Below are 57,671 nucleotides of genomic sequence, written 5' to 3'. Positions count from 1 at the left end.
CACGATCAGCCGGTCAGTAAAAGACCTTCCGCAAGGTTATTGCGGAGGGTGGAAACGTCGTCCGATATGGCTGTGCGGGGCGAGGAATCCGGATTTCAGAACTGGAAATCCGAGGCCTCGCCCGGCAGGCGCTTCGTATCAGCCGCCGATCTCGCCGCTGATGATGGGGCCGAACAGCTGCCAGCGCTCTCCGGTGAACCTCATCATCTGCAACTGTTCGATCGGGGCGAAGTCGGTCGCGCTGGTGTTGATCTTGATACCCGGCAAGCCCATTTCCTGTTGCAGGTTCTTGATGCTAGCCGCCTGCTTCATGACGTTCTCGCGGGTGAGATTGTCGCCACAGGCCTTGAGGACATGCACCATGGTCTGAGCTGAACTGTAGCCGAACGCGACCGAACTGTCGGCGCGGTTGGCTTCAGGGAAGTACTTGACCAGAAACGCGTCGAAGTTCTTGACGCCGGCGTCGTCCTTCCACTGCGGGTCGGTCGGGTCCTTGCCGTAGGTCGCCGAGATGACGCCCTGCGCATTCTCGAAGCCGGCCGGCTTGATCACCGAACCCGTGGACGAGGCCACGTTGTTGAGAATGAACAGCGGCTTCCATCCGAGCTCCGCCACCTTCTTGATCGACTGCGCACCGAACTTCGGGGTGGTGATGCTGACGAAGACGTCGGCGCCCTTGGACTTCAGCGCGACGATCTGCGAGTCAACGGTCGGAACCGACGTTTCATAGGGCTCTTCCGCGATGATCATCGACGCACCCTTGGCGCCGAGGCCGTCCTTCAAGCCCTTGAGCACGTCCTTTCCGAAATCGTCGTTCTGATAGAGAATGCCGATCTTGCCGTTCGGCTTTTCCTTCATCAGGTACTTCGCGTAGATGATGCCTTCGCTCTGATAGTTGGGCTGCCAGCCCATGGTCCACGGAAAGTTCTTCGGATCATTCCACTTGGTTGCGCCGGTGGCGACGAACAGCTGCGGCACCTTCTTGGTGTTCATGTATTTCTGGATCGCCGAGTTCGACGGCGTTCCCAGCGAATTGAAGATCAGCAGGACTTCGTCGCTCTCGACCAGCTTGCGGGCCTGCTCCACGGCTTTCGGCGGGCTGTAGCCGTCATCGTAGGAAATGAAATTGATCTTGCGGCCGTTGATGCCGCCTTCAGCATTGATCTTGTTGAAATAGGCCGCCTGGGTCTTGCCGATAATGCCGTAGGCGGAAGCCGGACCGCTGTACGGCATGATGCTGCCGATCTTGATTTCGGTGTCGGTCGCGCCGGTGTCGTATTTTTTCTGCGCGAACGCGCTCGTTGTGGCGGCGAGAGCCGCGACGGTAGCGAGACAAAGAACTCGCTGAATGTTTTTGACGGACATTCTTTTGTTTCCCTGACCTGTTCTTGATGTTTTTTTCATGCTTTTGCATGGGAAGCTTTTTGCTTCGCGGCATATTCAATACCGTTTGCATGGACCGTTCAAACGAAAAGCCCCCCTGCGACAATGTCGCAGAGAGGCCTGTCCGGAAGCAGATTGAATAGTTTCGTTTCGCAGGGCGAAAGATCAGCCGCCCACCTCGCCGCTGATGATCGGGCCGAACAGTTCCCAGCGCTCGCCCTTGAACTTCTGAAGCTGGAGCTGCTTGATCGGCGCGAAATCGGTCGCGCTGGTGTTGATCTTGATGCCCGGCAGCAAGCCCGGCAATTCAAGGTTCTTGATGCTCGCCGCCTGCTTCATGATGTTCTCACGCGTGAGATTGTTGCCCGCGCCTTTCAGCACATGCACCATCGTCATCGCGGTGTTGTAGCCGAACATCACCGAGCCGTCGGTGCGGTTGGCTTCGGGGAAGTTCTTGACGAGGAATGCGTCGAATCCCTTCATGCCGGCATCGTCCTTCCACTGCGGATCGGTGGCGTCCTTGGCGTAAGCCGCCGAGATGATGTCCTGAGCGTTTTCGAATCCGGCGGGCTTGATGACCGAGCCGACGGATGCGGCGACGTTGTTCAGGATGAACAGCGGCTTCCAGCCGAGTTCAGCGACTTTCTTGATCGACTGCGCACCGAACTTCGGCGTGGTGATGCTGACGAAGACGTCGGCGCCCTTGGACTTCAGTGCCACGATCTGCGAATCGACGGTCGGAACGGTTGTCTCATAGGGTTCTTCCGCGATGATCATCGACGCACCCTTGGCGCCGAGGCCGTCCTTCAGGCCCTTCAGCAAATCCTTGCCGTAGTCGTCGTTCTGATAAAGGATTCCGATCTTGCCGTTCGGCTTCTCCTTCATCAGGTACTTCGCATAGATGCGGCCTTCGCTCTGATAGTTGGGCTGCCAGCCCATGGTCCATGGAAATTCCTTGGGGTCGTTCCACTTGGTCGCGCCGGTGGCGACGAACAATTGCGGCACCTTCTTGGCGTTCATGTATTTCTGAATCGCCGAATTCGACGGCGTGCCGAGCGAGTTGAAGATGAAAAGCACTTCGTCGCTTTCGACCAGCTTGCGGGCCTGCTCGACGGCCTTCGGCGGCGAATAGCCGTCATCGTAGGAAATGAAGTTGATCTTGCGGCCGTTGATGCCGCCCTGGGCATTGATCATGTTGAAGTAGGCGGCCTGGGTTTTTCCGATGATGCCGTAGGCGGAAGCGGGTCCGCTGTAGGGCATGATGCTGCCGATCTTGATTTCGGTATCGGTTGCGCCGGTGTCGTATTTTTTCTGGGCCAGTGCGCCGGTGCTTGTCGCCGCGAGAAGGGCGAAAGCCGCCGTGGCAATAGCAACTCGAGATCTCGTTATAGTCATTCGTTTACTCCCTGATCCTGGTGTGTGTCCTCTTCGCTTTTTGGATTGGAGCTCTTTGCGGCCCGGAGATATTCAATACCCTTTGCCGGGCGCGTTCAACGAAAAGCCCCCCGCGACCGGGTCGCAGGGGGCTGATTTAATCTTCAGTCAGTTTCGCAGCGCGAACCTTAGCTGCCGCCCATTCCGCCGTTGATGATCGGGCCGATCAGTTCGTACTTCTCGCCCTTGAACTGCATGATCTGCAGCTGGTCGATCGGGTAGAAGTCGGTCGCGCTGGTGTTGATCTTGACGCCCGGCAGCAAGGTGTCCGGGGTGAAGTCCTTCAGGCTTGCGGCCTGCTTCATGACGTTCTCGCGGGTGAGGTTGTCGCCCGCCTGCTTGAGAACCTGCACCAGGGTTTGCGCCTGACCGTAGCCGTACACGACCGAACCGTCGGTCTTGTTCATGTCCGGCGCATACTTGGCGAGGAAGGCGTAGAATTTCTTCATGCCCTCATCGTTGTCCCACTGCGGGTCCGCGCCGTCCTTGGCGTAGGCCGCCGACAGGATGCCTTGCGCGGTCTCGAAGCCGGCAGGCTTGAGCACGCTGCCGACGGACGCGCCGACGTTGCTCTGGAAGTACATCGGCTTCCAGCCGAGTTCCGCGACCTTCTTGAGGCTCTGCGCCGCGAACTTCGGGGTGGTGAAGCTGAAGTAGACGTCCGCGCCCGAGGCCTTCAGCTTGATGATGTGCGAGTCGATGGTCGGCTCGGACACTTCATAGCTTTCCTCCGCGATGATCTGCGACGCCTTCGCGCCGAGGCCGTCCTTCAGGCCCTTGAGCATGTCCTTACCGAAGTCGTCGTTCTGGTACATGACCGCGATCTTCGCATCGGGCTTGGTCGCAAGCAGATGCTTGGCGTAGACGCGGCTTTCGCTCTGATAGGCCGGTTGCCAGCCCATGGTCCACGGGAACTCCTTCGGCTCGCCGAACTTGGTGGCGCCGGTGGCGACGAACAGCTGCGGCACTTTCTTCGCGTTCAGATACTTCTGGATTGCGGAATTCGACGGCGTGCCGAGCGGTCCGAACACCAGCAGCACTTCGTCACTCTCGACCAGCTTGCGCGCCTGCTCGACAGCCTTCGGAGGCGAGTAGCCGTCATCATAGGTGATGAAGGTGATCTTGCGGCCGTTGATGCCGCCCTGATCGTTGATCATCTTGAAGTAGGCTTCTTCCATCTTCCCGATGACGCCGTAGGCGGATGCCGGTCCGCTGTAGGGCATGATGTTGCCGATCTTGATTTCGGTGTCGGTCGCGCCGGTGTCGTATTTCTTTTGCGCGAGAGCGCTGCCGCTCGTTATGGCGAGCGCGGCGATTGCCGACACAGCTGCCGCGCTAAACTTGAGTTTAGATAACATTTTAATTTCTCCCTAGAGTGCGGTATTCCGCATAGCGAAAAACCGGTTTCGATGGAAACCGGTTTTCCGAAAAGATCATGCTCAAACAGGCGGATAACAACAAGCCTGAATTCAGATGAATGTAATCAGACTTTAGGAGTTAAGTCTTTTTCCTGCGGAACAAGGCCTCGATCATGTAGGCCACCTGCCGCGCACCATGCGGCACGAGGAAGATGACCACGAACAGCAGCACGCCGAAGACGGCGCCCGAGAGGCCCTTTGAGATGTGCTCGGCCACATTTGGTACGAACACGATGAACGCCGAGCCGACCAGCGATCCCGGCAGCCAGCCGACGCCGCCGACGACCATGCCGAGGAAGATGGCGATCGCGAGCTGGATGGTGAAGCTGTCGGGCGCCACGAACTGCACCACGATGGCGCCGAGCGCACCGGCGATCCCGGTGAAAGCGGCGCTGACGCCGAATGTCAGCGTCTTGTACAGCGGCAGATCGATGCCCATGGCCGAGGCTGCAATCGGGTTGTCGCGGATCGCCATCATGGCGCGGCCGGACCGGCTTCGCAGCAGGTTGACGGCCAGGATGTAGATCAGTGCCGAGACGAACAGTGTGAAGTAGTACAGCCACATGTCCTGCGACATCTTCAGGCCGAACGGAGCGTCCGGCTTGGTGATGACGAGACCCTGCACGCCGCCGGTCCAGTGTTCGAACGCGCCGAGCTTGAGCAATTGCGGCATCGCGACCGCCAGAGCAAATGTCGCGAGCGCCAGATACACGCCCGAAAGCCGCAACGCGGGGAAGCCGAACAGGAAGCCGAAGATGAAGCAGATGATGCCGGCCGCTGGCAGCGTCAGCACGTAGTTGACGCCCATGTGCTCCATCATGATGCCGGCGGTATAGGCACCCACAGCATAGAAGGCGCTTTGGCCCAGCGAGAACTGTCCGCTGCCGCCGGTCAGGATGTTGAGGGACAGGATGGCGATGGCGTAGATCAGCACCATCGTCATCTGGAAGATGATGAAGTTCTTCACGAACAGTGGCGTGAGAACCAGTAGTGCGAGCATCACCAGTGTTGCGGTGGTGCCGACCGTCATCGATTTCTTGGATGGCGCGGCGACCGCTGCGGGCTGGGAGACTGAGTCCTGAACTGTGCTCATGATTAAACTCGCTGTACGATGGCGCGGCCAAGCAAGCCGGACGGTTTGATGACAAGCACGAGGATGATCAGTGCCAGCGCGATGGGCAGTTTCAGTTCATTGCCGACACCTGGAATATAAGTGCCCACGAGGTTTTCGAAGACGCCGACCAGGAAGCCGCCGATCACCGCGCCGAGCGGGCTGGTGAGGCCGCCGAGTACCGCGGCCGCGAAGCCGTAGAGCAGGATGCCGCCCATCATGTTGGGCTCGAGGAACACCACCGGTGCGATCAGCATGCCGGCGATGGCGCCGATGGCGCTGGCCATGCCCCAGCCGAGCGCGATCATCCAGCTTGTGTTGATGCCGACGAGGCGCGCGGATTCAGGCAGCGACGCCGCGGCGCGCATTGCGAGGCCGATGCGCGTGAAGCGGAAGAAGATGAACAGCAGGATCAGCAGCAGCAGCGTGACGCCGATCATGCCGGCCTGATGGGTCGAGATCAGCTGGCTGCCGAGGAAGCCGGATGACCCGAACGGCGAGGGGAACTGCTTGATCGTGAAATCCCAGGTCAGGCCCGCGACGCTGTTGAGAATGGCGAACAGCGCGATGAAGCCCGCCACCTGCGCCAGGATGGGCGCGTTGGTGAGCGGCTTGAACAGCGCGCGTTCGATGACGATGCCGCCGGCGAACGAGATGATGAGCGTCAGCAGGAAGGCCGGCCAGAAGCCGAGACCCCACTGCATCAATTGCCAGGCGATGAAGGTCGAGAACATCGCCATTTCGCCCTGGGCGAAGTTGAGGTGGTCGATCGCCTGGTAGATCATGACGATGGCCAGCGCCATGCAGGCGTAGATCGCGCCTGTGGCAATGCCAGCCAGGACTTGGTTGGTAAACAGTTCCATGGCTGCGTCCTCAGTATCCGAGATAGGATTTGCGGATGTCTTCGTTGTTCGCGATTTCCTTCGCGCTTCCCGACATCACGATGCGTCCGGTTTCGATCACATAGGCCTTTTCCGCGAGTTCAAGCGCGAGCTGGGCGTTCTGTTCGACCACCAGGATCGTCACCTTGTCCTCGCGGTTGATCTTGCCGAGAATGCCGAACAGGTCGCGCACGACCAGCGGCGCGAGACCGAACGACGGCTCGTCGAGCAGCATCAGCCGGGGACGCAGCATCAGCGCGCGGGCGACCGCGAGCATCTGCTGTTCGCCGCCGGACAGCGTGCCGGCCTGCTGGGTGTGACGCTGCTTGAGCACCGGGAAGTGCGCGTACATGCGCTCGATATCGCCCTCGATGTTCTTGGTGTCGCTTCGCGAGATCGCGCCGAGCTGCAGGTTTTCCTCAACCGTCATGTTGGTGAAGGTGCCGCGGCCCTGCGGAACGTGGGCGATGCCGAGACGGACGACGTTTTCGGTCGACATGCCGGTCAGCGGCTTGCCTTCGAACTCGATATTGCCCGTCGAGCGGATCATGTTGCAGATCGCGCGCAGCGTCGTGGTCTTGCCGGCGCCGTTGGCGCCGAGCAGCGTGGTTACGCTGCCTTCGTTGAGCGTGAACTCAAGGCCGTGAAGGGCCTGGATCTGGCCGTAATAGGCCCGCAGATCCTTGATCGTCAGCATCGTCTTCATGAGTCCTTGCTCCCCAAATAGGCCTTGATGACGTCGGGGTCGGACTGCACCTGGGACGGAGTGCCTTCAGCAAGCTTCTTGCCGAAATTCAGCGCGACGACATGGTCGGCGATCTTCATCACCAGTCCCATGTGATGTTCGACCAGAAGAACCGTGATGTGCCGTTCGTCGCGGATGCGGCAGATCAGGTCGCCCAGCACATAGACCTCCTCATGGTTGAGGCCGCCGGCGGGCTCGTCGAGCAGCAGGATCTTCGGTTCGGCGGCGAGCGCGCGGCCGAGTTCGACGCGCTTCTGCGTTCCGAACGGCAGACCCGAGACCTCGCGGTCGGCGACGTCGTGCAGTTCGAGGTAGTCGAGGATTTCATGCACCTTGTCGTTGAGAAGGCGTTCCTGCTCGCGGATCCACGGCAGCTTCAAGGCGTCGCTGATGATGTCGCTCTTGGTGCGGCAGTGGCCGCCGATGCGGATGTTGTCGCGCACCGTCAGCCGCGGAAACAGCGCGACGTTCTGGAACGTGCGGCCGATACCGGTCTCGGCGATCTTCGACGGCTGGCGATCGAGAATGCTCTCGCCTTCCATCAGGATATCGCCCTTGCTGGGCTGATAGAGCCTGCTGAGACAATTGAAGAGCGTCGTCTTGCCGGCGCCGTTCGGGCCGATCAAGCCGAGGATCTGGCCCTTCTTCATGTCGAACGACACGCCATTCAACGCGATGATGCCGCCGAACACGACGCTGACGTCGCGTACCGCGAGCAAAGGCTGATGCCCCTGCGCGACCTGAGCCTGCATCATGCCTTGGTTCCTTTGTGGAACTGTCTTGCCCAGATCTGCCTGAATCCGCGACGACGGCGGCTATCTGATCCCCTCAACAATACGGGCAACTTTCCCTCCTGGAGTTTTCATTTTCTTGATGTGTGTAGTTTCTTTGTTTTGCGATCCGCGCGCGACACTGCCCGTCAGCGCGGTTTCGATGTTCCTTACCATCGCCACGAGGCGAGGTCCAATAGAGTTCTGTAATAGAACTTCACTGAATTTGAAAGCCGGTGCGCCACAATTAAAGGCGTAGGGTCCGGTTCCGTCGTTCAGCTTGAGGGCGACGCCGACGGCGTGAATGTCGCTGTGCCATTCGCCGGCCGACATCGCGAAGCCGTGCTTGGCGATGCATTCGCCGGCGCGTTCGATGCCGTCCCGCACCTTCGGCCAGTTGCTGCCGACATGTTCCTTGATCTCGCGCATCAGGTTCGCGCGCTCGTCGTCGGGCAGCGCCCACAGGTAAGCGCGGCCCATCGCGGTTGTTGCGATCGGCACTTTAGATCCGACGTCGAGCAGCACGCCGACGGTGAGTTCGCTGCGGCTCTGTCCGAAATAAATCATGCTCAGGCGGTCGCGCGCGCCGATCGCGACGGCGCCGCCGGTCTCGCGCATCAACTGGTCGCGATACGGATCGGACAGATGGCGAATGCCCATGTTGGCGAGCGCCGAATATCCGAGCGCCATCGCGGCGGGCGCCAGCTGGTATTTCTCGAAGCGCGGAACCGGCGTGAGATAACCGAGCTTTGTCAGCGTGTAGGTCAGCCGCGAGATGGTCGGCTTCGGCAAATTTGTCCGCGCGGCGATTTCCTGATTTCCCAAAAGGCCGTCGCTCGGACGAAACGCGCGCAAGACATCGAGCCCTCGCGAGAGTGCGATGACAAAACTTCGATCTGTCGCGGGTTTTTTGGGAGGGCGTTTCATCGGTCCTGCCGCATGGGTGGTCTTCGTTGACAAGCGACGTGCTTCAAAATATCCCTCCGTGTCAAGATGTGGAATTAAATTCCGCACTGCGAAACATGAAAACAAGCAGTCCAAGGAGAGTTGCGTGAGCGAAGTGGTCAAGGTGGAACGTCGTGACGCGGTTGCTATCGTCACTGTGGATAGCCCTCCGGTAAACGCGCTGAGCGCTGCGGTGCGCAAAGGTATTCTGGAAGGCGTTCAGAGCGCGGCGGCGGATCCCCAAGTTCAGGCCATCGTGATCGCGTGCGCAGGGCGAACATTCATTGCCGGTGCGGACATCACCGAATTCGGCAAGCCGCCGCAGTCGCCGAGCCTGCATGATGTGATCGCCGGGATTGAAAATTCCCCGAAGCCGGTCATTGCCGCAATTCACGGAACAGCACTGGGCGGCGGGCTGGAACTCGCGCTCGGCGCGCATTTCCGCGTCGCCACCAAGGATGCGAAGCTCGGCCTTCCGGAAGTGAAACTCGGCTTGCTGCCGGGCGCGGGCGGCACGCAGCGCCTGCCGCGCGCGGTCGGTCCCGAACTCGCCGTCAAGATGATTGTGACCGGCGAGCCGATCGGCGCCGCGGACGCGCTCAAGAACGGATTGATCCAGGAAATCGTCGACGGAGCGCCCGCGGTGGGCGGCGAAGCGTTCGCGCGCAAGGTGCTCGCGGAAAAGCGTCCGGCGCTCAGGCTGCGCGACGACGATTCCAAGCTCGCCGCGGCCAAGGCCGACAAGTCGATCTTCACCAACGCGGCTGCCGCGGCAAATAAGCGCAATCGCGGACTGGAAGCGCCGCTCGCCGCAGCCGAAGCCGTCAGCCACTCGCTCGACCAGCCGTTCGATCAGGCCTTGAAGTCCGAGCGCGAACTTTTCCTCAAGCTGATGAACGGCGATCAGTCGAAGGCGCAGCGCTATGCGTTTTTCGCCGAGCGCGAAGCCGCGAAGGTCGCGGGCGTTCCCGAAGGTACCAAGCCGCGCAAGGTCGAGCAGGTCGCCATCATCGGCGCCGGCACCATGGGCGGCGGCATTGCGATGTCGTTCGTCAATGCCGGAATCCCGGTAACGCTGATCGAGACCGGCGAGGAGCAGCTCAAGCGCGGCCTCGGCATCATGCAGAAGAACTACGACGCCACCGCCGCGCGCGGCGGCATTCCGGCTGACGCGCCCGCCAAGCGCATGGGTCTCATCAAGGGCGTGGTTGGCATCGAGAACGTCAAGGATGCTGACCTCATCATCGAGGCCGTGTTCGAGACCATGGCGATCAAGAAGGAGGTGTTCGGCAAGCTCGACCAGTTCGCCAAGCCCGGCGCGGTTCTTGCCACCAACACTTCGTATCTCGACATCAATGCCATCGCCGCCATGACCAAGCGTCCGCAGGACGTGCTGGGCATGCACTTCTTCTCACCCGCCAACGTCATGAAGCTGTGCGAAATCGTGCGCGGCGAGAAGACCGCGCCGGACGCGCTGATGACGGCGGTATCCATCGCCAAGCGCATCGCCAAGGTGCCGGTGGTCGTCGGCGTGTGCGACGGCTTTGTCGGCAACCGTATGCTGGCCGCTCGCGGCAAGCAGGCCGAAAAGTTCCTGTTCGAAGGCGCATTGCCGCAGCAGGTCGATGCGGTGCTCACCAAGTTCGGCATGCCGATGGGTCCGTTCGCCATGGGCGATCTTGCGGGTCTCGATATCGGCTGGCGCTCGCGCCAGGACCGCGGCATCAAGTCGGAAATCGCCGACGCGATCTGCGAGGCCGGGCGCTTCGGCCAGAAGACCGGCAAGGGTTACTACAAGTACGAAGCCGGCTCGCGCGCGCCGCTGCCGGATCCGGAAATCGAAAAGCTGATCGAGGAAACCACCGCCAAGCTCGGCCTCAAGCGCCGCCAGATCAGCGACGATGAAATCCTTGAACGCCTGATGTACCCGATGATCAACGAGGGTGCGCGCATCCTTGAAGAGAAGATCGCGGCGCGCCCGAGCGACATCGATGTGGTCTGGCTCTACGGCTACGGCTGGCCGATCTATCGCGGCGGCCCGATGTTCTACGCCGATCAGGTCGGCCTGAAGAAGATCGCGGAACGGCTGTCGTTCTACGCCAAGCAGACCAACGATCCGTCGCTGGAGCCGACGCCGCTGCTCAAGCGTCTGGCTGACGAAGGCAAGACATTCGCGTCCCTCGCCAAGGGCTGATGTCATGACCCGTCCCGGGGAACAATATTATCCGGAGGGCGTCCGCTGGGATTCACCGATCTCACGCGGCACGCTGCCGGATCTGTTGTCCAAGGCGGCTGCGGATTTCGGATCGCGCCCGGCGATCGAATATCGCGACCGCACCATCAGCTTCGTCCAGTTGCAGGATATGGTCGATGTCGCGGCATCGGCGTTTCTTCGCGCGGGTGCGTCCACGGGCGCATCTGTTGCGTTGTTTCTGGGAAATTCGCCGGATCATCCGGTGAATTTCTTCGGCGCGCTGAAGGCCGGCGCGCGCGTGGTGCATCTCAGTCCGCTGGACGGCGAGATCGCGCTCACCCACAAGCTGAAGGATTCCGGCGCGCGCATCCTTGTCACCAGCAGCCTGTCGACGCTGTTGCCCACGGCGCTGAAATTTTTCGACAAGGGCCTGCTCGATCGCCTGATCGTCTGCGAGGACGAGACATGGGGGGCGGTGGGCAATCCGCAGGCCGCGATCCCGTCAAATCCTGCGATCATGACGTTCAAGGATTTCGTCAAAGGCGCGCAGCCACCCGTCAAATGGCCCGACGTCAGCGCCGATGACATCGCGTTGCTGCAATATACCGGCGGCACCACAGGCCTGCCGAAAGGCGCGATGCTGACCCACGGCAATCTCACCTCGGCGGTATCGATCTACGACGTGTGGAGCGCGAAGCAGAAGGCCGAGCGCAATACCATCGAGCGCGTCATCCTGGTGCTGCCGCTGTTTCATATCTACGCGCTCACGGTCGTCCTGCTGCGCACGCTGAAGAACGGCGACCTGATTTCGCTGCACCAGCGCTTTGATCTGGATGCCGTGATGCGCGACATCGAGGTCAAGCGCGCCACCGCGTTCCCCGGTGTCCCGACCATGTGGATCGCCATCGCGAGCCTGCCTGATCTCGACAGCCGCGATCTGTCGTCGCTGGCGTTTTGCGGCTCGGGCGGCGCGCCGCTGCCGGTGGAGGTCGCGAAGGTTTTCCAGCGCAAGACCAACATCACGCTGAAAAGCGGGTGGGGCATGACCGAAACCTGCTCGCCCGGCACCGGCCATCCGCCGGAAGGCCCGGAGAAGCCGGGCTCCATCGGGCTGATGCTGCCCGGTATCGAGATGGATGTGGTCTCGCTGGACGATCCGAAAAAGGTCATGCCTGTCGGCGAGACCGGCGAAATCCGCATTCGCGGTCCGAACGTCACAAAGGGTTACTGGAATCGCGAGGCGGAAACCGCCGAGTCGTTTGTCGGCGACCGTTTTCTCACCGGCGACATTGGCTATATGGACAGCGACGGCTATTTCTATCTGGTCGACCGCAAGAAAGACCTGATTATCTCCGGCGGTTTCAACGTCTATCCGCAGATGATCGAGCAGGCGATCTATCAGCATCCGTCGGTGCAGGAAGTCATCGTGATCGGAATCCCCGACGACTATCGCGGCGAAGCGTCCAAAGCCTTCGTGACCCTGCGCGCCAACGCGCAGCCGTTCACCATCGACGAGCTTCGCGCATTCCTGACCGGCAAGCTCGGCAAGCACGAACTGCCGGTGGCGGTGGAGTTCATGAAAGAATTGCCGCGCACCAGCGTCGGAAAACTCTCGCGCCACGAATTGCGCAACCAGCAACGCCATCACATTCAACAACAACCCAAACTTGCAACAGGAGGTCGTTCATGACCGAAGCCGTTATCGTTTCCACCGCCCGCACGCCGATCGGCAAGGCCTATCGCGGCGCGTTCAACAACACCGAAGGCGCGACGTTGCTCGGCCACGCGATCGAGCACGCCGTGAAGCGCGCCGGCATCGACGGCGCCGAGATCGAGGACGTGGTGATGGGCGCTGCCATGCAGCAGGGCACCACCGGCGGTAACATCGCGCGCAAGGCCGCGCTTCGCGCCGGTCTTCCTGTGTCTGTCGGCGGCACCACCATCGATCGCCAGTGCGCCTCGGGCTTGCAGGCCATCGCGCTCGCAGCACGTTCGGTGATCTACGACGGCGTCGAGATCGCCGTTGCCGGCGGCGGTGAATCGATCAGCCTCGTGCAGAACGATCACATCAACAAGTTTCACGCGGTCGATCCTGAACTGGTGAAGATCAAGGGCGACGTCTACATGGCGATGCTCGACACCGCCGAAGTCGTCTCGAAGCGGTATGGTATTTCGCGCGAGAAGCAGGACGAATACTCGCTCGAGAGCCAACGCCGTACCGCTGCTGCGCAACAGGGCGGCCGCTTCAAGGAAGAAATCGCGCCGATGACCACCAAGATGGCGGTCGCCGACAAGGTCACCAAGGAAATTTCGTTCAAGGAGATCACGCTGTCGCAGGACGAAGGTCCGCGTCCCGAGACCACCGCGGAAGGCCTCGCCGGCCTGAAGCCGGTGCGCGAAGGCGGCTTCATCACTGCGGGCAACGCCAGCCAGTTGTCGGACGGCGCCAGCGCCGCTGTGATCATGAGCGGCGAGATGGCCGCGAAGAAGGGCCTCAAGCCGCTTGGCATCTTCCGCGGCTTCGTGTCCGCCGGCTGCGAGCCGGATGAAATGGGCATCGGTCCGGTTTTCGCGATTCCGCGCCTGCTCAAGCGTCACAACCTCAAGATCGACGATATCGACATCTGGGAGTTGAACGAAGCCTTCGCGGTGCAGGTGATCTATTGCCGCGACAAGCTGGGAATCGATCCGGAGAAGCTGAATGTCAACGGCGGCTCCGTCGCGGTCGGCCATCCTTACGGCATGACCGGTTCGCGCCTCGCGGGCCACGTTCTGATCGAAGGCCGTCGCCGCAAGGCGAAGTATGGCGTCGTGACCATGTGCATCGGCGGGGGCCAGGGTGCGGCCGGCCTGTTCGAGATCCTTCAGTAAACTTTTGAGAGCTTTCACCTCCCCTGAAAAGGGGAGGTGAGCACAACGATAAATTGCCCAAGGAGGGTCCGATGGATCTTAGTTTCAGCAAGGAAGAACTGGCATTTCGCGACGAGGTGCGGACCTTCTTCAAGGAAAGTCTCCCGGCCGACATCCGCAAGAAGCTGGTGGAAGGCCGTCACACCAGCAAGGAAGATCTGGTGAACTGGCAGCGCATCCTGAACAAGAAGGGATGGGCCGTTCCGCACTGGCCGAAGGAATACGGCGGCACGGGCTGGACGCCGGTGCAGCAGTATATCTTTCTCGAAGAGTTGCAGGCCGCGCCGGCGCCATCGCCGCTGCCGTTCGGCGTGAACATGGTCGGTCCGGTGATCTACACCTTCGGCAACGAGGCGCAGAAGAAGCATTACCTGCCGCGCATCGCGAACCTCGACGACTGGTGGTGCCAGGGCTTCTCCGAGCCGGGCGCAGGCTCTGACCTTGCCTCGCTGAAGACCACCGCCAAGCGCAAGGGCGACGTCTACATCATCAACGGCCAAAAGACATGGACCACGCTGGCGCAGCACGCCGACTGGATTTTCTGTCTCTGCCGCACCGACCCCGATGCGAAGAAGCAGTCGGGTATTTCGTTCATCCTGTTTGATATGAAATCGCGCGGCGTCACCGTGCGCCCGATCCAGACCATCGACGGCGGCGCGGAAGTCAACGAAGTGTTCTTCGACGACGTCGAGGTGCCGGTGGAAAACCTCGTCGGCGAGGAGAACAAGGGCTGGGATTACGCAAAATTCCTGCTTGGCAACGAGCGCACCAACATCGCGCGCGTCGGCATGTCGAAGGAGCGCATCCGCCGCATTCGCGACCTTGCATCCAAGGTCGAACAGGACGGCAAGCCGCTGATCGAGGATTCGCGGTTCCGTGAAAAGCTGGCCGCGACCGAGATCGAACTCAAGGCGCTTGAACTGACGCAGATGCGCGTCGTCGCCAACGAGCACAAGAACGGCAAGGGCAAGCCGGACCCGGCCTCCTCGATCCTCAAGATCAAGGGCTCCGAGATCCAGCAGACCATCACCGAACTGCTGCTCGAGATCACCGGGCCGTTCGCGCTGCCTTACGCGCCGGAAGACGACAAGAGCAACGAGGAAGCGAGCTGGGCGACCCATGTCGCGCCGGGCTACTTCAACTATCGCAAGGTCTCCATCTATGGAGGCTCGAACGAGATTCAGCGCAACATCATCACCAAGGCCGTGCTGGGTCTGTAAGGCTTCTCCCTCGCCCCGCTCTTGCGGGGAGAGGAACTCATATGCCGTCATGGCCGGGCTCGACCCGGCCATCCACGTCTTGCTTCGGGACAGAAAGACGTGGATGCCCGCGACAAGCGCGGGCATGACGATTTGTTTTGTTGATGCGCCGGTGGATCACCGGGTGCAATTGGAGGCAGGAAATGGATTTTGATTTGTCCGAGGAGCAGCGGCTCCTGAAAGACAGCGTCGACGGCCTTCTGGCCAACTCGTACGATTTCGACCAGCGCAAGAAGTACGCCAAGGAAAAGGGCGGCTGGAGCAAGACGGTCTGGAGCAAGCTCGCGGAGCAGGGTCTGCTCGGCCTGCCGTTCTCGGAAGATGACGGCGGCTTCGGCGCGGGCGCGGTGGAAACCGCTATCGTGATGGAAGCGCTCGGCAAGGCGCTGGTGCTGGAGCCTTATCTCGCGACCGTCGTGCTCGGCGGTAGCTTCCTGCGCCTCGGCGGTTCGGCCGAACAGAAGGCGGCGCATATTCCGTCGATCATCGACGGCAGCAAGACGCTCGCTTTCGCGCAGCTCGAGAAAAGCTCGCGCTATAACCTCGCGGACGTGACGACCACGGCCAAGAAAAAGGGCAGCGGCTGGGTGATCGACGGCGAGAAATTCGTCGTGCTGCACGGCGAGACGGCGGACACGCTGATCGTGACCGCGCGCACCAAGGGTGGCCAGCGCGATCGCACTGGCATCGGCGCGTTTCTGGTGCCCGCGAATGCCAAGGGAGTCACCATCAAGGGCTACGCGACCCAGGACGGGATGCGCGCAGCGGACATCCGGTTCGAAGGCGTCGAGGTCGGCGCGGATGCCGTGATCGGTGACGCCGAGAACGGCCTGCCGCTGATCGAGCGCGTGGTGGACGAGGCTCGCATCGCGATGTGCGCCGAAGCCGTCGGCGCGATGGACGAGTCGCTGAAGTCGACCGTCGAGTACCTCAAGACCCGCAAGCAGTTCGGCGTGGCCATCGGCCAGTTCCAGACCTTGCAGCACCGCGCGGCGGATATGTTCGTCGCCCTTGAGCAGGCGCGCAGCATGTCGATGTTCGCCACCATGGCTTCCGATTTCGAGGATGCCAAGGAGCGATCGCAGGCGGTCGCTGCGGCGAAGGTGCAGATCGGCAAGTCGCTTAAGTTCGTCGGCCAGCAGTCGATCCAGCTTCACGGCGGCGTCGGCATGACCATGGAACTGAAGATCGGCCATTACTTCAAGCGGCTGACCATGATCGAAAGCACGTTCGGAGACACGGACTATCACCTGCGCCGCGTCAGCGAGGCGGGCAATCTGGTCTGATAACCAAAGCTGGAGACGCGGCCATGACCACATCGCCATTTGATCTGGCGGGAAAAGTGGCCGTCGTCACCGGCTCGAGCCGCGGCATCGGCCGCGCCTCGGCTGAGTTGCTGGCGCGGATGGGGGCGAAGGTCGTCGTCTCCAGCCGCAAGGCGGACGCCTGCAACGAGGTCGCGGACGGCATCCGCAAGAATGGCGGCGATGCCCATGTCATCGCCTGCAACATCAGCCGCCGCGACGAGGTCGATGCGCTGATCGGCGGCACCGTGAAACACTACGGCCGGATCGACATTCTCGTCTGCAACGCGGCGGTGAATCCCTATTACGGCCCGTTGCTCGACATTACCGATGAAGCCTTCGACAAGATCATGGGCGCCAACATCAAGAGCAACATCTGGCTCTGCAAGCTGGCGATGCCGAAAATGGCTGAACAGGGCGGCGGCTCCGTCGTCATTATCTCCAGCATCGGCGGACTGCGTGGCTCGACCGTGATCGGCGCCTACGGCATCTCCAAGGCGGCGGACTTCTCGCTGGCGCGGAGTCTGGCGGGCGAGTGGGGCCCGAAAAATGTGCGGGTGAACTGCATCGCGCCGGGCCTTGTGAAGACGGATTTCGCCCGCGCGCTGTGGGAAGACGAGGCGCTGCTGGCGCGCCGCACCGCGACCACGCCCCTGCGCCGGATCGGCGAGCCGCATGAAATCGCCGGCGCGGTGGTCTATCTCGCCTCCGACGCCTCCACCTTCATGACCGGCCAGACCATCGTCATCGACGGCGGCGTCACCACGGCGGCGGTGTAGCTTTGCTTTATCCCTCCCCCTTATGACGGTGGGGATAGCTCCATCCATATTGACGCGCGCGTCCGTAATCGCTTTGTTTGCGACTCGAACCAAAAACGAAAAGCATTCGAGGAAACGGAATGGCGTCGCATATCCTTGCCATCGATCAGGGCACGACATCGTCGCGCGCCATTGTATTTCGGTCGGACATTTCCATTGCGGCGCAGGCGCAGCAGGAATTCCAGCAGCATTTCCCGGCGTCCGGCTGGGTCGAGCACGAACCGGAGGATATCTGGACCTCGACGGTGGCGACCTGCCGCGAGGCCATGAGCAAGGCGGACGTCAAGGCCGCCGACATCGCGGCCATCGGCATCACCAATCAGCGCGAGACCACCGTGGTCTGGGATCGCGCCACCGGTCAGGCCGTGCATCGCGCCATCGTCTGGCAGGACCGGCGCACCGCCGACATCTGCGCGCGGTTGAAGTCCGAAGGTCACGAGCCGCTGATCAGCGCGCGAACGGGCCTGATCATCGATCCGTATTTCTCCGGCACGAAAGTCGCGTGGATACTCGATCACGTTCCGGGCGCGCGCGAGCGGGCCGAGCGCGGCGAACTGATGTTCGGCACGGTGGATTCGTATCTGCTGTGGCGGCTGACCGGCGGCAAGGTCCACGCCACCGATGCGACCAATGCCTCGCGTACGCTGCTGTTCAACATCCACACCGGCGCGTGGGACGACGATCTGTTGAAGCTGCTGCGCGTACCGCGCTCGATGCTGCCGGATGTGCGGGATTCATCGGCGGATTTCGGCGAGACCGAGCCGCATCTGCTTGGCGGCGCGATCGCCATTCGCGGCATCGCCGGCGATCAGCAGGCCGCCACCATCGGGCAGGCGTGTTTTTCGCCGGGCATGATGAAATCCACCTACGGCACCGGGTGTTTCGCATTGCTCAACACCGGCACCACGGCGGTGGCCTCGAAGAACAAGCTGCTCACCACGATTGCGTATCAGTTGAACGGTCAGCGCACCTACGCGCTGGAAGGGTCGATCTTCGTCGCAGGCTCCGCCGTGCAGTGGCTGCGCGACGGGCTCGGCCTCATCAAGCACGCCAGCGAGACCGGTCCGCTCGCCGACGCCAACGACTCCACGCAATCGGTTTATCTGGTGCCGGCGTTCGTCGGCCTCGGCGCGCCGTACTGGAATCCGCGGGTGCGCGGCGCGCTGTTCGGCCTGACGCGCAATACCGGGCCGGCGGAGCTTGCGCACGCCGTTCTGGAGAGCGTCTGCTACCAGACTTACGACCTGTGGGCCGCGATGCGCGCCGACTGGCCGGAAGCGAAGGAGACCAACACCGTGCTGCGGGTCGATGGCGGCATGACGGCGTCGGACTGGACCATGCAGCGGCTGTCGGACCTGCTGAATGCGCCGGTCGACCGGCCGATGATTCAGGAAACCACTGCGGTGGGCGCGGCCTATCTCGCGGGTCTCGGCGCGGGCATCTATCCCGAGCCGTCGCGCTTTGCGGATTCCTGGCGGCTGGAACGGCGCTTCCGGCCGAACATGTCCGACGCCACGCGCACGCGCAAACTCAAGGGCTGGTCGCAGGCGGTCAAGGGCGTGCTCGCCAGCGATCCGGACGGGGATTAGGCGCGCGATAGTGCCGCGCGTGACGGCGTGGTTGCATCTTTTTAACGGGTTTGACCCAAGAGTGGCGCTCGCCGATTTTCAGGGAGCTTGCTCATGTTGAGCCGCCGTTCGTTTTGCCGTTGCGCCTCACTCGCCTTGGTGTCGGGGGTCGCAGCGGCCCGCGCGCAAGCCGCGCCGGTGGAATGCGCGGTCATGACGCCAGATCGTCAGCAGTCCAAAACTCCGGATGAGGCTTTGGCCCGCCTGAAGGAGGGCAACGCGCGGCTCCTCAGTGGCAAAACCATCAATTGCGATCTGATCGAGCAGGTGAAGGGGACCGCGGCGACACAGGCGCCGTTCGCCGCCATTGTCGGCTGCATCGATTCCCGCGTGCCGCCCGAACTGGTGTTCGACCAGCGTATCGGCGATGTGTTCTGCGCGCGCGTCGCGGGAAATTTTGTCAACACCGACATCATCGGCAGTCTCGAATTCGCGACCAAGGTCGCGGGTGCGCGGGCGATCGTCGTGCTGGGGCACAACGACTGCGGAGCCATCAAGGGCGCCGTCGATAACGTCAAGCTGGGAAATCTGACGGCGACTCTCGCCAACATCAGGCCCGCCGTGGCCGCAAGCAAGGCCAGTGGCGAGCGAGTGTCGAAAAACGCGGCATTCGTTCAAGCCGTGGCTGAAACCAATGTCCGGATGGCCGTCGCCGGCCTGACGTCGCGAAGCCCCGTTCTCAAGGGGCTGGTGACATCCGGCCAACTCCGTATCGTGGGCGCGATGCACGACCTCGCGACCGGACGCGTCAGCTTCATGTAGTGGCAGGATCGCAAGAATGGCGGCCGGAGCCCCCCCCGGCCGCCATGATTCATGCGCTCATCGTTACCGACAGAACGGTTACTGACAGAACAGGCGCTGGCCGTTCGCGAGACGGGTCACACTGCCCGGCCGGCAGGTGAAGCCATTGCGGGCGTCATAGCTCGCGGCTGCAGGCATCGCGATGCCGTTATAGGTGTACTCGCCGGAGTATCCCGGCTCATTCCAGCCGCTGACGTAATTCGTCGAGGCGTAAGCGCCGCCGCCATAACGATGACGGTTGCCATAGGGATAACCGCTCGCGTCGCTGTAGTAAGGCCCGCGATTGTAGTTCGGGCCACCGAACGGTGCCGTTGCGATCGCGCCTGCGGTGCCGACAGCCGTGCCGGCGATTGCGCCCGCGGTGCCGATTGCGCCGCCGACCACGTCAGCAGGCCAGAAGCCGGAGTCGCGGTTATTCCAGGTGTCACGACCATTCCAGTTGTCGCCGGACGCCAGTTCATCGGTGCGCTGCGCGCGCGCCTGATGTCGCTTCATATGCTTGGACGACGCATGATGCTTCTTCATGTGCTTGGCGCTGATTTGCTTTTCAGCTCGCGGCTTCATGGAATCCTGCGCCATTGCGGGCGAGGCAACCAATGCGGTCACAGCCGCAGCAGCGGCGAAAAATGTCACCTTTTTCATATTTTGCTCCTTTGGTGGGTGGGGTCGTTGCAGCGCATCAACGTCTCATTGACGATGCTGTTCCGGGTTCCATGCCAATCGGAGTCACACGCGCGTGAGGAGAAGTTCCTCACGTCGGAACACACGCGCGTGTGATCGCGCGGCCAACATGCGCCGTCAAATTTAATTGAAAGGGATATATCCCGCGGTGTCATTGCGAGGAGCGAAGCGACGAAGCAATCCAATCTTGTTTTCTGAAATTGCTTCGCGGGGGCCTGCATCGGGCGGCGACTTCGCGCCGACCCGTTGGCTCGCAATGACGAACGTCAGGCTCAGTTCGGAACAGCTTCCGCGCGCGGCTTCTGGTTCAGGCGCATGTGCATGGCACAGCCGCACCCCGGCGGATGTTTCGCCAGCGGCAGCGCTGCGACATCATCGTCCGTCTCGGCCGGCATCTCGCGCGACGGAATGTAGTTCAGGATCGGCGCCAGCCAGCGCTCGGTCTCCGCGACGCTCATGCCCTTGCGTTCGGCGTAGTCCTCGACCTGATCCTGTTCGATCTTGCCGACGCCGAAGTAATAGCTTTCCGGATGGCTGAAATAGAGCCCCGATACCGATGAGCCCGGCCACATCGCAAAGCTTTCGGTCAGCGTCACGCCTGCGGTGCGCTCGGCGTCGAGCAGCTTGAACAGCGTCGCCTTTTCGGTGTGATCGGGCTGCGCCGGATAGCCCGGCGCGGGGCGGATGCCGGCGTATTGCTCGAGGATCAGTTCGTCGGGCTTCAGGGCTTCGTCCGGCGCGTAGCCCCAGAACTCCTTGCGCACGCGCTGATGCATCCGCTCGGCGAAGGCTTCCGCGAGGCGATCCGCCAGCGCTTTCACGAGGATCGACGAGTAGTCGTCGTTGGCGTGCTTGAAACGATCCGCGATGACATCCTCGCCGATGCCGGCGGTGACCACGAACAGGCCGATGTAATCGGGCACGCCGCTCGATGTGGGTGCGATGAAGTCCGACAGCGCGACATTCTTGCGGCCTTCGCGCTTCTCCAACTGCTGGCGCAGCGTGTGCAGCGTGGTCAAGGGCTTCTTGCGCGCCTCGTCGCTGTAGAGAACGATGTCATCGCCTTCCGCGTTGGCCGGCCAGAAACCGATGGTGGCCGAGGCCTTGAACCAGTTCTCCTTGACGATCAGATCGAGCATCTTGCGCGCGTCGTTATAGAGCGAGCGCGCGACTTCGCCGACTTTCGGGTCGTCGAGAATGGCCGGGAAGCGCCCGGTCAGCTCCCAGGTCTGGAAGAACGGCGTCCAGTCGATGTACTCGGCCAGTTCCGCGAGCGAATAGTCGCTGAAGCTCTTCGTGCCGATGAAGGTCGGCTTTGTCGGCTTGGTGTTCGCCCAGTCGATCTGATGCGCGTTGGCGCGCGCGGCCTCGAGCTTGAGCCGCTTCTTGTCCTGCTGCGCCTTGAAATGCGCCGCCGAAATCTTCGCGTAGTCGGCGCGGACTTCGCGGGCGTATTCCTCGCGCTTCTCGGGAGACATCAGGGACGAGGCGACGCCGACCGCGCGGCTGGCGTCGTTGACATGGATCACCGGCCCGCTCTTGTAGGCAGGATCGATCTTCACCGCGGTGTGGACGCGGCTGGTGGTCGCGCCGCCGATCATCAGCGGAAGGTTGAGGCCGAGGCGCTCAAGTTCGGCGGCCATAAACGCCATTTCGTCGAGCGACGGCGTGATCAGCCCGGACAGGCCGATGATATCGACGTTCTCGGCTTTCGCGGTCTCGATGATCTTGCTCGCCGGCACCATGACGCCGAGATCGATCACCTCGAAATTGTTGCACTGGAGCACGATGCCCACGATGTTCTTGCCGATGTCGTGCACGTCGCCCTTCACGGTGGCAAGCAGGATCTTGCCGGCGGAACTGCGTCCGTCGCCGGCAATGCCAGCGGCAAGATTGTCGGCCTTTTCCTTTTCCATGAACGGCATCAGATAGGCGACCGCCTGCTTCATCACGCGCGCGGACTTCACCACCTGCGGCAGGAACATCTTGCCCGCGCCGAACAGGTCGCCGACGATGTTCATGCCGTCCATCAGCGGACCTTCGATCACGTGTAGCGGCCGCTCGACTGTGAGGCGCGCGGCTTCGGTGTCGGCGTCGATGTATTCGGTGATGCCGTTGACCAGCGCATGGCTCAGGCGCTTTTCCACCGGCCACTCGCGCCAGGAGAGATCCTGCTCCTTGACCTGCTTGCCTTTGCCGCGGAATTTTTCCGCGAGTTCCAGCAGCCTCTCCGGCGCTGCGGGATCGCGGTTGAGGATGACGTCCTCGCAGACCTGACGCAGTTCCGGATCGATGTCGTCGTAGATCACCATCTGTCCGGCATTGACGATGCCCATGTCCATGCCGGCCTTGATGGCGTGATACAGGAACACCGAATGCATCGCTTCGCGGACCGGCTCATTGCCGCGGAACGAGAACGACAGGTTGGAGACGCCGCCGGAGATATGCGCGTGCGGCAGGTTCTGCCGGATCCAGCGCGTCGCCTCGATGAAATCGACGCCGTAATTGTTGTGCTCTTCAAGACCCGTCGCGATGGCGAAGATGTTCGGATCGAAAATGATGTCCTGCGGCGGGAAGTTCAGCTTCTCCACCAGAAGATCATAGGCCCGCTTGCAGATCTCGATCTTGCGCTCATAGGTGTCGGCCTGTCCGACCTCGTCGAATGCCATCACGACCACGGCCGCGCCATGACGCCGCGCGATGGTCGCCTCGTGGATAAATTTCTCCTCGCCCTCTTTCATCGAGATTGAGTTGACGATGGGCTTGCCCTGAACGCACTTCAGGCCGGCCTCGATCACGTCGAACTTCGACGAATCGACCATCACCGGCACCTTGGCGATGTCTGGCTCGGAGGCGACGAGATTGAGGAAGTCGATCATCGCCTGCTTCGAATCCAGCAGGCCCTCGTCCATGTTGACGTCGATGACCTGCGCGCCGTTCTCGACCTGATCGCGCGCGACCTGAAGCGCCGCCGTGAAGTCGCCTTCCTTGATGAGCTTGCGGAAGCGCGCCGATCCGGTGACGTTGGTGCGCTCGCCGACGTTCACGAACGGAATATCGGATGTGAGATTGAACGGCTCGAGGCCCGAGAGCCGCAGCAGCGGCGGAATTTCAGGAACGATGCGCGGCTTGTGCGGCGCGCAGGCTTCCGCGATGGCTTTGATGTGATCCGGCGTGGTGCCGCAGCAGCCGCCGACCACATTGACAAGGCCAGATGCGGCGAATTCGCCGACAAGCCGCGCCATGTATTCCGGCGACTCATCGTACTGGCCGAACTCGTTCGGCAGGCCGGCGTTCGGGTAGGCACAGACCAGCGCGTCGGCGACGCGGCCGATATCTGCGATATGCGCGCGGAGGTCTTCTGCGCCGAGCGCGCAATTGAAGCCGATGGTGATCGGGTTGGCGTGCTGCACCGAGTACCAGAACGCTTCCGGCAACTGGCCGGACAGCAGGCGTCCCGACTTGTCGGTGATGGTGCCGGAGACCATCACCGGCACATGGATGCCTCGCGCTTCGGAAATCTCCGCAATGGCGTAGAGCGCGGCCTTGGCGTTCAGCGTGTCGAAAATGGTCTCGACAAGCAGCAGATCCGCGCCGCCGTCGAGCAAGCCGTTGATCTGCTCGCTATAGGCGATCCGCAGGTCGTCGAAGGTCACCGCGCGGTAGCCGGGGTTGGCCACGTCCGGCGAAATCGACGCGGTACGGTTGGTCGGGCCAAGCGCGCCGGCGACAAAGCGCGGCTTGCCGTCCTTTGCGGTGGCGCGGTTTGCGGCGTTGCGCGCGAGCTTCGCGCCATCAAGATTCAGTTCATAGGCAAGGTCCGACATGTCGTAGTCGGCTTGCGCGATGGAGGTCGACGAGAACGTGTTGGTCGCAACGATGTCCGCGCCCGCCGCGAGATAGGCGAAATGAATGTCCTCGATGGCCTGCGGCTGGGTGATGATCAGAAGGTCGTTGTTGCCTTTGACGTCGCGATGGAAATCCTTGAAGCGTTCGCCGCGAAACGCCGCTTCGTCGAATTGCAGGCCCTGGATCATGGTGCCCATCGCGCCGTCGAGCACGAGGATGCGTTCGCGGGCGAGCGCGCGGAAATGGTCGGCGGTCGGAGATGTCTTCACGGTCATAGGATCACGCAGCTTTCTGCGCACCGCTCGGGCGAATGCCCAAAAGGTGGCTGATGGCGAACACGAGATCCGCACGGTTCATCGTATAGAAGTGAAAATTCTCGACGCCATGCTTGGCAAGCTTCTGCACTTGCCCGGCGGCCACGGTCGCGGCCACCAGCTTGCGTGTTTCGGCATCGTCGTCGAGACCCTCGAATTTGTCGGCCAGCCATGACGGCACGGTGGTGCCGGCGCGGGTGACGAAGTTGCGCGCCTGCTTGAAATTGTGCATCGGCATGATGCCCGGCACGACCGGAATATCGATGCCGCGCGCCCGCACCCGGTCGAGGTACCGGAAGTAGAGATCGTTGTCGAAGAACACCTGGGTGATGGCGCGGGTGGCGCCTGCGTCGACCTTGGCTTTCAGCGCGTCGATGTCGGCGTCGAAGTCGGCGCTCTCGGGATGTTTCTCCGGATAGGCCGACACGGTGACGTCGATATCGGGATAACGCTTCTTGATGCTGGCGACGAGATCGGCCGAGGTCTGGTAGCCGTCGGGATGCGCCGCATAAGCGGTGCCGATGCCGGTGGTGGGATCGCCGCGCAGCGCCACGATGTGACGGACGCCGACCTCATGATAGCGCGCGACCACGTCATCGATGTCTGCCTTGGTGGCGGCGACGCAGGTAAGATGCGCAGCGGGCGTCAGCTTGGTCTCGTTGAGAATGCGCGCGATGGTGGAGTGGGTGCGCTCGCGGGTCGAGCCGCCGGCGCCATAGGTCACCGACACGAAGTTCGGCGTCAGCGGCGCAAGCCGGTTGATCACGTCCCAAAGATTGCGCTCCATCTCCTCCGTCTTGGGAGGAAAGAACTCGAAGGAAATGGTCGGGAGCTTTTGCGCCTGCGATCCGGCGGAAACTGTCTCACTCGTCACGCTTCACAACTCCAGAATCAAAGAGATCGAATTAGATGGCCAACCGGCGGCGCGCTGAATTCCGGGCGGGCGGTTGTGGCGATGCGCCGTGCCCTGATTCCGCCCTTTGGGGCGAAGTCGGTCACCAGTTCGCCATTGCAGGATAAAATAGGGGAAACGGGCGATTTCCGACAGCCCATCGAAGGGTCTTTGCCGTGGGAAACTGCCCAATACCTCCTAAAGATATGACCTTCCCAAGCCCTTGTATCAAGTGACTGGATGTAATTTCATTTAAATTTCCTAATAATACTAGCAATTTAGCGACCAAATAGCCCCTTCGGCACTCAACCGAAGTGGGCAGAAATTCAATCAATATCATCGCTCAATATGGTCTGCCCATCAATCCTGCGACGGCCGGCTGGATGACATGCGCCGCTGCCGCGTTGTCAGGCGCGCGCAAGCCACTAGCTTGGGTTTCATGACCCCGCTTTCCATTCTCGACCTCTCGGTCGTCACCACCGGCACCAGGCCGTCCCAGTCGCTGCGCAACAGCATCGATCTGGCGAAGCACGCCGACCGTCTCGGCTACACCCGCTACTGGCTGGCGGAGCATCACAGTCTTTCGTCGGTCGCGTCACCCGCGCCCGAAATCATGATCGGACAGATCGCAGCGGCAACGCAGCGCATTCGCGTCGGCTCCGGCGGCGTGATGCTGCCGAACCACGCGCCGCTGATGGTGGCCGAACGCTTCAAGATGCTGGAGGGACTGTTTCCCGGCCGCATCGATCTCGGGCTCGGCCGCGCGCCCGGCACCGATCAGACCACCATGCATGCGCTGCGCCAGCGGTTCGATCCGCGCGGCGGCGACGATTTCATCGAGCGCCTGATCGAACTGACCCTGTGGGAGACCCGCGAGTTTCCCGAGGGGCATCCGTACAACAAGGTCATTGCGATGCCGGATGACGCGCCGCTGCCGCCGATCTGGCTATTGGGATCGAGCGACTACAGCGCGCAGTTATCCGCGCAGATCGGCATGGGCTTCGCGTTCGCGCATCACTTCGCCTCGCATGACGCGGCAGATGCGATGATTCACTACCGCGCGCACTTCAAGCCATCGCGCTGGCGTGAGACGCCGCATGCCATTCTGGCGATCGCCGTCATCATGGCCGAGACCGACGCGGAAGCGGACCGGCTGGCGTCGTCAGCCGATCTCAACCGTCTGCTGCGCGACCGCGGCCAATATCAGCCGCTGCCGAGTATCGAGGAGGCGCAGGCCTACCCGTACACCGATGCCGAGCGGGCCAGCATCGCGCGCAACCGCTCGCGGCTGTTTACCGGCTCGCCGCAGACCGTGATGCAACAGATCGCGCCGCTGATCGAGACCAGCAAGCCCGACGAGGTGATGGTGATCACGGCGACCTACGATCACGAGGCGCGCAAGCGGTCGTACAGCCTGCTCGCGGATGCGTTCGGGATCGGAAAGCAGGCGGCGGCGTAGTTAGCCTTATTCCGCGCCCTTTTCCGCGAATGCGACGCGGAACGGATGCGCGGGATAGACGCCGACGATCCGCAGTTCCTTCGAGAAGAACTTCAGTTCCTCAAGCGCGAAGGCGAGGTTGCGGTCCTCGGGATGGCCGTCGACGTCCGCATAGAACTGCGTGGCAAAGAAGTTGCCTTCGACCATGTAGCTTTCCAGCTTGGTCATGTTGACGCCGTTGGTGGCGAAGCCGCCCATCGCCTTGTAGAGCGCCGCCGGCAGGTTGCGCACACGGAAAACAAATGTCGTGACCAGCGGGCCGGAGCCCTGCGCGGCCCAGAGCTGCTCGCGCGCCAGGATGACGAAGCGCGTGGTGTTGTGGCTTTCGTCCTCGATGTCTTCCGCCAGAATATCGAGACCGTAAATCTCCGCAGCGAGACGCGACGCGATGGACGCACAGCTTTTGTCGCCGCGTTCGGCGACGATGCGCGCGGAGCCCGCGGTATCGCCGGCGACGATCGCCTTGATGCCGAGCTTGCGGATAATGCGGCGGCACTGGCCGAGCGCATGGACGTGGCTCTCGACGGTCTTGATGCCATCGAGCTTGGCGCCGCGCGGCGCCATCAATTGATGACGGATCGGTAGAAACCATTCGCCGACGATGAAAAGCCCCGATTGCGGCAGCAGGTGATGGATGTCGGCGACGCGTCCCGCCACCGAGTTTTCGATGGGGATCATTCCGAGTGCGGCTTCGCCTGACGAAATCGCGGCCAGCGCGTCCTCGAAGGTGGCACAGGGCAGCGGCGTCGCATCGGGAAACGCCTCCGCAATCGCGATGTGAGAGTTCGCTCCGGGCTCGCCCTGAAAGGCGATTTTCATTGGCTTTGTCATGATGTTTTTTCTGCCAGCATTTGCCGCGCGGTCTCCAGATCGTGTGGCGTATCAACGCCCAGCGGCACCGTGTCAACCACTGTGACGTCGATCCGCATTCCGGCTTCAAGGGCCCGGAGTTGTTCGAGCTTTTCGCGGATCTCTAGCGGCGAGGGCGGCAGGGCGACGAACCGCGCCAAAGCCTGCCTGCGATAGGCATAGAGCCCGATATGGTGATAGCGCGGGCCTTCGCCGTAGGGTGCGGTCGCGCGCGTGAAGTAAAGCGCCTTCAGCCGCGTCGCGCCGACGGGCGACCCGATCACCTTCACGACGTTTGGATTGGTGTGCTCCTCGTCCTTCCGGATCACGGCGGCCAGGGTCGCGATATCGACGGCGGGATCGTCGAGCGGCGCCAGCACGGCGCGAATATCGCCCGGATCGATGGTGGGCAGATCACCCTGCACATTGATGATGGTGTCGATCTCACGCGATGGGTCGAGCGCTTCCAGCGCCTCGAAAATCCGGTCCGATCCCGACGGATGGTCCGTGCGGGTCATGATGGCTTCGCCGCCATGGTCCGTCACTGCGCGGGCGATGTCCGGTGCATCCGTCGCGACGACAACACGACCGATTCGCGCAGCTTCCGCCCGGCGCAGCACATGGACGATCATCGGCAGGCCGGCGATATCCAGCAGCGGCTTTCCCGGCAGGCGGGTCGCGGCCATGCGGGCGGGAATCAGCACCAAAGCGCGGGTTTTTGTCATCGGGGGCGAACGGTTCGGACAGCCAAATTGATGAGGAAATGACGGGACTTTTCAAGGGGTCGCGCGTTTATACGGGTTGCCAGAACGCAGGCAAACCGTTATCTCGATCCCGCTGCCAGTATTGCGCTGCACGCCTGTTCCCGGTAGCAATTCATGGTCGCTTGCGCGGCCAAACGTATCGACTTTCCGGCTAGGGCCTGATCGAAAATGGACTCCTTCGAACTCAACAAGATCATGGGCGCGGTGCTCGGCACCTGCCTCGTTCTGCTCTCGCTGAATATGGCCGCCAACGCGATCTTTTCGCCGATCAAGCCGGAAAAGCCCGGCTTTGAGATCGCCGTGAAGGAAGCGGACAGCGCAGGCGGCGCTGCTGCGGCCGCCGCACCGAGCGAGCCGATCGAGAAACTGCTCCAGACGGCTTCCGTTGAGAAGGGTGCCGCCGCCGCCAAGAAGTGCGCGTCGTGCCACACGTTCGAGAAGAACGGCCCCAACAAGGTCGGCCCGAATCTCTACGGCATTGTTGACGACGAAGTCGGCCACGGCCGCGGCGGGTTCAACTTCTCTGCTGCGATGAAGGCCAAGGGCGGCAAGTGGACCTATGATAATCTCAACAAGTTCATCAACAGCCCGAAGGGCGCAGTCCCCGGCACGGCGATGGGCTTTGCCGGTATCCAGAAAGACAGTGAGCGCGCCGATCTGATCGCCTATCTGCGCACGCTGGCGGACACCCCGGTGCCGCTGCCCACCGCGAGCAAATGAGCCTGCTGAGCGTGACAGAAATTTAATCCGGAAACGGCCAGGTTCGCCTGGCCGTTTTTCGTTGCAATTGCTGCTGTTTTCGATGGAGACGTTTGGCCGCAAAGAACACGCGGCAACGGGCTGGCATCATATCCAAAAACCGACATAATCCCTCAAGACGTTGCCTCAACAGCTATTTTCGACCAGCAGCAGGAACTTTCAATTTGAGCATTTCCCGCCGCCGTCTGCTCCAGAGCGGAGCCTTTGTTGCAGCAGCCCCGATGCTGAAAGCCGCGGGCGTGAACGCCATCGATCCCGCGGGTGCCCAGTCCGCCGGTCAACCTGTGTGGCAACATGCACTGTCGCTGTTTGGCGACATCAAGTATCCCGCCGACTTCAAGCGCTTCGACTACGTCAATCCGGACGCGCCCAAAGGCGGCACCGCGCGGCAGATATCGATCGGCACCTTCGATAATTTCAATCTCGCCGTTGCCGGCGTGAAGGGCAACATCGCGCCCGCGGTCGGGTTGCTCTACGAAACCCTGATGACCCAGTCGCAGGATGAGGCGACGACCAAGTACGGCCTGCTCGCCGAGTCGGTGTCGCATCCAGACGATCATTCCTGGGTGATCTATCGCTTGCGCAAGGAAGCGCGCTGGAACGACGGCAAGCCGGTGACGCCGGAGGACGTGCTTTTCTCGATGGAGTCGCTGAAGAAATACAGCCCGATGTATTCGTCCTACTACAAGCATGTGGTGAAGGCGGAGAAGGTCGGGCCGCACGATATCAAGTTCACGTTCGATCAGCCGGGCAACCGCGAACTTCCGACCATCGTCGGCGAACTGACGGTGCTGCCGAAGCACTGGTGGGAAGGCACCGACAGCGAAGGCCGCAAGCGCGACGTTGGCGCGACGACGCTCGAGAAGCCGCTCGGCTCCGGTCCCTACGCCATCAAGGATTTCGTCGCGGGCCGCTCCGTCACGCTGGAGCGCGTGAAAAACTACTGGGGCGAGAAGACGCCGGTGCGGATCGGCCAGAACAATTTCGACGAGCTTCGCTATGAATTCTTCCGCGACACCACCGTGTCGCTCGAAGCGTTCAAGGCGGATCAGGCCGACTGGATCGTCGAGTCCTCGGCGAAAAGCTGGGCGACGGCGTATGATTTCCCGGCGGTGACCGAAAAACGTGTGGTGCTGGAGGAATTCCCGATCAACGATTCCGGCCGGATGCAGGGCTTCGCCTTCAACATCCGCCGTCCATTGTTCGAGGACAAACGCGTTCGCCGCGCCTTCAACTATGCGTTCGATTTCGAGGAAATGAACAAGCAACTGTTCTATGGCCAGTACAAGCGCATCAACAGCTACTTTGAAGGCACCGAACTGGCGAGCTCGGGCATCCCGCAAGGCCGGGAGTTCGAGATCCTGAAAGAAGTCTACGGCGAGATTCCGCCCGAGGTGATCGCCAAGCCTTACGAGAATCCCGTCGGCGGTGATCCCGAGAAAGTGCGTGAAAACCGGCGTCAGGCGATGCGGCTTCTCAAGGAGGCGGGCTATGAGGTTCGCGATCAGAAGCTCGTGGACAAGGACGGCAAGCAGGTCTCGGTGGAGTTTCTCATCTCGAATCCTCCGGCCGAGCGCATCGTCCTGTTTTACAAGCCGTCGCTTGAACGTCTCGGCATCAATGTGACCGTCCGCACGGTCGATGACGCACAGTATCAGAACCGCGTGCGCAGTTTCGATTACGACATCATCACGGAACTCTGGGGCCAGTCGCTGTCGCCGGGCAACGAGCAGCGCGATTTCTGGGGCTCGCAGACCGCCGACGTGCCGGGATCACGCAACAGCGTCGGCATCAAGAATCCGGTGGTGGACAAGCTGATCGACAAGATCATTTTCGCGGCCGATCGCGAGACACTGGTCGCCGCGACCAAGGCGCTCGATCGCGTTCTGCTCTGGCATTATTACGTGGTGCCGCAGTTCACCTATGGCTTTATGCGATACGCGCGATGGGACCGCTTCAGCCACGCGCCGTTACCGAAGTACGGCCGCTCCGGTCTGCCAACGCTGTGGTGGTTCGACAAGGAGAAGGCCGAGAAGATCGGCAGGCGTTCTTGACCAGCGTCACAAGGCGGCGGGTTCTTGTTCTCGGCGGCAGCGCGATGGCTGCGGCGTGGACGCATCCTGTCTGGGCCGCAGGCGAGGGCATCGAGGTGGCTCCCGACTCTCACGGCATGTCGGCGTTCGGCGATCTGAAATATCCGGCAGGATTCTCCAATTTTGACTATGTGAATGTCAGCGCGCCCAAGGGCGGTGTGTTCTCGACGGTTCCATCGGCGAGGTCTTACAACACGTCGTTCCAGACGTTCAATTCGCTGAACAGCTTCATCCTCAAGGGGGACGGCGCGGCTGGCATGGACCAGACCTTTGCGTCTCTGATGGTCCGCGCCGCTGATGAGCCCGATGCGATGTACGGCCTTGTCGCGCGCTCCGTGAAGATTTCGCCGGACAAGCTCGTGTATCGGTTCACGCTCCGGCCGGAGGCAAAATTTCACGACGGCACCAAACTGACCGCTAAGGACGCGGCATTCTCCCTGAATATCCTCAAGGAGAAAGGCCATCCGATCATTCAGCAGCAGTTGCGCGACATGACCAAGGCGGAAGCCAACGACGATGCTACGCTGACGGTGACGTTCGCCGCGAAACGCGGCCGCGATGTGCCGCTCTATGTCGCGGGGCTGCCGATCTTCTCGCAGGCCTACTACAGCAAGAAGCCGTTCGACGAATCCACCATGGACATTCCGCTCGGCTCCGGCCCCTACAAGGTCGGCCGCCTCGAGTCCGGCCGCTACATCGAATACGATCGCGTCAAGGACTGGTGGGCGAAGGATCTGCCGGTGTCGCGTGGCGCATTCAATTTCGATGCGGTACGTTATGAGTTCTATCGCGACCGCGACGTTGCGTTCGAAGGATTCACCGGCCGCAACTATCTGTATCGCGAGGAGTTTACAGCGCGCATCTGGAACACGCGCTACGATTTCCCCGCGATCAAGGACGGCCGCGTCAAACAGGAGACGCTGCCGGACGAGACGCCGTCGGGCGCGCAGGGCTGGTTTCTCAACATGCGCCGGGAGCAGTTCAAGGATCCGCGCGTGCGCGAGGCGCTGATCAATGCGTTCGATTTCGAGTGGACCAACAAGACCATCATGTACGGCGCTTACGCGCGTACCCAGTCGCCGTTCCAGAATTCGGACCTGATGGCGGAAGGAATGCCTCCCGCGGCTGAACTCGCGCTGCTCGAGCCGTTTCGCGGCCAGGTGCCGGATGAGGTTTTCGGCGCGCCGTTCGTCGCGCCGGTCACCGATGGATCGGGCCAGGATCGCACGCTGCTGCGCAAGGCGTCGCAACTCCTGCTGGACGCGGGTTGTCCGATCAAGGACGGCAAGCGGCGGTTGCCGAACGGGGATGCATTCCGGGTCGAATTTCTGCTCGACGAGCCGGCATTTCAGGCCCATCACGCGCCTTATGTCAAAAACCTCGGAACGCTCGGCATCGACGCCAGCGTGCGGCTGGTCGATCCGGTGCAGTATCGTTCACGCGTCGACGATTTCGATTTCGACCTTGCGATCCAGCGATTCAGCATGTCGTCCACGCCGGGCGATGCGATGCGGACGTTCTTTTCCTCGCGGGTCGCGGACGTCAAGGGATCGCAGAATCTTTCGGGCATCAAGAGTCCGGCGCTCGACGCGCTGATCGAGCGCATCATCGCCGCGGAGAACCGCGACGAGTTGCGCACCGCCTGCCGGGCTTTCGATCGTGTGTTCCGCGCGGGCCGCTATTGGGTACCGCAATGGTATTCAGGCAGCCACCGCATTGCCTATTGGGATGTCTTCGCCCATCCTCCGAAAATTCCGCGCTATGCGGGCTCCGTCGGTGTGCCGGATCTGTGGTGGACCGACGAGGCGAAAGCCAGAAAGCCCGATCAGGCCAAGCCTGAACAAACGAAGCCTGAATCAAACAAGCCCCAGCAGGCGAAATAAGTCATGAGCGCGTATATCGCCCGCCGCATCCTTCTGATGATACCCACGTTGCTGGGCATTCTGTTCGTGTCGTTCGTGGTCGTGCAGTTCGCGCCCGGCGGACCGGTCGAGCGGGTGATCGCGCAACTGTCGGGCTCGGACACCGGGGCCAGCTCACGCATTTCGGGATCGTCAGGCGGCGATTTCGCCTCGCGCCCTCAGGCCGGCGCATCCGCGGATGCGGTCAGCTCGAAGTATCGCGGCGCGCAGGGGCTGGATCCGGATTTCGTGAAAAGTCTCGAAAAGCAATTCGGCTTCGACAAGCCGGCGCCGGAACGCTTTGCCCTGATGGTGTGGAATTTCGCCCGCTTCGATTTCGGCAAGAGCTATTTCCGCGACGTCAGCGTGATCCAGCTCATCAAGGAAAAGCTGCCGGTCTCGATGTCGCTCGGCATCTGGATGACCTTGCTGACCTATCTGATCTCGATTCCACTCGGCATCCGCAAGGCCATTCAGGACGGTTCAAAGTTCGACGTCTGGACCTCCGGCATCATCATCATCGGCTTTGCGATTCCCGGATTTCTGTTCGCGATCCTGCTCATCATCCTGTTCGCGGGCGGATCGTTCTTCGACATCTTCCCTTTACGAGGGCTGACGTCGGACGGCTGGGCGCAATTTCCCTGGTATCAGAAAATTCTCGACTACTTCTGGCACATCACGCTGCCGCTGATCTCGATGGCGCTCGGCGCCTTCGCCACCATGACGCTGCTGACCAAGAATTCGTTTCTTGATGAAATCCGCAAGCAGTATGTCATGACCGCGCGCGCCAAAGGCTGCAGCGAGACGCAGGTGCTGTACGGGCACATCTTCCGCAACGCGATGCTGATCGTGATCGCCGGTTTTCCGAGCGCATTCATCCACGCGTTCTTCTCGGGCTCGCTGCTGATCGAGACGATTTTTTCACTCGACGGTCTTGGCCTGCTGGGCTTCGAGAGCGTGCTCAATCGCGATTATCCGGTGGTGTTCGGCACGCTGTTCATCTTTTCGCTGGTCGGCCTTGTGGTCAATCTGATTTCGGATCTGGCCTACATGTGGATCGATCCGCGAATCGATTTCGAGGCGCGCGAAGTATGACGGTGGCTCCGATCCCGCCAGTTGAGACGACTGCGCTATCGCCGTTGGGCGAGGCCGTGCCGCCGTCGCGCCATCCGCTTAGCCTATCGCCGCTCAACCAGCGGCGCTGGCGGAATTTCAAATCCAATCGCCGGGGCTACTGGTCGTTCTGGATTTTTTCGTTTCTGTTTCTGATCTCGCTGTTCGCCGAACTGATCGCCAACGACCGGCCATTCCTGATCAAGTTCGACGGCAAACTCTATTTCCCGGCCTTCGTGAGCTATTCCGAGACCACGTTCGGCGGCGACTTCGAGACCGCGGCGGATTATCGCGATCCCTATCTGCAAAAGCTGATCGCCGAGAAGAACGGCTTCGTGCTCTGGCCGCTGATCCGCTATTCCTACAGCACGCACAACCTCGATCTGCCGACGCCCGCGCCGTCGAAGCCGACATGGATGCTGACCGAGCAGCAGTGCAAGGCGGTGGTCGAGAAGAAGGGCGTCAGGGGCTGCCGCGATCTCGAATACAACTGGCTCGGCACCGACGATCAGGGCCGCGATGTGGTCGCGCGGCTGATCTACGGATTTCGCATTTCGGTGCTGTTCGGCCTCGCATTGACGATCATTTCATCGGTGATTGGAATCGCAGCCGGCGGCATTCAGGGCTATTTCGGCGGCTGGGTCGATCTGATGTTTCAGCGTTTCATCGAAGTGTGGACCGCGATCCCGTCGCTGTACCTGCTGCTGATCCTCTCATCCGTCTTGGTGCCGGGATTCTTCGTGCTGCTTGGAATCCTGCTGCTGTTTTCATGGGTGTCGCTCGTCGGACTTGTGCGCGCGGAATTCCTGCGCGGGCGCAACTTCGAATACATTCAGGCAGCGCGCGCGCTCGGCGTCTCGAACCGCACCATCATGTTCCGGCATCTGCTGCCGAACGCGATGGTCGCGACCATGACCTTCCTGCCGTTCATCGTGTCGTCCTCAGTGATGACGCTGACGGCGCTGGACTTCCTCGGCTTCGGCCTGCCGCCGGGTTCGCCATCGCTCGGCGAGTTGCTGTCTCAGGGCAAGTCGAATGTGCAGGCGCCGTGGCTCGGTTTCACCGGCTTCTTCTCGGTCGCGATCATGCTGTCGCTTTTGATCTTCATCGGCGAAGGCGTGCGCGACGCCTTCGATCCGCGCAAGACGTTTAGATAGAGGCAGGCATGTTGGACACGATCAACCAGCCTTTGCTCGATGTGCGTGATCTGTCGGTCGCGTTCCGTCAGGGCGGCAATGAGAGCGTCGCGGTCGATCATGTTTCTTTCTCGATCGATCGCGGGCAATGCGTGGCGCTGGTCGGCGAGTCCGGTTCCGGCAAATCGGTCAGCGCGCTGTCCGTTCTGAAGCTGTTGCCCTATCCCACTGCGTTTCATCCCTCGGGCAGCATACGCTTCAAGGGGCAGGAACTGCTCGGGATGAGCGAGCGGGAGATTCGCGGCATCCGCGGCAACGATATCTCGATCATTTTTCAAGAGCCGATGACGTCGCTCAATCCGCTGCACACCATCGAGGCGCAGATTGCCGAGGTGATCTACCTGCACAGCGGTGTGCGCGGCGCGATGGCGCGCGAACGAACGCTCGAACTGCTGACGCAGGTCGGCATTCCCGAGCCCGAAACCCGTCTGGCGAGTTACCCGCATCAGTTGTCCGGCGGCCAGCGGCAGCGCGTGATGATCGCCATGGCGCTGGCGAACGAGCCTGATCTGCTGATCGCGGACGAACCAACGACTGCGCTCGATGTCACCGTGCAGGCGCAAATCCTGAAATTGCTTGCCGACATTCGCACGCGGCTCGGCATGAGCATGTTGTTCATCACCCACGATCTCGGCATCGTGCGGCGCATCGCCGACGTGGTCTGCGTCATGAACAACGGCAAGATCGTCGAGCAAGGCCCGGTCGAGCAGGTGTTTACCGCCGCGCAACATCCCTACACCAAGGCGTTGCTCGCGGCGGAGCCGAAGCCGGATCCCGCGCCGCCGCGCCCGGGTGCGCCGGTGGTGATGTCATCGGACGATCTGAAGGTCTGGTTTCCGATCAAGCGCGGACTGCTGCGCAAGACCGTCGGACACATCAAGGCGGTGGACGGTGTCAGCGTGTCGGTGCGGCAGGGCGAGACGCTCGGCGTCGTCGGCGAATCCGGGTCGGGAAAAACGACGCTCGGTCTCGCGCTGTTGCGCCTGATTTCGTCGAAGGGGCCGATCGTGTTTCTCGGCAAGGATATTCAGGGGCTGAATTTCAAGGAGATGCGCCCGGTCCGCCGGGACATGCAGATCGTGTTTCAGGACCCGTTCGGTGCGCTCAGCCCGCGCATGTCGGTGGGCGACATCGTCGCCGAGGGCCTTGGCGTACATCAGCCGTCGCTGAACGAGGACGAGCGCGAGGCGCGGGTGATCAAGGCGCTGAAGGAGGTCGGGCTCGATCCAGCGACGCGCTTCCGCTATCCGCATGAATTCTCCGGCGGCCAGCGCCAGCGCATCAGCATCGCTCGCGCCGTGGTGCTGGAGCCGAATTTCGTGGTGCTGGACGAGCCGACCAGTGCGCTCGACATGCTGTTTCAGGCCCAGATGGTCGATCTGCTGCGCGACCTGCAACGCAAACGCGACCTGACCTACATGTTCATTTCTCACGACCTGCGTGTTGTGGCCTCACTGGCGAGCAACCTGATCGTGATGCGGCACGGCAAGGTGGTCGAGGAGGGTGTGGCGGCGGATCTCTTCAAGAATCCCAAGACCGATTACACCCGCGCGCTGTTCGCGGCGGCGTTCAACATCGAAGCAGCGCCGAATATCGTTCCGGAGATGTGAGATCTAGCTCAGCCGCCTGATGCTGGTCACATCGCTGCCCGCGGCTTTGATTCGTGCAATGGCGGCCTGCACAGGCTCGATCGCCGTGGCCATATGATGCGCGTTGGCGTGAACGATGGTGTCGCGGTCGCGCACGATGGCCACATGGCCCTTCCAGAAAATCAGGTCGCCGCGTTTGAGATCATGCCATTGTGCGGACGGAACCGCCGTGCCCAATGCAGCTTCCTGCATGTCGCTGTCGCGCGGCGCTTTGATACCTGCGGCGGCGAGGGACACCTGCACCAGTCCCGAGCAGTCGATGCCGAGGCTGGATTTGCCGCCCCACAGATAAGGCGTGCCCACGAAGCGTTCGGCGACTGTCACGAAATCTGTCTCATACGCGTCGAGCGGGGCGACATGCTGCGCAGGCAGGTAATGCCGCTGGCTGGTGATCGCGAACATTCCTTCGGTCTTGATGATCTGGACGCGCGCCCCGAGCGGCAGACTTTCGGCCGGCGGCAGCTTGATCGACGGGCCGGGGAAGGCAAACGTCTTCAGCGCCGTGACCTTATGCGTCGGCGTTGAGCGCGGCTGCACCAGCGCATTGTTCGGCAGCCATCCGACATAGCCGTCGGACTTCAATTGTCCCCACGCCCATCCCTCGGCGTCGCGATCGTAGATCATGACGCGTTCGCCCTTCAGCGCCTCGGTATCGAGCGCGGCGTCATGCGACGGCTCGCGGCGCAGCGGCGCGATCGGATCGAAGATTTCAAATTCCGTTCCGTCGACGAAGCGCGTGGCTTTCACCTGGCCTTCGAGATGTTTCGCGGCGAGGTCCGGCCGTGCGGGCGTGAGGCGTGAATCAGCCATAGCGCTCGCTCAACAGCTTGTAGATCGCGCGCGCGGCCTGGCACTCGCCGCCTTCGGGGCGGGCGGGCTTCGCCGTCGGCGTCCAGCCGTAGATGTCGACGTGAAGCCAGCTTTTGGCGCTCTCGACAAACCGCTTCAGAAACAGCGCGCAGGTGATCGAACCCGCGAACGCGCCGCCGGGCGCGTTGTTGAGGTTCGCGGTCTTGGAATCCAGCCACTTGTCGTATGGCATCCACAGCGGCATCCGCCACAGCGGATCGTTCTCCGTGCGGGCGTGGCGCGCGACATCGGATGCAAGGGATTCATCGTCGGTGTAGAACGGCGGCAGGTCCGGCCCCAGCGCGACACGGGCTGCGCCCGTCAGGGTGCCGAGATCGATCAACAGGTCGGGACTTTCTTCGTCGGCGAGCGCCAGCGCATCGGCCAGCACCAGCCGTCCCTCGGCATCGGTGTTGCCGATCTCGACGTTGAGACCCTTGCGCGAGCGGAAAATATCGAGCGGCCGGAATGCATTGCCAGCCACCGCGTTCTCGACGGCGGGAATCAGCACCCGCAGGCGAACCTTGAGCTTCGCATCCATGATCATGTGCGCCAGCGCAAGCACGTTGGCCGCGCCGCCCATGTCCTTTTTCATGATCAGCATGCCGCTGGACGGCTTGAGATCGAGACCGCCGGTGTCGAAGCACACGCCCTTGCCGACCAGCGTGATTTTGGGATGCTTCGGATCGCCCCATGTGATGTCGATCAGGCGCGGCGCGCGGGTGGAGGCCATGCCGACCGCATGGATCAGCGGAAAATTCTGCTTGAGCAGGTCGTCGCCGACGATGCAGGAGAACGCCGCGCCGAATTTGTCCGCAAGCGTCTGCGCGGCCTGCGCGAGTTCTTCTGGCCCCATGTCGTTGGCGGGCGTGTTGATCAGGTCGCGCGCCAGCGAAGCCGCGTCGGCCATGCGGGTGATGTCCGCCATGTCGATGTCGGGTGGCGGAACGAGCCGCGCGTCAGGCGCATCGTTCTTTTTGTACCGGCCGAAGCGATAACTCCCCAGCGCGAACGCGAGCGTGGCGAGCCGCGCATCGTGGGGCGGATTGGCGAAACTGTAGGTGCCGGCAGGCAGCAGGCCGGGCAACTGGCCGGGCCGGAACAGGTCGTGCCATTCGCTCGATTGATCCTCGATGCCGAACAGGACGTGGGCAAGCGACCCGTCGTCCGCCGGCAGCGCGAGATATTGGCCGGGCTTCGCGGTGAAAGCGTTGGCCGTCGCGAAACGCCGGGCGGCGGCGGGAAGGGTGGCGCTCAGCGCCTCCCAGGTCGATTTGGTTGCGAAGGTGATGGGAGTGGCGGAGGCGGAACTCTGAAAGGCAGGGTGCATGGGGTTCCCAGACAGGGCGGGTGACAGGCGGTCACTATAGCAGCGCCGCAGGGCTGTGCGGCAGGCTCAAGATCGCGTTTTGACACGTCTTTTGACCGAGTAGGGCCCGCACGCCGGATCAGCGGTTAACCAGCCATTAGGGTTAACGCTTTATTGCTGAACGCATCGGCTTCGCCAAACCTCGACAAGCGAGTCCATGTGTCATGCGTCATTCGTCCTTTTCCCGGCATCTCGGATCTGCCGCCGTCGCGGCTGTTCTCGCCGTCGGTCTTGCCGGCTGCCAGACCGCAGGCTCGCCGGATATCACCGGTTCGCTGAATGCGCGCGCGGACGCTGGCCCGGCCGAGGTTTCGCGCAACGAGATCGACGCCTATGGCGAGCGCTATCGTGCCAACCCGCGCGATGCGGCTGCCGCCCTTCAATATGGTCAGTCGCTGCGCAAGAACGGGCAGCGCCAGCAGGCCGTGGCCGTGCTGGAGCAGGCGACCATCGCCAATCCCGGCAACAAGACCTTGCTGGCAGCCTATGGCCGTGCGCTGGCCGACAACGGAAATTTCCAGCAGGCGTTCGACATCCTGACGCGCTCTCACACGCCTGCAAACCCGGACTGGCGGATCCTATCGGTCCAGGGCACTACGCTCGATCAGATGGGCAAACACGACGAGGCGCGCCGCTACTACACGAGCGCCCTGAAGATCGCCCCTGAAGATCCCTCCGTGCTGTCCAATCTGGGCATGTCGTATGTTCTCTCGAGGGAATTGCCCAAGGCCGAGGCGGTGCTGCGCCGGGCCTATCAGCGCGGCTCGACCGACGCCCGCGTCCGTCAGAATCTGGCGCTGGTGATCGGGCTGCAAGGCCGTTTCAGCGAGGCCGAGGCCATCGTGAAGGCCGACCTGCCGGCTGAGGAAGCTGAAGCCAATGTCGCCTATCTGAAGCAGATGCTCAGCCGCGACGGCCGCGGACCGCAGACAACGGCGGTGGCAGAGCCCCACCGGTCGTAAGCTCCTCGTCATTGCGAGCCGGGTCGGCGCCACAAGCGCGTTTACGCGCGTCTTCGACGCGCTATGGCCCGCCCGATGGCGCCGCGAAACAATCCAGCCGTGAGAATTAGCAAGTGGCGGGTCGCGTTGTCGCGAGCGCGCTGCGTGGAATGGCAATCAGACAGTCACATCGAGGGCAAGGGTGCAGCGTCCATTCGGACGCCGCGCCGCGTTACCTCATGTATTCCGTGACCTTGATGCCGGTCGGGCCGAGAATGACCACGAACAGGACCGGCAGGAAGAACACGATCATCGGCACCGTCAGTTTCGGCGGCAGCGCGGCGGCCTTCTTCTCGGCTTCGTTCATGCGCATGTCGCGGTTTTCCTGAGCCATGACGCGCAGCGTCTGTCCGAGCGGCGTGCCGTACCGTTCCGACTGCATCAGGGCGAGACAGACCGATTTCACGCCTTCGAGGCCGGTGCGTTTGGCGAGGTTTTCATAGGCCGTCTTGCGGTCCTGAAGATAGGACAGTTCCGCCGTCGTCAGCGAGAATTCCTCGGCCAGCGCGATCGACTGGGTGCCGATTTCATTGCTGACCCTGCGAAACGCGGCTTCGATCGACATGCCGGATTCGATGCAGATCAGCAGCAGATCGAGCGCATCCGGGAATGCGCGCTTGATCGACAACTGACGCTTTGTGATCGCATTCTTCAGAAACACCATGGGGGCCTGCATGCCGGCCCAGGTGGCGCCGATGCAGATGCCGATCTTCATCAGCGTGGTCTGCTGCATGTTCGAAATGACGAACACATAGAGCACCGCGCCGATCAGGAACACGATCGGCATGACGAGACGGAAGAAAAGAAACGTGACGTAAGGCGCCTGACCGCGATAGCCCGCCATGACCAGCTTGTCGCGGGCTTCTTCCTGGGCCAGCCATTTTCCCAGATTGAGCTTGCCGACGACGCCTTGCACCACCTGCTTCGGGTTCTGGCGCAGCGAGACCTTCTCGTTGCGGTTCATGCGCTCGCGCTCGCGCTGGCGGAGCCGCTCGCGCTCGCTGGCCACCGCCTTCATGCGCTTGGCAAGTCCTTCGCCCGCGAACATCGGCGTGATCAGCGTATAGGCGGTCGCGCTCGCCGCGATAGCGGCCAGAAGCATGGTCATGAATCTGACGTCGTGGAATTTTTCGATGAGAAGATCGATCATGGTTCCTCGTCAGAAATCGAAGTTGATCATTTTCTTCATCACGAAGATGCCGGTCGCCATCCACAACGCGCAGGCGGCAAGCATCAGCCGCCCGGTCGGATGGGTCCACAACAGCGAGATGTATTCGGGCGTCATGATGTAAACCATGATCATCACGATCGGAGGCAGCGAGCCGATGATGCCGGCGGAAGCCTTGGCTTCCATCGACATCGCCTGAATTTTAGCCGACATTTTTCGCCGGTCGCGAAGCACCTTCGAGAGGTTTCCAAGGGCTTCCGACAGATTGCCGCCCGACTTGGTTTGAATGGCAACCACGATACCGAAGAAATTTGCTTCCGGCAGCGGCATTCTTTCGTAGAGCCGCTGGCATGCGTCACCCAGCGGCATTCCGATGGTCTGCGTCTCGACGATGGCGCTAAATTCGCTGCGCAGCGGTTCCGGCGCATCGGCCACGACGACCTTGATGGAATCGAACAGCGGCAGACCGGCCTTGATGCCGCGCACGATGACATCCACGGCGTCGGGCAGGGCGTCGAGAAACTTCTTCTCGCGACGCTTCTTGAGAAAGCCCAGCACCCATCGCGGCAGCCCGAAACCCATCGCGGCGGCGAAGCCGATCGCGGGCAGAAGCGCCATGCCGCCGATAAAGGCGGCGATCAGAACGGCTCCGCCCAGAACGGCCGAGCCGATCACGAATTGCTGTTTCGTCCAGGTCAGTCCGGCCTGGGAAATGCGAATCGACAGCGAGACCTTCTTCGTTGCCGCAAGGCGCTGCTCGAGCTCCTTCATCGAATCTTCGACCTGCACGCGGCGCGACCGCATCCGGTCATCGACACGCAAGGCGGGTGCCGAGCTCGTGAAGGATGCCCGGCGTTTCTCCGCCTGCTTTTCGCCGGAGAGCAATGGATAGACAAAAACCCAGGCCAGACCGCCGATGGTGAGAGCGGAGAGGAAGGCCAGCGCGAGCGCCTGCATGGTCATGGCGAGGCTCCCTATGTGCCGGGGTTGGCGACTTCGGCCGCGTCGAGCGCCGCGGCGAGTCGCTTTTCTTCGCCATAGTAGCGCGCACGGTCCCAGAACCGCGGACGGCCGATGCCGGTCGAGCGATGCCGCCCGATGATGTTGCCGTTGATGTCTTCACCCATCAGATCGTAGACGAAGAGATCCTGCGTGATGATGGTGTCGCCTTCCATGCCCATCACCTCGGTGATGTGGGTGATGCGGCGCGAACCGTCACGCAGGCGGGCCGCCTGGATGACGATATCGATCGAGGCGCAGATCATTTCGCGAATGGTGCGCGACGGCAGCGAGAAGCCGCCCATCGTGATCATGGATTCGGCGCGGGACAGGGCCTCGCGCGGGTTGTTGGCGTGCAGCGTTCCCATCGATCCGTCGTGGCCGGTGTTCATCGCTTGCAGCAGATCGAATGCTTCGGGGCCGCGGACTTCGCCGACGATGATACGTTCGGGGCGCATACGCAGGCAGTTGCGGACCAGATCGCGCATGGTGATCTGGCCTTCGCCCTCGATATTCGGAGGACGGGTTTCCAGTCGCACCACGTGGGGCTGTTGCAACTGAAGTTCCGCGGCGTCTTCGCAGGTGATGATGCGCTCGTCGTCGTCGATATAGTTGGTCAGGCAGTTCAGCAGCGTCGTCTTGCCGGAGCCCGTGCCGCCCGAGATCAGCACGTTGGCGCGGCAGCGTCCGATGACCTGCAGGATCTGGGCGCCTTCCGGCGTGATCGCTCCGAACTTGACGAGCTGATCGAGCGTCAGCTTGTCCTTCTTGAATTTACGAATGGTGAGCGCCGGCCCGTCGATCGACAGCGGCGGCACGATGGCATTGACGCGCGAGCCGTCGGCGAGGCGCGCGTCGCAGATCGGTGAGGATTCGTCGACGCGCCGGCCGACCTGGCTGACGATGCGCTGACAGATGTTGAGCAGCTGCTGATTGTCGCGAAACCGGATTCCTGTGCGCTGGATCTTGCCGGCGACTTCGATGTAGACGGTGCCGGCGCCGTTGACCATGATGTCGGAGATGTCGTCGCGCGACAGCAGCGGCTCAAGCGGTCCGTAACCCAGAACGTCGTTGCAGATATCGTCGAGCAGTTCTTCCTGCTCGGAAATCGACATCACGATGTTCTTGATCGCGATGATCTCGTTGACGATGTCGCGGATTTCCTCGCGGGCCGACTCGACGTCGAGCTTTGCAAGCTGGGCGAGATCGATCGCCTCGATCAGCGCGCCGAAAATCGTCGCCTTGACCTGATAGTAGGCATCGGAACGCCGGGCTTCGGCCACGGGCGGGGGCGCGACCGGGCGCGCCGGCGACAGCGGGGGCGATGCAACGCTCGCCATGGAAGGTGTGCTCGACCGCGCGGCGGCGGGCGTTACGTCTTGCCCACGGTCCGCATGCACTGGTGCCCGGACATCGGCCTCTGATCCGCTACGCTTACCAAACACGACGATACCCCACGCGAAAGTCTATTTTGCCCGAAGTTTCTCGAGCAAAGGCGAAAGGAACGAACTGCGCGGCTTCTTGGCTTCGCCACGTCCGGTCAGGCGCTGCGCGATCTGCAGAAACATCTCGGAGGTGCGATGGTTGGCCGCGATTTCCGCGATCATCTGTCCGTTGTTGGCGGCCGCGCCGAAAATCTGCGGCTCGAACGGAATGGTCACGATCGGCTGGCTTTCGATCGCCTTGGCGAATTCGCTGGTATTGATTTCGGGCCGTTTCGGCACGCCGGCCTGGTTGATACAGTAAAGCGGCGGCCTGTCGTTGGGCCGCGCGGCCTTCAGCGTATCGAACATGTTCTTGGTGTTGCGCAGGTTGGCGAGATCGGGGCAAGCAACAATGAGGATGTCGTCCGCGCCGACCAGCGCGCGCTTGGTCCATCCCGACCACTGATGCGGCACGTCGAGCACGATGCACGGCATCGTGGTGCGCAGCGTATCGAAAATCGAATCGAAGGCGTCGGTGCCGAAATCATAGACCCGCTCGAGCGTGGCCGGAGCGGCGAGCAGGCTGAGATGGTCGGTGCATTTGGACAGCAGGCGATCCATGAAGGCGGTGTCGATGCGGTCCGGCGAGAAAACAGCATCGGCGATGCCCTGCGGAGGGTCCTGGTTGTAATCGAGGCCCGCAGTTCCGAACGCAAGGTCGAGATCGGCGACAACCGAATCCAGCGCGAGATCGCGCGCGATCGCCCAGGCGACGTTGTGCGCCACCGTGGATGCGCCGACACCGCCCTTGGCGCCGACGACAGCAATGATCCGGCCGACGGCTTTCGCTTCGGCGACCGAGAACAGACCGCAGATCGAGCGCACGACGTCGAGAGGTGCGACGGGCGCGATCATGTAGTCGCTGATGCCGCGACGCACGAGTTCTCGATACAGCACGACGTCGTTGACGCGGCCGACCACGACGACGCGGGTACCGGCGTCGCACACCGTTGCAAGCTGATCGAGGCCGGACAGAATGTCGTTCCGGCCTTCGGTTTCGAGAAGAATGACGTTCGGCGTCGGCGCGGTGCGATAGGCCTCGATAGCCGCCGCCATGCCGCCCATTTGAATCTTGAGATGGGCCTTGTCCAGACGCCGGTCTTCGCCGGCAGCCTGCACGGCCGCGGCGGTTTCGACGGTTTCGCAGAACGCCTGTATGGAGACGCGCGGCGCCGGCGCGATATGTTCGTCCGCGGCGGGAGAGGCCGAACCGTCTTCCTGATCTTGACGCGCGTAACTAATCATTTGCCCACATCGCTGAGTTTGGCCTTGTCGGCTTCCGGATAGACGGTCGTTGTCGTCATGCCCTTGCGATACTTGTCGAACGCAATGTTGCGGCGAGGCGTATAGGCCGGCGTTTCGGACCGCGGCTGGACGAGATCGGACGGATTGTCGACCATCGCCGCCATGTTGCGCTGTGTGGCGCAGCCGAGATTGTAGTACGGCCGGTTTTCCAGATAGCCCTTGTTCTTGACGGACGGGCCGAGGTCTTCCGGCCAGGTGCCGCAAGGACCGGCGTCGGCGGTGATCCGCGGATAGTTCACGCGGATGGTCGCAAACAGCCGGGGATCGGTCGGCCGGTAATTCCGGACGATGACACCGCGCGCCGGGACGCCGGAGGCGGCGAGGATGCCCTGGATTTCGCGCAGCGAGTCGGTCGCGACGCGGGCGTTCGGGGTGTTGACCGGCATATCGATGATGATGCCGCCGGTGCCTTCACGCAGCCATGTTTCCGCAAGGCCCGCGATGTCCGAACGTTGCGCCGAGGTGAGGCCGCCCCGCCCGCTGCCGACGAAGACTTCCGTGGTGCGATTGGCTTCCTGAATCACGATGGGATGGCGCTGGCGGTAGTCGTTCGGAATGCTGCCCGTCACCGTGTCCTGATCCGTATGCGTGCAGGCTCCCAACGCGGCAGACGCCCCGAGAAGGGCGACTGCGACCCGCAGGCTGTGCTTGAGATGGGGTACTCGTATCGTCATCGCTACTGTCCTTGTCCCATCTCAGTCGGTGATAAAGCCGTAGGTGCCGCGATACTTGCGGCCCGGCTCAGCACGTCCGGGAGCGCCGTAGATTCGGTTGATATTGCCCAGCAGGTCCGACTGCGGATCGGCGGCATCGGCAAACCCGTCGTCGGGACGCGACAGATCCTTCTGCGCGACCGCGCGGACGATGTAAGGAGTCACGAGCACCATGAGTTCGGTGTTGCGGTTGACGTAATCGCGGCTGCGGAACAGCGTTCCGAGCACGGGCAACTGTGCCAGTCCGGGCAGGCCGTTGATGGATTGCTTGGTCTGTTCCTGAATCAGGCCGGCCATCGCCATCGAGCCGCCCGATGGAATTTCAAGAGTCGTTTCCGCGCGGCGGGTCTTGACCGATGGAATGGTCAGGGTGCTTCCCGCCTGTTCCAGCGTGATGGCGTTGTCCGGCGACAGTTCGGAGACTTCGGTCATCACCCGAAGACTGATGCGGCCTTCCGACAGAACCATCGGCGTGAAGTTCAGCGCGATGCCGAACTTCTTGAAATCGATCTGTGTGGTACACGCGCGGGTAATCGGGTCGCAGGTGTATCCCTTGGGCAGCGGAAATTCGCCGCCCGCGAGGAAGGTTGCGGATTCGCCGGAAATCGCGGTGAGATTCGGTTCCGCAAGCGTGCGGACGACGCCTGCGCTTTCCATGGCGCGCATGGTGGCCTGCACAGCCGGCACGCCTCCCACCCCGGAGCCAAATCCGGCTTTCGCGGAGTTGCCGGCGACCAGCGGGCGTCCGAAAGCCGTGAATGGATTGTTGTTGTTGAAATTCACGACGGCGGTGCCGTAGTTCATGCTCGCGCTCAGGTCGATGCCGAGCTGCTTGATGATGTCGCGCTGAACCTCGGCGACGGTAACCTTGAGCATGACCTGATCGCGCCCGCGAACCGCGATGCTGTTGACGACCTTGTCGGTGCCTCCGGCCAGCCGCATGGCCATTTCCTGCGCCTGCTGCGCTTCCACCGGATTGGAAACCGAGCCGGACAGCACGACGCCGTCGCCGACGCCCTCGATCCGGATGTCGGAGTTCGGAAATGCCTGCTTCAGCGCGGCGCGGACGCCGTTGAGATCACGCGTGACCGCGATATCGTAAGCGGCGATCTGCTGGCCTGTGCTGTCGAAGAAGATGATGTTGGTCTGACCGACAGCGGCGCCGATGATGTAGGCGCGCTGCGCCGAACGCACAACTGCGTTGGCGATCTTCGGATCGGCGACCAGAACGTCCTTGATGTCGCGCGGCAGGTCGATGACGACGGATTTTCCGATGCCGAGCGGCAGGAAGCGCGCGTTCAATTGGCCGCCCGCGGAGGCTGCCGCAGCCACGGGAGCGCGATAGTCGCTCGCGATGACGGGCGACAACGCGGGGTTCAGCGTCAGCGCCGAGACCGCGGCAAACGACAGGGCACGCACCATAAAGGTCCGCACGGGTGCCTGATGTCCCTCTCGCCTCATTCTATTCGCCCTCTCGATCACTTTCGTGTCGTCGTCATTGTGGTTGGAATGCCGTAGCGAACGACGTTCACGGTGTCGCCCTTGTCGGTGAGGATGATGTCTTGCTGGCCGGCATCGACGAGGCTGCGCAGCGCGAGCGACAACGTTCCGCTCTGCCGCGCGCGCGCCAGCGATTCCGCCTGTTCAGGCTTGAGCTCAAGCGTGGCGGTCTTGCCGACCACGACCTTCTGTCCGTCTTTCTCCCCCACCGTCTGGTCGATCGCGAGAACGCGGACGTTGACCAGAATGGTTTCGGAATTGATGACATCGACATTGCTGCCGCTTCGGTCGGCGACCTTGTCGCGCTTGGTGAGAATGACATCGACCTTGTCGTTGGGCAGGATGAATCCGCCGGCGCCGGTTTCCGGCGAAATCTCGGTCGAGATCGCGCGCATGCCTGTCGGCAGAATGGCGGCCATGAAGCCGGAGCCGTTGCCCTTCACGAGTTTGGTTTCGCGGATCGGTTCGCCGGCCATGAACGGCGAGCGCGCAATGGACCCGACGATCTGGCTCATCGCCTCGGCGCGATCATTGCGGCGGATGAAGCTCGAACTGGCGGTAGTCGTGGGCCAGGACTGCCATTGCAGATCGTCCGGCGTGACCGTCTGGCCCAGCGGAATATCGCCACGGGCGACGAGAACGTCGGTCGTATCCATCTGGGGCGTTTCGGCGACCGGCTTGGGATCGGAACCGCTTGCAAGGTAGGCTGCAGCGCCGCCGGCACAAATGGCAACGGTCAGGACGACAATCCGCGCGGTATTCATACGCTCACTTCCCACATCACGCCGCGACGCACCTGTCGCTGTGGCGGGATTTGACCAGTTAAAGGTCAAAGCATGGTTAATGAGGCGTATCTAAATCGCGTTAACGAGATGTTGCTGACGCGTTCACTGGCCGATGAAGCGGGCGAGGTCGACTGCCTTCATCCATTCGGTGTCCGGGTAGACGATCAGCGCGCCCAGGGCGAGCGCGATGCCGTAGGGAATTCCGCTTTGCCGGTCGTGCAGGCGTTGCAGCCATTGCTGGGAACCGAGCATGTAGGGCAGAGGCCATTGCCGGAATTCAAGCAGCAGCAGGGTCAGCGCGCCGCCGAACAGAGACGCATAGACCAGAAAGTTCATCAGGTGCTCGAAGCCGAACCACAGCGCCGCCGTCGCGGCGATCTTGGCGTCGCCGCCCCCGACCCATCCCATGGCGAAGCACCCGAAGGCGACCACCAGAACGGCGATGCCGGCGCCCGCGTGCAGCGCGATGCTCTGCATCGGCATGCCGCCGAATGCCGCCAGCACGAAGAAGCCGGCCAGCAGCAGCAAGGAGACCCGGTTCGAAATCGTCATGGTGAGAAGATCGCTTGCCGCGGCAAACGCGATCAGTGCGGGGAACAGGAAAAGCCGGGCAAGATCGAGGATCATGGCGTGTCGGAGGCCATTGGATGTTCAGGGCAATGAGCGGTCAGGGGCAGACTAGCGCTCACAAATGAACAATCGTGAAACGAAGCCCCGGCAGTTTCTGCGATCCGGAACAGGATTGTCAGCGTTGCGAGGATCAGCGCCGCGCAAACCGTCATTGTTATGTCGCGCCGGGAACGGGCCGGGCGCGGCAGGATTGCATGGGGGTGTCTGCGGGCATCGGAGGGCTGCATTCGCAATTCAACTCAACTTGCATCGATCGCGTAAAGGTAGTCGACGAACAAAAAGGGCTTCGGTCTCCCGAAGCCCTTTGTGTCCGTAAGAACGCGGTCGCTTAGTTGGTGAGCGACGAAGTGATCTTGGTGAAGGTGCCCGAGAGCTTGGTGCCCGTGCCATTGACTGCCGCGATGACAGCAAGGGCGATGCCCGAAGCGATCAGGCCGTATTCAATAGCGGTGGCGCCGGATTCGTCCTTGACGAAACGAGCAATGAGCTTGGTCATCAGTAACTCCATTTGTACACGTGGCTGCAGAACTCTGGTCGTTGCGGGGCGGAAACCACCGTGACCATGGTGTCAACGTAAGGGCCAGGAATTGCAGCGCAGTTAATTCGATTGCGGAAAGACCGGGGTATCCGGCTCTTCTTGCGAACGGTAAATGCTGATTTAACGGCATCGCGTAAAGGCGATGACCTCGATCGAGCCGTTGTTTCAAGCGCGTTTCCGGATGGCGCTGGCGCCGCGGACGCGTTCCGTTTGCAGTTCATTCATCAATTAACGTCAGATTTGCCATGTCGGGCGCCGGCACCGTTGCGTATCGTTTTTGCCGGCTTGTAGACGTCCCGGAGTAGAGTATGTCCAATGTTTCGCGTCGTTACGCGCGCGGGTCCGTCGCGTTGCGGGTTCTCGTGGCTGGATTCCTGATGTGTCCGGTGGTGACGCTCGCCGGAACCGGCGAAGGTCCGGTCGAGGTGGTTGTGGACCAGGCCAAGGTCGTCAAGCTGCCGGAGAAGGTCGCCACGATCGTGGTCGGAAACCCCTTGATCGCCGATGTGACCCTCCAGCCCGGCGGCATGGTGGTGGTCACCGGCAAGGGCTACGGCTCGACGAACATGATCGCCATGGATCGCGCCGGCGCCATTCTGACCGACCGCTCCATCCAGGTCGAAGGCCCGAGCGACAAGCTGGTGACGGTCTTCCGCGGCCTCCAACGTGAATCCTACAGCTGTACGCCGGCCTGCCAGCGGCGCGTCACGCTGGGTGACGGACAAGACTATTTCACGCAGACGCTGGGCCAGACCGGCAATCTGATCGGGCAGGCCAGCGCCGCCGGATCCAAGCCCTGATGTGAAGCATCGGCGCGGAATGAGTCGGTTAACAATCCGTTAATCCCGCGCCGCATGTTGTTTTGATCCGGCGCAAGCATTCAACAATCTCTGTCGGCTATTCTCGGCGGTAGTTATTTCCGCTGCATCACAAGGATAGTCCGATGCGCTCGCCTGCGACATCGCTGACCGCGCTCAACAAGACGCTCCGCCGGTTTCGCCGCAACCGGCACGGCTCCGCCGCCGTCGAGTTTGCGTTTATCGCTCCGATATTCTTTGCGTTGCTGTTCGCCATTATCGAAACCGCGCTGATGTTTTTCGCGGCCCAGGTTCTGGAAACCGGAACGCAGGATGCGGCGCGCCTGATGCTGACGAACCAGGCTCAGGGCGCAAACATGACGCAGGCGCAGTTTCAGCAAAATCTGTGCGACCGCATCAAGTCGCTGTTCACGTGTGACAGCAACCCTGCCGGTCCGCTTGTCGTGTCCGTGAGGGCGTATCCGGCGAATACGCTTATTCCGGCCGCCGACCTTGCCGCCCCGATCAACGGCGGAAATTTTGTCAACACGTCCGTCTATCAGATGCCGAAATCCGGCGAGACCGTCCTGATCCGTGCGTTCTATCAGTGGCCGCTGTACGTCACCCAGCTCGGCTACAACATCGCGAACATCGGAGCCAACACGTCCAACGCCAAGCGCCTGCTGGCGGCTACAACTGCATTCCGCGTCGAACCGAATGGCTCATGAGATGACTGGGACATCAAAGATCATGCTTCGCGGCCGCAGGCTCGCAACTCGCTTCGCGCGGGACGCGCGTGGTCTGGCCGCGGTCGAATTCGCCTTCATTCTGCCGCTGATGCTGACGCTGATATTCGGTACGATCGAAGTGTCGAGCGGCGTGGCGATCGACCGCAAGGTGACGCTGGTTGCGCGGTCGTTGTCCGATCTCGTCTCGCAAGGGACGCAAGTGACGCAAACCGAGCTCACAAACTTCTTCGGGTTGGGCAGCGCCATCATGTCGCCCTATCCCGTGACGGCGACGACCATGACGCAGAAGGTGTCGGCGATCAGCATCGATGCCTCGAAGGTGGCGAAGGTGGTCTGGAGTTACAGAGGCGTCGTTGCCGGAAGTTCAATCACCGTGACGAAGGAATATGCGAAGGATACGGTCATCACCACCATTCCGCCCGGACTTCTGGTTGCGAACACGCAGCTGATCTGGAGCGAGGTGACGTATACCTATATCCCGATCATCGGCTTCGTGATGAAGGGGGGATTTCCCCTGAGCGACGAGTGCTTCACGCGCCCGCGTCAATCCGAAACGGTTATAGGCCCGACGAGCTGAATAGTTGTCAAAACTGGCGAGAAATAAAAAAGGCCGTGCGAACCGCACGGCCTTTTCATTTTGGTCTACGGCTGGAATTCCGCGGCGGAAGCTGCGGAGCTTCCGTTAGCCAGCGGCGCGCAGATTGTCGGCCGACGACTTGCCCGAACGGCGATCAGCGACGATTTCGTAGGAAATCTTCTGGCCTTCGCGCAGCGTTCCCAGACCAGCGCGCTCGACGGCGCTGATGTGAACGAACACGTCATTTCCGCCGTCATCCGGCTGAATGAATCCGAAACCCTTAGTCGCGTTGAACCACTTCACAGTTCCCATGCTCACGCAGGTAGTCCTTCTCAAGATAGTTATAGTCGTAGCCCACGTTCAAATGGGCTGGTGAGATCGAAATTTGGATGAGGTCGTCAGCGTCTAAACCGGCTGTACCGGTGGATAGCTAGGTCGTCCGGCCGAAGATCGATCTGTGGATATTAGGCGAAATACGCGTTCAAAACAATCCTGCCATGCGCGGATTTTTGGGTCCGCGTGACAGGGCTCCAAAACCGGAATCGCGCACGGCTTGTGCCGTGCGCAATCTGTCGGTCGCGCGGAGCGTCGCCGTTACCTGCGGCGGAACTGCCCGCGCGGAGGAGTGCCGCGGGGCGGGCCGCCACCCGGACGTTCGTCCTTGTGGCGGAAAATCAGACGACCCTTCTCAAGATCGTAAGGCGACATTTCGATGGTCACCCGGTCGCCCGCCAGTGTCTTGATGCGGTTCTTCTTCATCTTCCCGGCAGTGTAGGCGACGATTTCGTGTCCGGCATCGAGCTGGACGCGATAGCGCGCATCGGGAAGAATTTCGGTCACCAGTCCTTCGAACTGGATCAGCTCTTCTTTGGCCATAAAGTCTCCAAGTCCTCTAATCGGTACTTATGAAATCAGGTTACGAGCGTTGCGGGCGCTGATTGCGCCGGGGCTGGTTCTGCGCCGGGCGGCTTTCCCGGTGCAGGAAGGCGACCCCCTGAATACCCTCGCTCTTGGCATTTTGCGATGGCCGAGATTGCTCATGGCGGCCGGCTTCGTGACGGTCGGACTGCGGCATCCCGCCGTTCGGACGGCGGCGTCGGCGCGGACCCTGCGATCCGGGCGCGGCATCGTTGGAACGCGGCGTCTGTCCATGCGGACGGCCACCACCGCGATGCTGTGACGGGGCAGGAGCGGGGGCTGCCGTGCGCTGACCGCCCGGTGTGCGGCGATCTTCCTTCGGCAGCGTGATTTTGATCAGTCTTTCGATATCGCGCAGATAGCTGAGTTCCTCACCGCCGGCCACCAGCGAAATCGCCGTGCCTTCGGCGCCGGCGCGCGCGGTGCGGCCGATGCGGTGGACATAGCTTTCGGGAATGTTCGGCAGGTCGAAATTGAACACGTGGGTGATGCCGTCGACATCGATGCCGCGTGCGGCAATGTCGGTGGCGATCAGGGTGCGGATCTCGCCGGTGCGGAACGCCGCGAGCACGCGCTCGCGGTGGTTCTGCGACTTGTTGCCGTGAATGGCGTCGGCGGGAATGCCTGCGCGGGCGAGGCCTTTCACGACCTTGTCGGCGCCGTGCTTGGTGCGTGTGAACACCAGCGCGCGGTTGACCGGCTCGGACTTGAGCAACTGCGCCAGAATGGCGGGCTTGGCCGCGTGATCGACCTGGATGATGCGCTGGGCGATGCGTTCCACCGTGGACGCCACCGGCGTGACGGCGACGCGGGCCGGATTGTGCAGCATCTGTTCGGCGAGGTCGGCGATGTCCTTCGGCATGGTCGCCGAGAAGAACAGGGTCTGGCGCTTGACCGGCATCTTGGCGACGATTTTGCGGATGTCGTTGATGAAGCCCATGTCGAGCATACGGTCGGCTTCGTCGAGGACGAGAAATTCGACCTGATTGAGCTTCAGGGCATTGCCCTGGACCATGTCGAGCAGACGGCCCGGTGTCGCCACCATGACGTCGACGCCCTGCATGACGGAGCGGACCTGACGGCCCATCGGGACGCCGCCGATCGCCAGCGCCGAGGTCAGCTTCACGTGCCGTCCGTAGGCGTTGAAGCTCTCGAGGATCTGGCCGGAGAGTTCGCGGGTGGGGCTCAGCACCAGCACGCGGCAGGTCTTGGGCTGCGGCTTGATGCGGTTTTCCAGCAGGCGATGCAGGATCGGGAGCGCGAAGGACGCGGTCTTGCCGGTGCCGGTTTGCGCGATGCCGATCACGTCTCGGCCGGTGATCGCGATGGGAATGGTTTGAGCCTGGATGGGGGTGGGCGTGACGTAATTTTCTTCTTTAAGTGCACGCGAGATTGGATCGGCGAGACCGAAATCCTGAAAGGAGGTCAAAAGGGTATCTTTCTATGAGCCATGGCGCGCGCCCGACAGGGATGTCAGGTGCGGGCGGGTGTCTGAGACACCCGCGTGTCTGGGGCGTCGGTTTTGGTTAGCTGAAGGGGCAAGCCAGAAACCGTAAACGGGATCAGAACACGCGGCTCGCAAAGACCTGATGATTCTCAAGGTCGTGGCGCTCATATGGAACAAGAACGCGGCGCTTTCAAGGTAAAACCTGCGGATCTGGTTTCCAGACGAAGTTTGATGGTCCTGAGACCTATGGTTCCGGCAGCGTCTACTGCTTTAATTTTAGACAGCGTTACAAATGTGCTTATAAAATATGCAGTTGCAAAAAACAATGCCAGTCTCGCAGCTCAGAAAATAAGCAGCCGCCACAAGTCGTGTCTCTGGAAATTGTTTTCCCTTTATATGTCAATTGCTTAGTGAAATCTGCGCAATGGCATAGTTCTTGCGATTCCCTTAACGCCGCCGGCCGATGGCCGTCGTACAGCGTTTCACGTCTGCGTCAGGGAGATGACATCGCATGACACCGCATTTCAATACCGCTGCAATTGCGCCGTTCAGCCGCCGAAAATGGCTGGCTGCGACCGCGGGCCTTTTTCTGGGCCTCGCTACGTTTGGTCAGGCTCAGGCCCAGGACACCATCAAGGTCGGCGTTCTTCATTCGCTGTCCGGAACCATGGCCATCAGCGAAACGACGCTGAAGGATACGATCCTGTTCCTCATCGACGAGCAGAACAAGAAGGGCGGCGTTCTCGGCAAGAAGCTCGAGGCCGTCGTTGTCGATCCTGCCTCCAACTGGCCGCTGTTCGCGGAAAAGGCCCGCGAACTGATCACCAAGGACAAGGTCTCGGTGGTTTTCGGCTGCTGGACCTCGGTGTCGCGCAAGTCCGTGCTGCCGGTGTTCAAGGAGCTGAACTCGATCCTGTTCTATCCGGTGCAGTACGAAGGCGAAGAGAGCGAGCGTAACGTGTTCTACACGGGTGCTGCGCCGAACCAGCAGGCAATTCCTGCGGTCGATTATCTCGCCAAGGAAGAAAAGGTGCAGCGCTGGGTTCTGGCCGGCACCGACTACGTCTATCCGCGCACCACCAACAAGATCCTTGAAGCCTACCTGAAGTCGAAGGGCGTCAAGGCCGAAGACATCATGATCAACTACACGCCGTTCGGTCACTCGGATTGGCAGACGATCGTGGCCGACATCAAGAAGTTCGGTTCGGCCGGCAAGAAGACGGCGGTGGTTTCGACCATCAACGGCGACGCCAACGTGCCGTTCTACAAGGAACTCGGCAATCAGGGCATCAAGGCGACCGACATTCCGGTTGTCGCGTTCTCGGTCGGCGAAGAAGAACTCGCCGGCATCGATACCAAGCCGCTGCTCGGCCATCTTGCCGCCTGGAATTACTTCCAGTCGATCAAGACGCCGGAGAACGAGGCTTTCATCAAGTCCTGGCAGGCCTACACCAAGAATCCGAAGCGTGTGACCAACGATCCGATGGAAGCGCATGTGATCGGCTTCGACATGTGGGTGAAGGCTGTCGAGAAGGCCGGTGCGGTTGACGCCGACAAGGTGATCGACGCGCTCCCGGGCATCAAGGCGAAGAACCTCACTGGCGGCGTGTCGGAAATGCTTCCGAACCATCACATCACCAAGCCTGTGTTCATCGGCGAAATCAAAGGCGATGGCCAGTTCGACGTGGTGTGGAAGACCCCCGGTCTCGTGGCTGGCGATGCATGGTCGAAGGAGCTTGATGGCTCCAAGGACCTGATTGGCGATTGGGTCGGCAAGAAGTGCGGCAACTTCAACACCAAGACCAACAAGTGCGGCGGTCAGGGTTCCTGATCTGAGGTTTGAGTTGAGCGTCATTGCGAGGAGTTCTTGCGACGAAGCAATCCAATCCTTTGCGTTCTTATGGATTGCTTCGCTTCGCTCGCAATGACGACTTCCTGGAGTTTGTAACAACTATGAAGGCGGCGGCAGTCGCCGCCTTCCTCTTGCCTCTGCCGGGGTTGTCAGGTGTTTTCCATTTTTCTCAATCGCTGCCGGGCGTCGATCCTCGCGCTGGCGCTCGTGATCGTCTCGGGCGTGCCGGTGCTGGCCGGTCCCTTTGAAGACGCCGTTGCGCAATTCGCCAACGATTCATTTTCTGATACCGAAGCCGCCGTCGGCGCGCTTGCGACCAGCGGCAATCCGCTGGCTTTCTCCATCATCGATGCGCTCAAGGACGGCCGCCTGCTGGCCGATCCGCAGGGCAAGAAGGTGTTCGTCAAGGACAAGGGCGGCAAGATCACCGACGCTGCGACCGGCGCTGCCGTCGCCGATGCGCCCGCGAACACGACCGTCGTTCGTCTCAACAACCGCCTGCGCCGGACCGTGGACGCTGCGCTCGGCGGGCTGACGCTGCTCTCGCCGGATCCGGCGACCCGTATTCAGGCCGCGCAGTCCGTGTTCAAGACCCATGACCTTGCATTCCTGCCGGTGATCGAAGGCGCGTTGCAGAAGGAAACCAACGCCGGCGCGAAGCGGGCGTTTTCCGAGGCCAAGGCGTCGATCATGCTGTTCGATCCCAAGGCGTCGGAGGCCGACAAGCTCGACGCCATCTCGGTTATTCGCGAACGCGGCGATCAGGACGCGCTGGCGATCCTGACCGGGCTGCCTGCGGATCAGTCGCCCGCGCTGGCGCGCACCGCTGCCGCAGGCATCAATTCGATTCAGCGAACGCTCTCGATATGGGCCACCGCGCAGAACGCCTGGTATGGCCTGTCGCTCGGATCAGTGCTGCTGCTCGCTGCCATCGGTCTGGCGATTACCTTCGGCGTGATGGGCGTCATCAACATGGCGCACGGCGAAATGGTGATGATCGGTGCATACGTCACCTTCGTCGTGCAGGAGACGATCCGCACCAGCTATCCGGGCCTGTTCGACTATTCGCTGCTGATCGCGGTGCCGCTGGCGTTTCTGGTGGCGGGGATCATCGGCGTCATCATCGAGCGAACCATCATCCGTTTTCTCTACGGCCGCCCGCTGGAGACCCTGCTCGCGACATGGGGCCTCTCGCTGGTGCTGCAGCAGGCGGTGCGCACGATGTTCGGCCCGACCAATCGCGAGGTCGGTAATCCGTCATGGATGAGCGGCGCGTTCGAGATCGGCCAGATGACGATCACCTACAACCGGCTCTGGATCGTGGTGTTCACCATCGCGGTGTTCTTCATCCTGCTCGGCATGCTGCGCTTCACAAGTCTTGGATTGGAGATGCGCGCAGTCACCCAAAACCGCCGCATGGCGGCCTCCATGGGCATCGCGACCTCGCGCGTCGACGCGCTGACCTTCGGCCTCGGCTCCGGTATTGCCGGGATCGCCGGCGTGGCGTTGTCACAGATCGACAATGTTAGTCCCAACCTCGGCCAGAGCTACATCATCGACTCGTTCATGGTGGTGGTGTTCGGCGGCGTCGGAAATCTCTGGGGCACGCTGGTCGGCGCGCTGACACTCGGCATGGCTAACAAGTTTCTTGAGCCGGTGGCGGGCGCGGTGCTCGGCAAGATCGCCATTCTGGTGCTGATCATTCTGTTCATCCAGAAACGGCCGCGCGGCCTGTTCGCCCTCAAGGGCCGGTCGGTGGAAGCATGACGCCGTATTTTCTCACCCGCTCGCTCAACAAGAGCGCGACGATCTTTCTGCTGATCGTCGCGGC

The 57,671-nt window shown here is 61.9% G+C and carries 49 protein-coding genes (1 of these 49 cut by a window edge); 22 read left to right on the top strand and 27 right to left on the bottom strand.

Annotation, left to right across the window (positions count from 1 at the left end; genetic code table 11):
* Nucleotides 1–138 precede the first annotated feature (138 nt).
* The 8 genes from AC1RKJ_RS11055 to AC1RKJ_RS11020 form a co-directional block, all read right to left on the bottom strand.
* Complete coding sequence (locus AC1RKJ_RS11055; protein ID WP_492791009.1) at nucleotides 139–1,365, bottom strand: ABC transporter substrate-binding protein; 1,227 nt, start codon at nucleotides 1,363–1,365, stop codon at nucleotides 139–141.
* Nucleotides 1,366–1,548: 183 nt separating this feature from the next.
* Nucleotides 1,549–2,778 (bottom strand): ABC transporter substrate-binding protein, encoded by a 1,230-nt coding sequence (locus AC1RKJ_RS11050; RefSeq protein ID WP_492791008.1) that lies wholly within the window; start codon nucleotides 2,776–2,778, stop codon nucleotides 1,549–1,551.
* A 167-nt stretch (nucleotides 2,779–2,945) separates the two neighbouring features.
* Entirely contained in the window at nucleotides 2,946–4,175 is a 1,230-nt protein-coding gene (locus AC1RKJ_RS11045; RefSeq protein ID WP_492791007.1) for an ABC transporter substrate-binding protein, read from the bottom strand.
* A gap of 139 nt (nucleotides 4,176–4,314) precedes the next feature.
* Nucleotides 4,315–5,328 carry a branched-chain amino acid ABC transporter permease gene (locus tag AC1RKJ_RS11040; protein WP_492791006.1) on the bottom strand — a complete coding sequence of 338 codons (1,014 nt, stop codon included), beginning with the start codon at nucleotides 5,326–5,328 and terminating at the stop codon, nucleotides 4,315–4,317.
* Nucleotides 5,329–5,330: 2 nt separating this feature from the next.
* Entirely contained in the window at nucleotides 5,331–6,209 is an 879-nt protein-coding gene (locus AC1RKJ_RS11035) for a branched-chain amino acid ABC transporter permease (protein ID WP_492791005.1), read from the bottom strand.
* 10 nt (nucleotides 6,210–6,219) lie between these two features.
* A complete protein-coding gene (locus AC1RKJ_RS11030) occupies nucleotides 6,220–6,933 on the bottom strand; it encodes an ABC transporter ATP-binding protein (protein ID WP_492791004.1) in 714 nt (237 codons plus the stop codon).
* Nucleotides 6,930–7,727: an ABC transporter ATP-binding protein gene (locus tag AC1RKJ_RS11025; protein WP_492791003.1), complete on the bottom strand. Its 798-nt coding sequence runs from the start codon at nucleotides 7,725–7,727 to the stop codon at nucleotides 6,930–6,932. The genes AC1RKJ_RS11030 and AC1RKJ_RS11025 overlap by 4 nt, the downstream gene beginning before the upstream one ends.
* 60 nt (nucleotides 7,728–7,787) lie before the next feature.
* Nucleotides 7,788–8,669 carry an IclR family transcriptional regulator gene (locus AC1RKJ_RS11020; protein ID WP_492791002.1) on the bottom strand — a complete coding sequence of 294 codons (882 nt, stop codon included), beginning with the start codon at nucleotides 8,667–8,669 and terminating at the stop codon, nucleotides 7,788–7,790.
* 124 nt (nucleotides 8,670–8,793) lie between these two features.
* Here AC1RKJ_RS11020 and AC1RKJ_RS11015 point away from each other — a divergent pair, with 124 nt between their 5' ends.
* The 8 genes from AC1RKJ_RS11015 to AC1RKJ_RS10980 all read left to right on the top strand — a co-directional run bounded on the left by AC1RKJ_RS11015 (nucleotide 8,794) and on the right by AC1RKJ_RS10980 (nucleotide 19,562).
* Nucleotides 8,794–10,881 (top strand): 3-hydroxyacyl-CoA dehydrogenase NAD-binding domain-containing protein, encoded by a 2,088-nt coding sequence (locus AC1RKJ_RS11015; RefSeq protein ID WP_492791001.1) that lies wholly within the window; start codon nucleotides 8,794–8,796, stop codon nucleotides 10,879–10,881.
* Nucleotides 10,882–10,885: 4 nt separating this feature from the next.
* Nucleotides 10,886–12,571 (top strand): dicarboxylate--CoA ligase PimA, encoded by a 1,686-nt coding sequence (gene pimA / locus AC1RKJ_RS11010; protein WP_492791000.1) that lies wholly within the window; start codon nucleotides 10,886–10,888, stop codon nucleotides 12,569–12,571.
* Nucleotides 12,568–13,752: an acetyl-CoA C-acyltransferase gene (locus AC1RKJ_RS11005; protein WP_492790999.1), complete on the top strand. Its 1,185-nt coding sequence runs from the start codon at nucleotides 12,568–12,570 to the stop codon at nucleotides 13,750–13,752. Before pimA ends, AC1RKJ_RS11005 begins: the two co-directional genes overlap by 4 nt.
* Nucleotides 13,753–13,823: 71 nt before the next feature.
* On the top strand, nucleotides 13,824–15,011 hold the full coding sequence (gene pimC, locus AC1RKJ_RS11000; protein WP_492790998.1) for a pimeloyl-CoA dehydrogenase large subunit: 1,188 nt from the start codon (nucleotides 13,824–13,826) through the stop codon (nucleotides 15,009–15,011).
* 182 nt (nucleotides 15,012–15,193) lie between these two features.
* Entirely contained in the window at nucleotides 15,194–16,336 is a 1,143-nt protein-coding gene (pimD, locus tag AC1RKJ_RS10995; protein WP_492790997.1) for a pimeloyl-CoA dehydrogenase small subunit, read from the top strand.
* 23 nt (nucleotides 16,337–16,359) lie between these two features.
* Nucleotides 16,360–17,133, top strand: coding sequence for an SDR family NAD(P)-dependent oxidoreductase (locus AC1RKJ_RS10990; RefSeq protein WP_492790996.1), 774 nt, complete (start codon nucleotides 16,360–16,362; stop codon nucleotides 17,131–17,133).
* Nucleotides 17,134–17,252: 119 nt separating this feature from the next.
* Nucleotides 17,253–18,761 (top strand): glycerol kinase GlpK, encoded by a 1,509-nt coding sequence (glpK, locus tag AC1RKJ_RS10985; protein WP_492790995.1) that lies wholly within the window; start codon nucleotides 17,253–17,255, stop codon nucleotides 18,759–18,761.
* Between the two features lie 93 nt (nucleotides 18,762–18,854).
* Nucleotides 18,855–19,562, top strand: coding sequence for a carbonic anhydrase family protein (locus AC1RKJ_RS10980; protein WP_492790994.1), 708 nt, complete (start codon nucleotides 18,855–18,857; stop codon nucleotides 19,560–19,562).
* A gap of 78 nt (nucleotides 19,563–19,640) precedes the next feature.
* On the opposite strand, the gene AC1RKJ_RS10975 is transcribed toward AC1RKJ_RS10980, so the two are convergent.
* From AC1RKJ_RS10975 to metF, 3 genes are all read right to left on the bottom strand, one after another.
* Nucleotides 19,641–20,243, bottom strand: coding sequence for a hypothetical protein (locus tag AC1RKJ_RS10975; protein WP_492790993.1), 603 nt, complete (start codon nucleotides 20,241–20,243; stop codon nucleotides 19,641–19,643).
* Between the two features lie 311 nt (nucleotides 20,244–20,554).
* A complete protein-coding gene (gene metH, locus AC1RKJ_RS10970) occupies nucleotides 20,555–24,406 on the bottom strand; it encodes a methionine synthase (RefSeq protein ID WP_492790992.1) in 3,852 nt (1,283 codons plus the stop codon).
* A gap of 4 nt (nucleotides 24,407–24,410) precedes the next feature.
* Nucleotides 24,411–25,319, bottom strand: coding sequence for a methylenetetrahydrofolate reductase [NAD(P)H] (gene metF / locus AC1RKJ_RS10965; RefSeq protein WP_492790991.1), 909 nt, complete (start codon nucleotides 25,317–25,319; stop codon nucleotides 24,411–24,413).
* A gap of 457 nt (nucleotides 25,320–25,776) precedes the next feature.
* Between metF and AC1RKJ_RS10960 the strand changes: the two genes are divergently transcribed.
* Complete coding sequence (locus tag AC1RKJ_RS10960) at nucleotides 25,777–26,796, top strand: LLM class flavin-dependent oxidoreductase (RefSeq protein WP_492790990.1); 1,020 nt, start codon at nucleotides 25,777–25,779, stop codon at nucleotides 26,794–26,796.
* A gap of 6 nt (nucleotides 26,797–26,802) precedes the next feature.
* On the opposite strand, the gene AC1RKJ_RS10955 is transcribed toward AC1RKJ_RS10960, so the two are convergent.
* Nucleotides 26,803–27,666, bottom strand: coding sequence for a prephenate dehydratase (locus AC1RKJ_RS10955; RefSeq protein ID WP_492790989.1), 864 nt, complete (start codon nucleotides 27,664–27,666; stop codon nucleotides 26,803–26,805).
* Entirely contained in the window at nucleotides 27,663–28,409 is a 747-nt protein-coding gene (locus tag AC1RKJ_RS10950) for a 3-deoxy-manno-octulosonate cytidylyltransferase (RefSeq protein ID WP_492790988.1), read from the bottom strand. The genes AC1RKJ_RS10955 and AC1RKJ_RS10950 overlap by 4 nt, the downstream gene beginning before the upstream one ends.
* Nucleotides 28,410–28,616: 207 nt before the next feature.
* Here AC1RKJ_RS10950 and AC1RKJ_RS10945 point away from each other — a divergent pair, with 207 nt between their 5' ends.
* The 6 genes from AC1RKJ_RS10945 (at nucleotide 28,617) to AC1RKJ_RS10920 (ending at nucleotide 37,120) form a co-directional block, all read left to right on the top strand.
* Nucleotides 28,617–29,168 carry a c-type cytochrome gene (locus tag AC1RKJ_RS10945; protein ID WP_492790987.1) on the top strand — a complete coding sequence of 184 codons (552 nt, stop codon included), beginning with the start codon at nucleotides 28,617–28,619 and terminating at the stop codon, nucleotides 29,166–29,168.
* Nucleotides 29,169–29,371: 203 nt separating this feature from the next.
* Nucleotides 29,372–31,261 carry an extracellular solute-binding protein gene (locus AC1RKJ_RS10940; protein WP_492790986.1) on the top strand — a complete coding sequence of 630 codons (1,890 nt, stop codon included), beginning with the start codon at nucleotides 29,372–29,374 and terminating at the stop codon, nucleotides 31,259–31,261.
* A complete protein-coding gene (locus AC1RKJ_RS10935; RefSeq protein WP_492790985.1) occupies nucleotides 31,258–33,183 on the top strand; it encodes an extracellular solute-binding protein in 1,926 nt (641 codons plus the stop codon). The genes AC1RKJ_RS10940 and AC1RKJ_RS10935 overlap by 4 nt, the downstream gene beginning before the upstream one ends.
* A 3-nt stretch (nucleotides 33,184–33,186) precedes the next feature.
* Nucleotides 33,187–34,296, top strand: coding sequence for a microcin C ABC transporter permease YejB (locus AC1RKJ_RS10930; protein WP_492790984.1), 1,110 nt, complete (start codon nucleotides 33,187–33,189; stop codon nucleotides 34,294–34,296).
* On the top strand, nucleotides 34,293–35,471 hold the full coding sequence (locus tag AC1RKJ_RS10925) for an ABC transporter permease (protein WP_492790983.1): 1,179 nt from the start codon (nucleotides 34,293–34,295) through the stop codon (nucleotides 35,469–35,471). Before AC1RKJ_RS10930 ends, AC1RKJ_RS10925 begins: the two co-directional genes overlap by 4 nt.
* Nucleotides 35,472–35,482: 11 nt before the next feature.
* The gene (locus AC1RKJ_RS10920) at nucleotides 35,483–37,120 is read left to right on the top strand and encodes an ABC transporter ATP-binding protein (RefSeq protein WP_492792706.1); all 1,638 of its coding nucleotides are present in this window, start codon (nucleotides 35,483–35,485) and stop codon (nucleotides 37,118–37,120) included.
* 3 nt (nucleotides 37,121–37,123) lie between these two features.
* Here the strand turns inward: AC1RKJ_RS10920 and AC1RKJ_RS10915 are convergent, their stop codons facing one another.
* Both AC1RKJ_RS10915 and AC1RKJ_RS10910 read right to left on the bottom strand, forming a co-directional pair.
* Complete coding sequence (locus AC1RKJ_RS10915; RefSeq protein ID WP_492790982.1) at nucleotides 37,124–37,969, bottom strand: C40 family peptidase; 846 nt, start codon at nucleotides 37,967–37,969, stop codon at nucleotides 37,124–37,126.
* Complete coding sequence (locus AC1RKJ_RS10910; protein ID WP_492790981.1) at nucleotides 37,962–39,338, bottom strand: leucyl aminopeptidase family protein; 1,377 nt, start codon at nucleotides 39,336–39,338, stop codon at nucleotides 37,962–37,964. Before AC1RKJ_RS10910 ends, AC1RKJ_RS10915 begins: the two co-directional genes overlap by 8 nt.
* Nucleotides 39,339–39,541: 203 nt before the next feature.
* Between AC1RKJ_RS10910 and AC1RKJ_RS10905 the strand changes: the two genes are divergently transcribed.
* Nucleotides 39,542–40,339, top strand: coding sequence for a tetratricopeptide repeat protein (locus AC1RKJ_RS10905; RefSeq protein WP_492790980.1), 798 nt, complete (start codon nucleotides 39,542–39,544; stop codon nucleotides 40,337–40,339).
* Between the two features lie 211 nt (nucleotides 40,340–40,550).
* On the opposite strand, the gene AC1RKJ_RS10900 is transcribed toward AC1RKJ_RS10905, so the two are convergent.
* The 9 genes from AC1RKJ_RS10900 to AC1RKJ_RS10860 form a co-directional block, all read right to left on the bottom strand.
* On the bottom strand, nucleotides 40,551–41,528 hold the full coding sequence (locus tag AC1RKJ_RS10900; protein WP_492790979.1) for a type II secretion system F family protein: 978 nt from the start codon (nucleotides 41,526–41,528) through the stop codon (nucleotides 40,551–40,553).
* 9 nt (nucleotides 41,529–41,537) lie between these two features.
* Nucleotides 41,538–42,509, bottom strand: a complete 972-nt coding sequence (locus AC1RKJ_RS10895; protein WP_492790978.1) for a type II secretion system F family protein — start codon at nucleotides 42,507–42,509, stop codon at nucleotides 41,538–41,540.
* Nucleotides 42,510–42,520: 11 nt separating this feature from the next.
* Nucleotides 42,521–43,990: a TadA family conjugal transfer-associated ATPase gene (locus AC1RKJ_RS10890; protein ID WP_492790977.1), complete on the bottom strand. Its 1,470-nt coding sequence runs from the start codon at nucleotides 43,988–43,990 to the stop codon at nucleotides 42,521–42,523.
* Nucleotides 43,991–44,011: 21 nt separating this feature from the next.
* Nucleotides 44,012–45,274, bottom strand: coding sequence for a CpaE/TadZ family protein (locus AC1RKJ_RS10885; protein ID WP_492790976.1), 1,263 nt, complete (start codon nucleotides 45,272–45,274; stop codon nucleotides 44,012–44,014).
* The gene (locus tag AC1RKJ_RS10880) at nucleotides 45,271–46,008 is read right to left on the bottom strand and encodes a CpaD family pilus assembly protein (RefSeq protein WP_492790975.1); all 738 of its coding nucleotides are present in this window, start codon (nucleotides 46,006–46,008) and stop codon (nucleotides 45,271–45,273) included. The genes AC1RKJ_RS10885 and AC1RKJ_RS10880 overlap by 4 nt, the downstream gene beginning before the upstream one ends.
* 21 nt (nucleotides 46,009–46,029) lie before the next feature.
* Nucleotides 46,030–47,508, bottom strand: coding sequence for a type II and III secretion system protein family protein (locus AC1RKJ_RS10875; RefSeq protein WP_492790974.1), 1,479 nt, complete (start codon nucleotides 47,506–47,508; stop codon nucleotides 46,030–46,032).
* Between the two features lie 17 nt (nucleotides 47,509–47,525).
* The gene (cpaB, locus tag AC1RKJ_RS10870; RefSeq protein WP_492790973.1) at nucleotides 47,526–48,311 is read right to left on the bottom strand and encodes a Flp pilus assembly protein CpaB; all 786 of its coding nucleotides are present in this window, start codon (nucleotides 48,309–48,311) and stop codon (nucleotides 47,526–47,528) included.
* 123 nt (nucleotides 48,312–48,434) lie between these two features.
* Nucleotides 48,435–48,959, bottom strand: coding sequence for an A24 family peptidase (locus tag AC1RKJ_RS10865; protein ID WP_492790972.1), 525 nt, complete (start codon nucleotides 48,957–48,959; stop codon nucleotides 48,435–48,437).
* 331 nt (nucleotides 48,960–49,290) lie between these two features.
* Nucleotides 49,291–49,458, bottom strand: a complete 168-nt coding sequence (locus tag AC1RKJ_RS10860; RefSeq protein ID WP_492790971.1) for a Flp family type IVb pilin — start codon at nucleotides 49,456–49,458, stop codon at nucleotides 49,291–49,293.
* A 350-nt stretch (nucleotides 49,459–49,808) separates the two neighbouring features.
* On the opposite strand from AC1RKJ_RS10860, the gene AC1RKJ_RS10855 reads away from it, so the two are divergent.
* From AC1RKJ_RS10855 to AC1RKJ_RS10845, 3 genes are all read left to right on the top strand, one after another.
* Nucleotides 49,809–50,300 (top strand): pilus assembly protein N-terminal domain-containing protein, encoded by a 492-nt coding sequence (locus AC1RKJ_RS10855; RefSeq protein WP_492790970.1) that lies wholly within the window; start codon nucleotides 49,809–49,811, stop codon nucleotides 50,298–50,300.
* 143 nt (nucleotides 50,301–50,443) lie between these two features.
* Nucleotides 50,444–51,025, top strand: coding sequence for a TadE/TadG family type IV pilus assembly protein (locus AC1RKJ_RS10850; RefSeq protein ID WP_492790969.1), 582 nt, complete (start codon nucleotides 50,444–50,446; stop codon nucleotides 51,023–51,025).
* 1 nt (nucleotide 51,026) lies between these two features.
* On the top strand, nucleotides 51,027–51,623 hold the full coding sequence (locus tag AC1RKJ_RS10845) for a TadE/TadG family type IV pilus assembly protein (protein WP_492790968.1): 597 nt from the start codon (nucleotides 51,027–51,029) through the stop codon (nucleotides 51,621–51,623).
* Nucleotides 51,624–51,728: 105 nt separating this feature from the next.
* On the opposite strand, the gene AC1RKJ_RS10840 is transcribed toward AC1RKJ_RS10845, so the two are convergent.
* The 3 genes from AC1RKJ_RS10840 to AC1RKJ_RS10830 form a co-directional block, all read right to left on the bottom strand.
* A complete protein-coding gene (locus AC1RKJ_RS10840; protein ID WP_011474122.1) occupies nucleotides 51,729–51,941 on the bottom strand; it encodes a cold-shock protein in 213 nt (70 codons plus the stop codon).
* A 276-nt stretch (nucleotides 51,942–52,217) separates the two neighbouring features.
* Entirely contained in the window at nucleotides 52,218–52,499 is a 282-nt protein-coding gene (infA, locus tag AC1RKJ_RS10835; RefSeq protein WP_492790967.1) for a translation initiation factor IF-1, read from the bottom strand.
* 40 nt (nucleotides 52,500–52,539) lie between these two features.
* A complete protein-coding gene (locus tag AC1RKJ_RS10830; protein ID WP_492790966.1) occupies nucleotides 52,540–53,970 on the bottom strand; it encodes a DEAD/DEAH box helicase in 1,431 nt (476 codons plus the stop codon).
* A 529-nt stretch (nucleotides 53,971–54,499) separates the two neighbouring features.
* Between AC1RKJ_RS10830 and urtA the strand changes: the two genes are divergently transcribed.
* From urtA to urtC, 3 genes are all read left to right on the top strand, one after another.
* A complete protein-coding gene (urtA, locus tag AC1RKJ_RS10825; RefSeq protein WP_492790965.1) occupies nucleotides 54,500–55,819 on the top strand; it encodes an urea ABC transporter substrate-binding protein in 1,320 nt (439 codons plus the stop codon).
* 174 nt (nucleotides 55,820–55,993) lie between these two features.
* Nucleotides 55,994–57,607, top strand: a complete 1,614-nt coding sequence (gene urtB, locus AC1RKJ_RS10820; RefSeq protein WP_492790964.1) for an urea ABC transporter permease subunit UrtB — start codon at nucleotides 55,994–55,996, stop codon at nucleotides 57,605–57,607.
* A protein-coding gene (gene urtC, locus AC1RKJ_RS10815; RefSeq protein ID WP_492790963.1) for an urea ABC transporter permease subunit UrtC crosses the window boundary here: on the top strand, nucleotides 57,604–57,671 show its beginning. Its footprint extends 1,114 nt past the window's final position; only the first 68 of its 1,182 coding nucleotides appear in the window; the start codon lies at nucleotides 57,604–57,606; its stop codon lies beyond the right edge, outside the window. Before urtB ends, urtC begins: the two co-directional genes overlap by 4 nt.

This window comes from Afipia sp. GW822-FHT04G07, from assembly GCF_058800765.1.
The sequence above is the reverse complement of the archived record's forward strand: the minus strand, read 5'-3'. Positions and strand labels throughout refer to the sequence as shown.

Coding starts and splice junctions, on each gene's coding strand:
- metH (WP_492790992.1), bottom strand. CDS start 24,406: ATGACCGTGAAGACATCTCCGACCGCCGACCATTTCCGCGCGCTCGCC.
- AC1RKJ_RS10960 (WP_492790990.1), top strand. CDS start 25,777: ATGACCCCGCTTTCCATTCTCGACCTCTCGGTCGTCACCACCGGCACC.
- AC1RKJ_RS10910 (WP_492790981.1), bottom strand. CDS start 39,338: ATGCACCCTGCCTTTCAGAGTTCCGCCTCCGCCACTCCCATCACCTTC.
- AC1RKJ_RS10875 (WP_492790974.1), bottom strand. CDS start 47,508: ATGAGGCGAGAGGGACATCAGGCACCCGTGCGGACCTTTATGGTGCGT.
- pimC (WP_492790998.1), top strand. CDS start 13,824: ATGGATCTTAGTTTCAGCAAGGAAGAACTGGCATTTCGCGACGAGGTG.
- AC1RKJ_RS10850 (WP_492790969.1), top strand. CDS start 50,444: ATGCGCTCGCCTGCGACATCGCTGACCGCGCTCAACAAGACGCTCCGC.
- AC1RKJ_RS10980 (WP_492790994.1), top strand. CDS start 18,855: ATGTTGAGCCGCCGTTCGTTTTGCCGTTGCGCCTCACTCGCCTTGGTG.
- AC1RKJ_RS10975 (WP_492790993.1), bottom strand. CDS start 20,243: ATGAAAAAGGTGACATTTTTCGCCGCTGCTGCGGCTGTGACCGCATTG.
- AC1RKJ_RS10900 (WP_492790979.1), bottom strand. CDS start 41,528: ATGATCGATCTTCTCATCGAAAAATTCCACGACGTCAGATTCATGACC.
- AC1RKJ_RS10950 (WP_492790988.1), bottom strand. CDS start 28,409: ATGACAAAAACCCGCGCTTTGGTGCTGATTCCCGCCCGCATGGCCGCG.
- AC1RKJ_RS10865 (WP_492790972.1), bottom strand. CDS start 48,959: ATGATCCTCGATCTTGCCCGGCTTTTCCTGTTCCCCGCACTGATCGCG.
- AC1RKJ_RS11045 (WP_492791007.1), bottom strand. CDS start 4,175: ATGTTATCTAAACTCAAGTTTAGCGCGGCAGCTGTGTCGGCAATCGCC.
- pimA (WP_492791000.1), top strand. CDS start 10,886: ATGACCCGTCCCGGGGAACAATATTATCCGGAGGGCGTCCGCTGGGAT.
- AC1RKJ_RS10955 (WP_492790989.1), bottom strand. CDS start 27,666: ATGACAAAGCCAATGAAAATCGCCTTTCAGGGCGAGCCCGGAGCGAAC.
- AC1RKJ_RS11035 (WP_492791005.1), bottom strand. CDS start 6,209: ATGGAACTGTTTACCAACCAAGTCCTGGCTGGCATTGCCACAGGCGCG.
- AC1RKJ_RS10880 (WP_492790975.1), bottom strand. CDS start 46,008: ATGACGATACGAGTACCCCATCTCAAGCACAGCCTGCGGGTCGCAGTC.
- AC1RKJ_RS10945 (WP_492790987.1), top strand. CDS start 28,617: ATGGACTCCTTCGAACTCAACAAGATCATGGGCGCGGTGCTCGGCACC.
- AC1RKJ_RS11030 (WP_492791004.1), bottom strand. CDS start 6,933: ATGAAGACGATGCTGACGATCAAGGATCTGCGGGCCTATTACGGCCAG.
- AC1RKJ_RS10915 (WP_492790982.1), bottom strand. CDS start 37,969: ATGGCTGATTCACGCCTCACGCCCGCACGGCCGGACCTCGCCGCGAAA.
- AC1RKJ_RS11055 (WP_492791009.1), bottom strand. CDS start 1,365: ATGTCCGTCAAAAACATTCAGCGAGTTCTTTGTCTCGCTACCGTCGCG.
- AC1RKJ_RS11025 (WP_492791003.1), bottom strand. CDS start 7,727: ATGATGCAGGCTCAGGTCGCGCAGGGGCATCAGCCTTTGCTCGCGGTA.
- AC1RKJ_RS11050 (WP_492791008.1), bottom strand. CDS start 2,778: ATGACTATAACGAGATCTCGAGTTGCTATTGCCACGGCGGCTTTCGCC.
- AC1RKJ_RS10930 (WP_492790984.1), top strand. CDS start 33,187: ATGAGCGCGTATATCGCCCGCCGCATCCTTCTGATGATACCCACGTTG.
- AC1RKJ_RS10860 (WP_492790971.1), bottom strand. CDS start 49,458: ATGACCAAGCTCATTGCTCGTTTCGTCAAGGACGAATCCGGCGCCACC.
- cpaB (WP_492790973.1), bottom strand. CDS start 48,311: ATGAATACCGCGCGGATTGTCGTCCTGACCGTTGCCATTTGTGCCGGC.
- AC1RKJ_RS10990 (WP_492790996.1), top strand. CDS start 16,360: ATGACCACATCGCCATTTGATCTGGCGGGAAAAGTGGCCGTCGTCACC.
- AC1RKJ_RS10905 (WP_492790980.1), top strand. CDS start 39,542: ATGCGTCATTCGTCCTTTTCCCGGCATCTCGGATCTGCCGCCGTCGCG.
- urtA (WP_492790965.1), top strand. CDS start 54,500: ATGACACCGCATTTCAATACCGCTGCAATTGCGCCGTTCAGCCGCCGA.
- AC1RKJ_RS10925 (WP_492790983.1), top strand. CDS start 34,293: ATGACGGTGGCTCCGATCCCGCCAGTTGAGACGACTGCGCTATCGCCG.
- AC1RKJ_RS10895 (WP_492790978.1), bottom strand. CDS start 42,509: ATGACCATGCAGGCGCTCGCGCTGGCCTTCCTCTCCGCTCTCACCATC.
- AC1RKJ_RS10885 (WP_492790976.1), bottom strand. CDS start 45,274: ATGATTAGTTACGCGCGTCAAGATCAGGAAGACGGTTCGGCCTCTCCC.
- AC1RKJ_RS11005 (WP_492790999.1), top strand. CDS start 12,568: ATGACCGAAGCCGTTATCGTTTCCACCGCCCGCACGCCGATCGGCAAG.
- infA (WP_492790967.1), bottom strand. CDS start 52,499: ATGGCCAAAGAAGAGCTGATCCAGTTCGAAGGACTGGTGACCGAAATT.
- AC1RKJ_RS11040 (WP_492791006.1), bottom strand. CDS start 5,328: ATGAGCACAGTTCAGGACTCAGTCTCCCAGCCCGCAGCGGTCGCCGCG.
- AC1RKJ_RS10855 (WP_492790970.1), top strand. CDS start 49,809: ATGTCCAATGTTTCGCGTCGTTACGCGCGCGGGTCCGTCGCGTTGCGG.
- AC1RKJ_RS11020 (WP_492791002.1), bottom strand. CDS start 8,669: ATGAAACGCCCTCCCAAAAAACCCGCGACAGATCGAAGTTTTGTCATC.
- AC1RKJ_RS10845 (WP_492790968.1), top strand. CDS start 51,027: ATGACTGGGACATCAAAGATCATGCTTCGCGGCCGCAGGCTCGCAACT.
- glpK (WP_492790995.1), top strand. CDS start 17,253: ATGGCGTCGCATATCCTTGCCATCGATCAGGGCACGACATCGTCGCGC.
- pimD (WP_492790997.1), top strand. CDS start 15,194: ATGGATTTTGATTTGTCCGAGGAGCAGCGGCTCCTGAAAGACAGCGTC.